Source organism: Mesorhizobium sp. M0106, assembly GCF_040322715.1.
Classification (GTDB): domain Bacteria; phylum Pseudomonadota; class Alphaproteobacteria; order Rhizobiales; family Rhizobiaceae; genus Mesorhizobium.
In genome coordinates this window covers 1-56,329 of record NZ_JAMYUA010000001.1, presented here as the reverse complement: position 1 = coordinate 56,329, position 56,329 = coordinate 1, and the positions used below count along the sequence as shown (strand labels likewise).

At 61.9% G+C, this 56,329-nt stretch carries 52 protein-coding genes (1 of these 52 cut by a window edge); 27 read left to right on the top strand and 25 right to left on the bottom strand.

What is annotated here, in order from left to right; translation table 11 throughout:
* The 3 genes from NKJ55_RS00260 to amaB all read left to right on the top strand — a co-directional run.
* On the top strand, positions 1-83 hold the 3' portion of the coding sequence (locus NKJ55_RS00260; protein WP_292663532.1) for a YciI family protein. 292 nt of this gene lie to the left of the window's left edge; only the last 83 of its 375 coding nucleotides appear in the window; the start codon falls outside the window, past its left edge; the stop codon is at positions 81-83.
* Entirely contained in the window at positions 80-1,354 is a 1,275-nt protein-coding gene (locus NKJ55_RS00255; protein ID WP_352448164.1) for an RNA polymerase sigma factor, read from the top strand. Before NKJ55_RS00260 ends, NKJ55_RS00255 begins: the two co-directional genes overlap by 4 nt.
* A gap of 186 nt (positions 1,355-1,540) precedes the next feature.
* On the top strand, positions 1,541-3,055 hold the full coding sequence (amaB, locus tag NKJ55_RS00250) for an L-piperidine-6-carboxylate dehydrogenase (protein ID WP_352448163.1): 1,515 nt from the start codon (positions 1,541-1,543) through the stop codon (positions 3,053-3,055).
* 59 nt (positions 3,056-3,114) lie between these two features.
* On the opposite strand, the gene NKJ55_RS00245 is transcribed toward amaB, so the two are convergent.
* Entirely contained in the window at positions 3,115-3,978 is an 864-nt protein-coding gene (locus NKJ55_RS00245; protein WP_352448417.1) for a hypothetical protein, read from the bottom strand.
* Between the two features lie 708 nt (positions 3,979-4,686).
* Between NKJ55_RS00245 and NKJ55_RS00240 the strand changes: the two genes are divergently transcribed.
* Together NKJ55_RS00240 and NKJ55_RS00235 are read left to right on the top strand one after the other, a co-directional pair.
* Positions 4,687-5,499 carry a nucleotidyltransferase family protein gene (locus tag NKJ55_RS00240; protein ID WP_352448162.1) on the top strand — a complete coding sequence of 271 codons (813 nt, stop codon included), beginning with the start codon at positions 4,687-4,689 and terminating at the stop codon, positions 5,497-5,499.
* Positions 5,492-6,244 carry a metallophosphoesterase family protein gene (locus tag NKJ55_RS00235; protein ID WP_352448161.1) on the top strand — a complete coding sequence of 251 codons (753 nt, stop codon included), beginning with the start codon at positions 5,492-5,494 and terminating at the stop codon, positions 6,242-6,244. Before NKJ55_RS00240 ends, NKJ55_RS00235 begins: the two co-directional genes overlap by 8 nt.
* A 4-nt stretch (positions 6,245-6,248) precedes the next feature.
* On the opposite strand, the gene NKJ55_RS00230 is transcribed toward NKJ55_RS00235, so the two are convergent.
* From NKJ55_RS00230 to NKJ55_RS00220, 3 genes are read right to left on the bottom strand one after another with little or no spacing between them, the layout of a single operon-like run.
* Entirely contained in the window at positions 6,249-6,416 is a 168-nt protein-coding gene (locus NKJ55_RS00230) for a hypothetical protein (RefSeq protein WP_352448160.1), read from the bottom strand.
* Between the two features lie 60 nt (positions 6,417-6,476).
* Complete coding sequence (locus NKJ55_RS00225; protein WP_352448159.1) at positions 6,477-8,090, bottom strand: DHA2 family efflux MFS transporter permease subunit; 1,614 nt, start codon at positions 8,088-8,090, stop codon at positions 6,477-6,479.
* A complete protein-coding gene (locus NKJ55_RS00220; RefSeq protein ID WP_352448158.1) occupies positions 8,087-9,055 on the bottom strand; it encodes an HlyD family secretion protein in 969 nt (322 codons plus the stop codon). Before NKJ55_RS00220 ends, NKJ55_RS00225 begins: the two co-directional genes overlap by 4 nt.
* Before the next feature lie 476 nt (positions 9,056-9,531).
* On the opposite strand from NKJ55_RS00220, the gene NKJ55_RS00215 reads away from it, so the two are divergent.
* On the top strand, positions 9,532-9,963 hold the full coding sequence (locus NKJ55_RS00215) for a hypothetical protein (RefSeq protein ID WP_023675469.1): 432 nt from the start codon (positions 9,532-9,534) through the stop codon (positions 9,961-9,963).
* A gap of 288 nt (positions 9,964-10,251) precedes the next feature.
* Here NKJ55_RS00215 and NKJ55_RS00210 read toward each other — a convergent pair whose 3' ends face one another.
* The 3 genes from NKJ55_RS00210 to NKJ55_RS00200 all read right to left on the bottom strand — a co-directional run bounded on the left by NKJ55_RS00210 (position 10,252) and on the right by NKJ55_RS00200 (position 12,756).
* On the bottom strand, positions 10,252-11,442 hold the full coding sequence (locus tag NKJ55_RS00210; RefSeq protein ID WP_352448157.1) for an NADH-quinone oxidoreductase subunit D: 1,191 nt from the start codon (positions 11,440-11,442) through the stop codon (positions 10,252-10,254).
* Positions 11,443-11,508: 66 nt separating this feature from the next.
* Positions 11,509-11,934, bottom strand: coding sequence for a hypothetical protein (locus NKJ55_RS00205; RefSeq protein WP_352448156.1), 426 nt, complete (start codon positions 11,932-11,934; stop codon positions 11,509-11,511).
* A gap of 147 nt (positions 11,935-12,081) precedes the next feature.
* The gene (locus tag NKJ55_RS00200) at positions 12,082-12,756 is read right to left on the bottom strand and encodes a DUF2161 domain-containing phosphodiesterase (protein ID WP_352448155.1); all 675 of its coding nucleotides are present in this window, start codon (positions 12,754-12,756) and stop codon (positions 12,082-12,084) included.
* A 342-nt stretch (positions 12,757-13,098) separates the two neighbouring features.
* On the opposite strand from NKJ55_RS00200, the gene NKJ55_RS00195 reads away from it, so the two are divergent.
* The 7 genes from NKJ55_RS00195 to apnL all read left to right on the top strand — a co-directional run bounded on the left by NKJ55_RS00195 (position 13,099) and on the right by apnL (position 21,447).
* Complete coding sequence (locus NKJ55_RS00195) at positions 13,099-13,926, top strand: phosphogluconate dehydrogenase C-terminal domain-containing protein (RefSeq protein ID WP_352448154.1); 828 nt, start codon at positions 13,099-13,101, stop codon at positions 13,924-13,926.
* A 268-nt stretch (positions 13,927-14,194) separates the two neighbouring features.
* Positions 14,195-15,136 carry a D-ribose ABC transporter substrate-binding protein gene (locus NKJ55_RS00190; protein WP_023675475.1) on the top strand — a complete coding sequence of 314 codons (942 nt, stop codon included), beginning with the start codon at positions 14,195-14,197 and terminating at the stop codon, positions 15,134-15,136.
* A 112-nt stretch (positions 15,137-15,248) separates the two neighbouring features.
* Positions 15,249-15,902 carry a DUF2291 family protein gene (locus NKJ55_RS00185; protein WP_352448153.1) on the top strand — a complete coding sequence of 218 codons (654 nt, stop codon included), beginning with the start codon at positions 15,249-15,251 and terminating at the stop codon, positions 15,900-15,902.
* Positions 15,899-17,443: a sugar ABC transporter ATP-binding protein gene (locus tag NKJ55_RS00180; RefSeq protein ID WP_352448152.1), complete on the top strand. Its 1,545-nt coding sequence runs from the start codon at positions 15,899-15,901 to the stop codon at positions 17,441-17,443. Before NKJ55_RS00185 ends, NKJ55_RS00180 begins: the two co-directional genes overlap by 4 nt.
* Positions 17,440-18,504 (top strand): ABC transporter permease, encoded by a 1,065-nt coding sequence (locus tag NKJ55_RS00175; RefSeq protein WP_352448151.1) that lies wholly within the window; start codon positions 17,440-17,442, stop codon positions 18,502-18,504. Before NKJ55_RS00180 ends, NKJ55_RS00175 begins: the two co-directional genes overlap by 4 nt.
* A gap of 1 nt (position 18,505) precedes the next feature.
* On the top strand, positions 18,506-19,540 hold the full coding sequence (locus NKJ55_RS00170; RefSeq protein ID WP_352448150.1) for a Gfo/Idh/MocA family protein: 1,035 nt from the start codon (positions 18,506-18,508) through the stop codon (positions 19,538-19,540).
* Complete coding sequence (gene apnL / locus NKJ55_RS00165; protein ID WP_352448149.1) at positions 19,537-21,447, top strand: D-apionate lactonase; 1,911 nt, start codon at positions 19,537-19,539, stop codon at positions 21,445-21,447. Before NKJ55_RS00170 ends, apnL begins: the two co-directional genes overlap by 4 nt.
* A gap of 76 nt (positions 21,448-21,523) precedes the next feature.
* On the opposite strand, the gene NKJ55_RS00160 is transcribed toward apnL, so the two are convergent.
* Both NKJ55_RS00160 and NKJ55_RS00155 read right to left on the bottom strand, forming a co-directional pair.
* Complete coding sequence (locus NKJ55_RS00160) at positions 21,524-22,492, bottom strand: GlxA family transcriptional regulator (protein WP_352448148.1); 969 nt, start codon at positions 22,490-22,492, stop codon at positions 21,524-21,526.
* 312 nt (positions 22,493-22,804) lie between these two features.
* On the bottom strand, positions 22,805-23,518 hold the full coding sequence (locus NKJ55_RS00155) for a transcriptional regulator NanR (protein ID WP_352448147.1): 714 nt from the start codon (positions 23,516-23,518) through the stop codon (positions 22,805-22,807).
* A 182-nt stretch (positions 23,519-23,700) separates the two neighbouring features.
* On the opposite strand from NKJ55_RS00155, the gene oiaX reads away from it, so the two are divergent.
* Entirely contained in the window at positions 23,701-24,975 is a 1,275-nt protein-coding gene (oiaX, locus tag NKJ55_RS00150) for a 3-oxo-isoapionate-4-phosphate decarboxylase OiaX (protein WP_352448146.1), read from the top strand.
* 4 nt (positions 24,976-24,979) lie between these two features.
* Positions 24,980-26,314, top strand: a complete 1,335-nt coding sequence (locus NKJ55_RS00145) for a four-carbon acid sugar kinase family protein (protein ID WP_352448145.1) — start codon at positions 24,980-24,982, stop codon at positions 26,312-26,314.
* 113 nt (positions 26,315-26,427) lie between these two features.
* On the opposite strand, the gene NKJ55_RS00140 is transcribed toward NKJ55_RS00145, so the two are convergent.
* Positions 26,428-26,925 carry a hypothetical protein gene (locus NKJ55_RS00140; RefSeq protein WP_352448144.1) on the bottom strand — a complete coding sequence of 166 codons (498 nt, stop codon included), beginning with the start codon at positions 26,923-26,925 and terminating at the stop codon, positions 26,428-26,430.
* Between the two features lie 283 nt (positions 26,926-27,208).
* Here NKJ55_RS00140 and NKJ55_RS00135 point away from each other — a divergent pair, with 283 nt between their 5' ends.
* From NKJ55_RS00135 to NKJ55_RS00125, 3 genes are all read left to right on the top strand, one after another.
* Entirely contained in the window at positions 27,209-28,726 is a 1,518-nt protein-coding gene (locus NKJ55_RS00135) for a S10 family peptidase (protein ID WP_352448143.1), read from the top strand.
* Between the two features lie 361 nt (positions 28,727-29,087).
* A complete protein-coding gene (locus NKJ55_RS00130; RefSeq protein WP_352448142.1) occupies positions 29,088-30,317 on the top strand; it encodes a sensor histidine kinase in 1,230 nt (409 codons plus the stop codon).
* Positions 30,314-30,988: a LuxR C-terminal-related transcriptional regulator gene (locus tag NKJ55_RS00125; RefSeq protein ID WP_352448141.1), complete on the top strand. Its 675-nt coding sequence runs from the start codon at positions 30,314-30,316 to the stop codon at positions 30,986-30,988. The genes NKJ55_RS00130 and NKJ55_RS00125 overlap by 4 nt, the downstream gene beginning before the upstream one ends.
* Positions 30,989-31,027: 39 nt before the next feature.
* Here NKJ55_RS00125 and NKJ55_RS00120 read toward each other — a convergent pair whose 3' ends face one another.
* On the bottom strand, positions 31,028-31,492 hold the full coding sequence (locus tag NKJ55_RS00120) for a hypothetical protein (protein WP_352448140.1): 465 nt from the start codon (positions 31,490-31,492) through the stop codon (positions 31,028-31,030).
* 896 nt (positions 31,493-32,388) lie between these two features.
* Here NKJ55_RS00120 and NKJ55_RS00115 point away from each other — a divergent pair.
* The 5 genes from NKJ55_RS00115 (at position 32,389) to NKJ55_RS00095 (ending at position 37,826) form a co-directional block, all read left to right on the top strand.
* A complete protein-coding gene (locus NKJ55_RS00115; protein ID WP_352448139.1) occupies positions 32,389-33,393 on the top strand; it encodes a LacI family DNA-binding transcriptional regulator in 1,005 nt (334 codons plus the stop codon).
* Positions 33,394-33,466: 73 nt separating this feature from the next.
* Positions 33,467-34,822: an ABC transporter substrate-binding protein gene (locus tag NKJ55_RS00110; RefSeq protein ID WP_352448138.1), complete on the top strand. Its 1,356-nt coding sequence runs from the start codon at positions 33,467-33,469 to the stop codon at positions 34,820-34,822.
* A 21-nt stretch (positions 34,823-34,843) separates the two neighbouring features.
* Positions 34,844-35,770 (top strand): carbohydrate ABC transporter permease, encoded by a 927-nt coding sequence (locus NKJ55_RS00105; protein WP_352448137.1) that lies wholly within the window; start codon positions 34,844-34,846, stop codon positions 35,768-35,770.
* Positions 35,763-36,605, top strand: coding sequence for a carbohydrate ABC transporter permease (locus NKJ55_RS00100; protein WP_352448136.1), 843 nt, complete (start codon positions 35,763-35,765; stop codon positions 36,603-36,605). Before NKJ55_RS00105 ends, NKJ55_RS00100 begins: the two co-directional genes overlap by 8 nt.
* A 24-nt stretch (positions 36,606-36,629) precedes the next feature.
* Positions 36,630-37,826 carry a glycoside hydrolase family 172 protein gene (locus NKJ55_RS00095; RefSeq protein WP_352448135.1) on the top strand — a complete coding sequence of 399 codons (1,197 nt, stop codon included), beginning with the start codon at positions 36,630-36,632 and terminating at the stop codon, positions 37,824-37,826.
* Between the two features lie 76 nt (positions 37,827-37,902).
* On the opposite strand, the gene NKJ55_RS00090 is transcribed toward NKJ55_RS00095, so the two are convergent.
* Positions 37,903-38,121, bottom strand: a complete 219-nt coding sequence (locus tag NKJ55_RS00090; protein WP_352448416.1) for a VOC family protein — start codon at positions 38,119-38,121, stop codon at positions 37,903-37,905.
* 617 nt (positions 38,122-38,738) lie between these two features.
* Here NKJ55_RS00090 and NKJ55_RS00085 point away from each other — a divergent pair.
* On the top strand, positions 38,739-38,900 hold the full coding sequence (locus tag NKJ55_RS00085) for a hypothetical protein (RefSeq protein ID WP_352448134.1): 162 nt from the start codon (positions 38,739-38,741) through the stop codon (positions 38,898-38,900).
* Positions 38,901-39,020: 120 nt separating this feature from the next.
* Positions 39,021-39,461, top strand: a complete 441-nt coding sequence (locus tag NKJ55_RS00080) for a DUF2267 domain-containing protein (protein ID WP_352448133.1) — start codon at positions 39,021-39,023, stop codon at positions 39,459-39,461.
* A gap of 12 nt (positions 39,462-39,473) precedes the next feature.
* Here NKJ55_RS00080 and NKJ55_RS00075 read toward each other — a convergent pair whose 3' ends face one another.
* The 12 genes from NKJ55_RS00075 to NKJ55_RS00020 all read right to left on the bottom strand — a co-directional run bounded on the left by NKJ55_RS00075 (position 39,474) and on the right by NKJ55_RS00020 (position 52,014).
* Complete coding sequence (locus NKJ55_RS00075) at positions 39,474-40,469, bottom strand: LacI family DNA-binding transcriptional regulator (RefSeq protein WP_352448132.1); 996 nt, start codon at positions 40,467-40,469, stop codon at positions 39,474-39,476.
* A 68-nt stretch (positions 40,470-40,537) separates the two neighbouring features.
* The gene (locus tag NKJ55_RS00070) at positions 40,538-41,872 is read right to left on the bottom strand and encodes a sulfatase family protein (RefSeq protein WP_352448131.1); all 1,335 of its coding nucleotides are present in this window, start codon (positions 41,870-41,872) and stop codon (positions 40,538-40,540) included.
* 22 nt (positions 41,873-41,894) lie between these two features.
* Entirely contained in the window at positions 41,895-42,710 is an 816-nt protein-coding gene (locus NKJ55_RS00065) for a carbohydrate ABC transporter permease (RefSeq protein WP_023675500.1), read from the bottom strand.
* A 7-nt stretch (positions 42,711-42,717) separates the two neighbouring features.
* Positions 42,718-43,671 (bottom strand): carbohydrate ABC transporter permease, encoded by a 954-nt coding sequence (locus tag NKJ55_RS00060; RefSeq protein WP_352448130.1) that lies wholly within the window; start codon positions 43,669-43,671, stop codon positions 42,718-42,720.
* A gap of 4 nt (positions 43,672-43,675) precedes the next feature.
* Positions 43,676-44,923 carry an ABC transporter substrate-binding protein gene (locus NKJ55_RS00055; RefSeq protein ID WP_352448129.1) on the bottom strand — a complete coding sequence of 416 codons (1,248 nt, stop codon included), beginning with the start codon at positions 44,921-44,923 and terminating at the stop codon, positions 43,676-43,678.
* A gap of 200 nt (positions 44,924-45,123) precedes the next feature.
* Complete coding sequence (locus NKJ55_RS00050) at positions 45,124-45,936, bottom strand: SDR family NAD(P)-dependent oxidoreductase (protein WP_352448128.1); 813 nt, start codon at positions 45,934-45,936, stop codon at positions 45,124-45,126.
* Entirely contained in the window at positions 45,933-46,934 is a 1,002-nt protein-coding gene (locus NKJ55_RS00045) for a sugar phosphate isomerase/epimerase family protein (RefSeq protein WP_352448127.1), read from the bottom strand. Before NKJ55_RS00045 ends, NKJ55_RS00050 begins: the two co-directional genes overlap by 4 nt.
* Positions 46,935-46,971: 37 nt before the next feature.
* On the bottom strand, positions 46,972-47,745 hold the full coding sequence (locus NKJ55_RS00040; RefSeq protein ID WP_352448126.1) for an SDR family NAD(P)-dependent oxidoreductase: 774 nt from the start codon (positions 47,743-47,745) through the stop codon (positions 46,972-46,974).
* Between the two features lie 4 nt (positions 47,746-47,749).
* On the bottom strand, positions 47,750-48,847 hold the full coding sequence (locus NKJ55_RS00035) for an ABC transporter ATP-binding protein (RefSeq protein WP_352448125.1): 1,098 nt from the start codon (positions 48,845-48,847) through the stop codon (positions 47,750-47,752).
* A 10-nt stretch (positions 48,848-48,857) separates the two neighbouring features.
* Positions 48,858-49,760, bottom strand: a complete 903-nt coding sequence (locus tag NKJ55_RS00030) for a carbohydrate ABC transporter permease (RefSeq protein WP_292660005.1) — start codon at positions 49,758-49,760, stop codon at positions 48,858-48,860.
* On the bottom strand, positions 49,753-50,691 hold the full coding sequence (locus tag NKJ55_RS00025; protein WP_352448124.1) for a carbohydrate ABC transporter permease: 939 nt from the start codon (positions 50,689-50,691) through the stop codon (positions 49,753-49,755). Before NKJ55_RS00025 ends, NKJ55_RS00030 begins: the two co-directional genes overlap by 8 nt.
* Before the next feature lie 57 nt (positions 50,692-50,748).
* Complete coding sequence (locus tag NKJ55_RS00020; RefSeq protein ID WP_352448123.1) at positions 50,749-52,014, bottom strand: ABC transporter substrate-binding protein; 1,266 nt, start codon at positions 52,012-52,014, stop codon at positions 50,749-50,751.
* A gap of 143 nt (positions 52,015-52,157) precedes the next feature.
* Between NKJ55_RS00020 and NKJ55_RS00015 the strand changes: the two genes are divergently transcribed.
* Positions 52,158-53,354 (top strand): ROK family transcriptional regulator, encoded by a 1,197-nt coding sequence (locus NKJ55_RS00015; RefSeq protein WP_352448122.1) that lies wholly within the window; start codon positions 52,158-52,160, stop codon positions 53,352-53,354.
* Positions 53,355-53,422: 68 nt separating this feature from the next.
* Here NKJ55_RS00015 and NKJ55_RS00010 read toward each other — a convergent pair whose 3' ends face one another.
* Positions 53,423-54,382, bottom strand: a complete 960-nt coding sequence (locus tag NKJ55_RS00010; protein ID WP_031211408.1) for a DMT family transporter — start codon at positions 54,380-54,382, stop codon at positions 53,423-53,425.
* 398 nt (positions 54,383-54,780) lie between these two features.
* On the opposite strand from NKJ55_RS00010, the gene NKJ55_RS00005 reads away from it, so the two are divergent.
* Complete coding sequence (locus NKJ55_RS00005) at positions 54,781-56,112, top strand: PQQ-dependent sugar dehydrogenase (RefSeq protein WP_352448121.1); 1,332 nt, start codon at positions 54,781-54,783, stop codon at positions 56,110-56,112.
* The last annotated feature ends 217 nt before the right edge of the window (positions 56,113-56,329 follow it).

The window sequence follows — 56,329 nt, the reverse complement described above, 5'->3', positions numbered from 1 at the left end:
AGCTTTCCGAGGTCAATCCGAGCGGCGGCTCCTATGAAATCCGGCCGGTCTCGCTCTTCAATCCCGCCAAGGTTTCCGCATGACCGAACTCGCCTGGATCAGCACGGCAATCAGCACCGCTCGCCCGCAGGCGATGGGGGCATTGCTGCGCTACTTCCGCGACCTCGACGCGGCGGAGGAAGCATTCCAGGACGCCTGCCTGAGGGCACTGAACAACTGGCCGAAAAACGGTCCTCCGCGCGATCCGGCAGCCTGGCTGATTTTCGTCGGCCGCAACAGCGGCATCGATGCGGTGCGCAAGCGCGCCAAGCAGGCGCCGCTGCCGGAGGAGGACCAGATCTCCGATCTGGAGGATGCCGAGAGCGACGTCGCCGAGCGGCTGGACGGCGCGCATTACCGCGACGATATTTTGCGGCTGCTGTTTATCTGCTGCCATCCCGACCTGCCGGCCACACAGCAGATCGCGGTGGCGTTACGCATCGTCTCCGGCCTGACGGTCAAGCAGATCGCCCGCGCCTTCCTCGTCGGTGAAAGCGCCATGGAGCAGCGTATCACGCGCGCCAAGGCGCGTATCGCCGACGCCGGGGTGCCGTTCGAGACGCCGGGAGCGGTCGAGCGCTCCGAACGGCTCGCCGCCGTCGCCGCCATGGTCTACTTGATCTTCAACGAAGGCTATTCCAGCAACAGCGGCGAGGCTTCGGCGCGAGCGCCGCTTTGCGAAGAGGCGATCCGGCTGGCCCGGCTGCTGCTCAGGCTGTTCCAGACCGAGCCGGAGATCATGGGGCTGACGGCGCTGTTGCTGCTGCAGCATGCACGCTCGCCGGCTCGCTTCGACGAGAACGGCGAGATCGTGCTGCTCGAAGACCAGGACCGCAGTCTGTGGAGCCGCAAGATGATCGATGAAGGCCTGGCGCTGGTCGATAAGGCGTTGCGCCATCGCAAGCCCGGTCCCTACCAGGTGCAAGCGGCGATCGCCGCACTGCATGCGCGGGCGGAAAAACCCGAGGATACGGACTGGAACGAGATCGACCTGCTCTACGGGCTGCTCGAGCAGATGCAGCCGTCGCCGGTGGTGACGCTCAACCGCGCCGTCGCGGTCTCCAAGGTGCGTGGACCGGAAGCCGCACTCGCCATGATCGAGCCGCTGGAGGGAAGGCTTTCCGGCTATTTCCATTTCTTCGGCCTCAAGGGCGGACTGCTGATGCAGCTTGGCCGCGGCGAGGAGGCGCGTGTCGCTTTCGACCGCGCCATCGCGCTCGCCAATACGGCCGCCGAGGCAGCGCATATCCGCATGCATATCGACCGGCTGATGAAAGAAAGCGCCGTGCGGGAAACCGCCAAGACGGCACACTGATTCGCTCTATCTGGCTGGTTCAACAGTCGGACGCCGGCTTGGACCATGCCGGGGTGGCGATTTCTCCCTGAAACGCGTAATGCCACGCCATGACAGCGCCTGGTATGCCGACCGGCAGGGAACCGGTATGGCGAAAAGCTTGGACCGACGCCATATGAGCGACGGGATCTGAAAGGGACGAACGAAATGACGATTGCGAAGGAAACGCCCGGGCTTCTGGCGAAACTGGGCGTTGCCGAGGGCGCGCTTACGGGCGGCGACCTCATCGTGCGCAGCCCGGTAACCGGCGAGCAGATCGCCGCGCTGAAGACCATCTCGCCGGCCGATGCGGCAACGACCATCGACAATGCCCACAAAGCTTTCCTGGCGTGGCGGCAGGTGCCAGCTCCCAAGCGTGGCGAACTGGTGCGGCTGCTCGGCGAGGAATTGCGCACACACAAGGCCGAGCTTGGCCGGTTGGTATCGATCGAAGTCGGCAAGATCCCATCCGAAGGTCTTGGCGAAGTGCAGGAGATGATCGACATCTGCGATTTCGCCGTCGGTCTTTCCCGGCAATTGTACGGCCTGACCATCGCCACCGAGCGTCCCGGCCATCGCATGATGGAGACCTGGCATCCGCTGGGCGTCGTCGGCGTCATCTCGGCCTTCAACTTTCCGGTGGCGGTATGGTCGTGGAACGCGGCACTTGCGCTGGTCTGCGGCGACGCGGTGGTGTGGAAACCGTCCGAGAAGACCCCGCTGACGGCGCTCGCCTGCGAAGCGATTTTTGCACGCGCGGTAAAGCGTTTTGGCACGGACGCGCCGCAGGGCCTGGCGCCGGTGCTGATCGGCGACCGTGCCGTCGGCGAGATCCTGGTTGACCATCCGAAGGTGCCGCTGGTCTCGGCCACCGGCTCGACGCGCATGGGCAGGGATGTCGGCCCACGGCTGGCGAAGCGCTTTGCCCGTGCGGTGCTGGAGCTCGGCGGCAACAATGCCGGCATCGTCTGCCCGACGGCCGATCTGGACATGGCGCTCCGCGCTATCGCCTTCGGCGCCATGGGCACGGCCGGCCAGCGCTGCACGACGCTCAGGCGCCTGTTCGTGCATGAGAGCGTCTATGACCAGCTCGTTCCGCGCCTGAAGAAGGCTTATGAGAGCGTCTCGGTCGGTAATCCGCTGGAGACAAACGCTCTGGTTGGCCCGCTGATCGACAAGGCTGCCTACGAGAATATGCAGAAGGCGCTGGAGGAGGCGGCTTCGCATGGCGGTAAGATAACCGGCGGAATGCGGGTCGAGAACGGTCACCCCGAGGCCCACTATGTGCGTCCGGCGCTGGTCGAAATGCCGCGGCAGGTTTCGCCGGTGACGGAGGAAACCTTCGCGCCCATCCTCTATGTGATGAAATATTCGGACTTCGACATCGTGCTAGAAGAACACAATGCGGTGGGAGCGGGGCTGTCATCCTCGATCTTTACCCGCGACCTGCAGGAATCCGAGCGCTTTCTTAGCGTCGACGGATCGGACTGCGGCATCGCCAACGTCAATATAGGCACGTCAGGGGCCGAGATCGGCGGTGCCTTCGGTGGCGAGAAGGAGACCGGCGGCGGCCGCGAGTCGGGGTCCGATGCCTGGAAGGCCTATATGCGGCGCGCCACCAATACGGTGAATTATTCCAAGGCGCTGCCGCTTGCGCAGGGCGTGTCGTTCGACATCGATTGAAAAGCCAGATCTCCGTCGCGGCGGCGCGAAAGCCGCCACGACGGCGGTCGGCTCGCGGTTCAGCTGGCTTCGGAAGTTACAACACAATTGTCGAAGGCTGCATCGATGATGGCGAGCTTGACCGCCTGGGCGGTCATGTATTCCTGATAGAACTCGCTCGACACCCACATGACCGAGTGACCGCGCTGGCCCAGCCAGCCGATGCTGCCGAGTTCCTCGGCATCGCGCAATTTGCGTGACAGGTGAGTGCGGGAAAGCTTGAGCCAGTTCGCGAAATCCCCGATTGAGACGACACCGGTCGGGATTCGGTCCAGGTCGGCATGATCGGGGTCGACGCCGGACATCAGCCAATCCATGACGATGCCGCCATTGTCGAGCCAGGTGAACAAGGAAAAAGTCTGTCTTGGCTCGCGCACGGCATGCGACGAAAGCAGTCCGTCGGCCACCAGTGGCTGCAGTTTGGCGAGCACATCCGGTTGTGCGACGAATGCAGGCAGTCGAAATCCACCGTCCAGGCTGTCCAGCGTTTTCAGATGAGCCATGACCCAGCCGGCAACCGTCTCCAGAGTGCCCGCGGCCGGCTCAAACGGGCGGACGCGCCCATATTTAATCGGCAGATGCCGGATGAAACCGTAATGCAGCATCTCCTTCAGGAAGGCGTCGGCGGTGTTGCGGCTGGCCACCGAATGCCGGCAGATGTCGTCCATGAACCGTGCGGACGTAAGGCCCTTGCGATGATCGTCCGGCTCTCGATTGAAATACAAGCCAAGGCCGATATGGGCCATCAGCCAACGCTGTTGCGTGGCGAATACGGAAGCCAGCCGCGGGTTCGCTTCATAGGTCTGGAGAAGCGTCCGCGACTGAGCCTGGACATGGCGACGCAGTGCCGGATGGCTGGCAATGTCTTCAGAAACCAGCGCCATCCCCGCCGAGCCCAACCAAATTTGCAACTGGAAAATGCCGATCACAATTTCAGCCTTCGCGGGTCGTGTCCAGAGCCGGCGCATTACGATACGAGCTGAATCCCGCCGGCTAGTGGGCTGAATTCCGCGACTTGATCGCCGAGGCCACTGATTTCGCTGCAGAGGGCTAGCCCGCTCGAACCCACCAACGATGACTTCGCCTGTCCAGCCCGTGCTCCCGCCGATGGCGACGCGGAACCAACACAAGCTTTGCTCGTTGAAGAACGCTGATTGGACTGAGACAGTGAGGGACTACAAAATGGAGAATGGCCTTTTCGCCACGCCGCCTGCAGCTTTCCGGCAAACAGAGTCGGTCTGGCCACGGGCGCTCAAGTGGCTGTTGCGCCGAGTGCGCAGCGCCTCCGACAGTTCGGGAACCATGTTGAAGCCAATCCTCTCCGGACCCGAGGATGATAGCGGGCCCACTCCGCCTCGACGTGCTTGAGGCTGACCGCGCTGCGATCTTGACGTCAAAAATGACCGCTCACATATCATTTTAGGGCCGCGCCGCAGCCGACAACCATGACCGCTTCGAAGACCTCCCACGGCGGCGTGTCCGCCTGATGCAGCAGGCGAGAGCGGCAGTGCCGCGTAACGGCGGGAACCATCGGGCATGCTTGGCTATTAGATACAGGCGGCTGCTGGTCTGCCGGGCCAGGAGCCATTGCTATGATCATTAATCCCCCACCGGAAAGCGCGATCCCGGCATCCGTTCCGTCGGTCGATCCAAAAGCCGCCCCGACGCTTCGCAATGCCGAAGCGGAGGTCTTTTATATCGAAGCGATCCGCGAACTTGTCGCGACCGGCATCCCCTTTCTCGTCGCCGGCACCTATGCCGTAAGCGCCTATACCGGGATCATCCGCCAGACCAAGGATCTCGACATTTTCTGCAAGGCCGGCGACTGCCCGCGCATCCTCGCCCATTTCAAGCAGATCGGCTACGCCGTCGTGGTCGAGGACGACCGGTGGCTCGGTAAAGTGTTCAAGGGCACCCATTTTTTCGACGTCATTTTCGCCTCGATGAACGGCACCATGCCTGTCGACGACCAGTGGCTGGAGCACGCCCGTCAGGGCGAATTGCTGGGCAGCCAGGTGCGGATCATCGGGCCCACCGAGCTTATCTGGTCCAAAAGTTTCATCCAGGACCGCGGTCGCCACGATGGTGCCGACATCTCGCACACCATCCTCAAGGCCCACGACCAGATCGACTGGCAAAGGCTGCTTTCCTACATGGAAGTTCATTGGGAAGTTCTGCTGATGCATCTCTTGAACTTCCGATGGATCTATCCGACGGAGCGGGGCCGCGTGCCCGCCTGGCTGCTCGACGAGCTGCTTGACCGGCTGGCCAAGCAGCGCGAATTGCCACCTTCCCGGATGAAAATCTGCCGTGGGCGCATGCTTTCACGAACTGACTATGAGATCGACGTCAACGACTGGGGTTTTGCCGACGTCGGCGGTGAAGGAGAACATAGCAATGGCTGACGAGCTCGAAACTGCTTCGCCGAAGGCGGAAAACGGCAGCGCACTCAAAGTCGCCGCCATTGGCGATCTGCATGTCGGCAAGGAGGACCAGGCCTCGTACCGCGATCTTTTCGGCGAGATGTCGCGTGCAGCCCAGGTTCTCGTGCTGACGGGCGACCTTACCAATCTCGGCAAGCCTCGGGAGGCCGAAATCCTTGCCGAGGAACTGCGTGCCTGCACGATCCCGGTCGTCGCCGTACTTGGCAATCACGACTATGAGTCAGGCGCCGTCGAGCAGGTCACCGACATTCTGCGTCAGGCGGGCGTTCACCTGCTCGACGGCGAGGCGACGGAGATTCACGAGGTCGGGTTCGTTGGGGTCAAGGGTTTCGTTGGCGGTTTTGGATCGCGCATGCTCGGCTCCTTCGGCGAACCGGCGATCAAGTCAATGGTGGCGGAAAGCGTGAACGAAGCGATGCGGCTTGAAAACGCAATGCGGCAGGTCCGCGCCAAACGCACGCTTGTCGTTCTGCACTACGCGCCTGTCGTCGAGACGGTCGAAGGCGAGCCGCTGGAGATCTTCCCGTTTCTCGGTTCGTCACGCCTGGCCGAGACAATAGACCGGTTCCAGGTCAGCGCGGTGGTGCATGGCCATGCGCATCGCGGCGCCTACGAGGGCCGCACACCGGGCGGGGCGACGGTCTATAACGTTGCCATGCATGTCGCCAAGCCGACCGGCCGCCCCTACGCTGTGCTCGAAATCTAATAGGCTAGATGTTGAACGCCCGCTTCGGCGGAATGTCGTTTTCATCCGGATTGGGAATGGGGTCCTCGTCGGGGAGCCTGTCGGGGTCCGGCTCACGCACGGGCTTGGGATCGGGGATGGGAGGCGGCGGCACCGGGGTCGGCATTGGCTCGGGTGTGGGAATAGTGGCCATCGTGATCATCTCCTCTTGGCGCAGAACAACGCAATGGGTCAGCTGGTTCCCGCCTTCTGGTCAGCCCATCTCCGGATTCGCCTGTCTGCTGCCCGACTTGCTTGATCGCAGCAGCAGAGCAAGCGGAACGAGCAGGGCGGTTGCCACCGCGCAGTAGCGGAAGACATCGACATAGGCGAGCAGCGTGGCCTGGCGGGCGATCAACTGGCCAAGCCAGCCGATCGCCTGCTGCTTCGCCTCGACCATCGGCGAACCCTGGGCGACGAAATGCTCGGTCGCCTGCCGAAGTGCCTGCTGATAGGCGGGCGACGACTGCACGGTGTGGCCGACCAGATACGATTGATGGATCTGGGAGCTTTGCGCAATGACGGTGTTGGACAGCGAGACGCCGATGCTGCCGCCGATATTGCGTGCAACGTTGATCAGCGCCGATGCCTGGTTGGTCTTCTGCGGGGGCAGGCCGACATAGGCCGCGGTCGAGATGGGAATGAACAGGAACGGCAGCCCGACCATCAGGAAAACACGGGCAAAGGCAAAGAAGCGGAAGCTGGCGTCCGGAGTAAGCGAGGTCATATGCCAGAGGGCCACTGCGACCACCGACATGCCCATCATGATCAGGTATTTGGGCTGCACGATGCTGCCTACAAATCCGGACACCGGCATCAAGATCAGCATGGCGATGCCGCCCGGCATCATCGAAAGGCCCGAGAGCGTCGCGGTGTAGGCAAATGTCGTCTGCTGCAGCTGCGGCACGATCTGGGTGGTGCTGAACAGGATAGCACCGACCGCCATCATGACCAGGAAGGCCGTGCCGAACTGGCGCGTGAACAACAGACGCATGTCGACGACCGGATCGCTGCGACTGAGCTCCCATGGGATAAGCAGCAGGAACGCGATCGCGGAAATCACTGCGAAAGTGGTGATGAAATCCGAGGCGAACCAATCGTAGCGCTGGCCCCGGTCGAGAAAAATCTCCAGGCACCCCAAGGCCGTCGCCACCAGGACGAACCCGATCCCGTCGATCTTCAGGCCGCCCTTCAGCCGTTCCTTGCGTTCGCGTTCGAGTACGTCCGGTTCGACCAACAGCCATTGCACCAGGGCCAGCGACAGGATGCCGAACGGCACGTTGATGAAGAAGATCCAGTGCCAGGAGAAATGGTCGGTCAGCCAGCCGCCGATCGTCGGCCCGACCGTCGGTGCGACGATGACGGCAATGCCGTAAAGCGCGAAGGCCTGCGAGCGCTTTTCAGGCGGAAAGGTGTCGGCAAGGATCGATTGCTCGCTTGGCGCCATGCCGCCGCCGCCGAGGCCCTGAAGGACCCTGAACAGGATGAGCAGTTCCAGGTTGGGTGCCAGTCCGCACAGCAGCGACGCGACGGTGAAGGTCGCAACGCAGAGCATGTAGTAGCGCTTGCGGCCGATGACGCTTGCCAGCCAGCCGCTGACCGGAATGATCACCGAGTTGGCAACGAGATAGGTGGTAATCACCCAGGTGCTTTCGTCCATTCCGGCCGCCAGGCTGCCAGCGATGTTGCGCAGGGCGACATTGGCGATCGAGGTGTCCAGCACCAGCATGAAAGTGGCTATGGAGACGACGACGGCGATGAGCCACGGATTGTGTGTCCCGGCGGCGGATCGGCTTTCGCCCTGATTTCTGGCGGTTTCGCCGTTCATCGCACCTTGACCGTCGGCACCACCGACAGGCCTGGCCCGAGAAGCACATCCGGCGGCTTGTCGAAGACGATCTTGACCGGCACGCGCTGCACCACCTTGACATAATTGCCGGTGGCATTTTCGGCCGGCAGGAGGCTGAAGGCGGTGCCGCTGCCGGCCTGAATACTGTCGACGCGGCCGTGAAAGGACTTGTCCGGGTAGGCGTCGATGTCGATGTCGACCGGCTGTCCCTGCCGCATCAGATCGAGCTGCGTCTCCTTGAAATTGGCCTTCACCCAGACCTCGTCGGGAACGAACATCATCAATACCTGGCCGGGTTGGGCGTAGGTGCCGTTCGCGGCGGAAATGCTCGTTGCCCGCCCGGCTGCGGGTGCTGTGATAGTCGTGCGCGACAGCGTCGTGCGGGCTTGCTCCTGGCTGGCCTTTGCCTGCTCGAGCTGCGCCTCGACGCTCCTGGCCTGTGCCTGCAAGACCGAAACCTGGCTTTTTGCGGAGGCTACATTGGCCTCGGCGCTGTCCAGCGCGGCCTGATCCTGACGCAACGTCGATGCCGCCTGCTGCGCCTGCTGCTGCGTTGCTGTGCCCCTGGCCAGGAGTTCGCGATTGCGTTGATCCTCGGCCTTGGCGAAGTCCAGCGCTGCCTTGGCCTGTGCAACCTGCCTCTGGGCAGCGTTTACCTTTGCGTTTTGAGCCTCGATCTGGGCGGCGACATTGACGATTTCGGCCTCGGCCGCGGCGACGCCGGCATCGGCCTGCTTCAGGTTTGCCTGATAGTCGCTGTCGTCGATACGCAGGAGGACATCGCCCGCCTGTATATGCTGATTGTCGGTAACCGCCAGCTCGGTAATGCGGCCGGCTATTTGCGCACCGATCGTCACTGTGCGCGCATCTATGAAGGCGTCGTCGGTCGATTCGTACTGGCGAGCGTTCAGCCACCAGATCGCGATGCCTGCCGCGACGAGCAACAGCGCAAGCGCGATGGCTGCGGCCGCATAGGGATGGCGCCTGGGAAAGCCGAGCAGACCGGCCTTTCGTTGCGAGGCATTCCCGTCGGGTTTTTCCTGCCGGGGCTCTGCCGATCGCTCATGAGATTCTCGAACCGGGGCCGGTTGCTCCCGGGTTTCATTTACAGGCTCGACGTCTTGCTCGACGCGTTGAGGCTTCGTGTCCAACGGAATTGCTTTCAAGATTGATATTGCAGCCGCCGAAGCGGACGCAAAGCCAAACGGCAAGCTTCCGCAAAAGTTCCTGTCCGGAAACGGGTTCGGTTAACGGGTCGACATCGAACACAGGCGGGGGCGCGTCGGAATTCGAGCGCCGCTTCGACGGGGCAGGTGATCCGTACGCCTCATGTTGCGGCGGTCCGGCCTTGTCAGCGCTCCATGGCGCGATAATTGCTCATGTAGGCGTGGGCGAATTCACCTGTCGACAGGAGCCGACCATGAAACATCAAACACTCGACCAACTGCAGGCCGTCGCGGAAGTTGAGTCCTTCGCGGCGTATCCGGCGATGACTCGAACCCAGCGGATTGAACGTTGGGCGGAACTTCTCGAACAAAACCCGACGCGATGCCTTGGGGCGCTTCCAGGCACCGAATATATGAACAGGGAAGCGCGCGACAGATCGCGTGGCGCTGGCACGCCGCTCACTGTCGCCTTCGAGGATCCGGTTCTGCGTGCCATGGGCCTCAGCGATGATACCTATGGTGAGGCAAAGCGCTTCTTCGAACTGAGCGACCGGCAGTTGCACCAAATCGTCTGCCATTGCCATGTCGGCGCTACGATGCAAGCGAGATGGGCCGCTGCCAGGGTGCGCGGGATAGTTCGCGGCAACAGATTTGTTGCCTGGATGAAGGGCTTGATCGTGCATTGAGGCGGTACGAGGAACGGCGGAACACGCGTTCTTTCCGCGCCGTGGAGAGCGCTTCCGAACTTGGAAGGGCTCGTGCGCCGTCGGGCCGCGCAGATTGTGAAACTCCTCGACGCTTGGCTGCGCCTTGTCGCGGCCATGCGTCCGTCTTTGATGTGAGAATTTGAGCTGGCCCGCCGCAGGTGAGGGCCTTCGTCTGGCCGGCGGCCGAGCGCCGTCCAGGCCTGCCTGCGCGGCTACTAACGACACAAATGATCCTGCGATCGGGGAAGATCCTGCGACCTGGCTAAACTAGCGATCGATTTCTCCGAACACGATGTCGAGCGAGCCGATGATCGCGGCAACATCGGCGATCATATGGCCTCGGGACAGGAAATCCATCGCCTGCAGGTGGGCGAAGGAAGGTGCGCGGATCTTGCATCGGTAGGGAACGTTGCCCCCGTCCGACACGAGGTAGACGCCGAATTCACCCTTCGGCGCCTCGACGGCGGCATAGACTTCACCGCTCGGCACGCGAATGCCTTCGGTATAAAGTTTGAAGTGGTGGATCGTCGCTTCCATCGAGCGCTTCATCGTGGCACGCGGCGGCGGCGTGATCTTGTGGTTCGGAATCGCGACCGGTCCCTGGCCTTCGGGTGAGCGCAACTTTTCCAGGCATTGCCGCATGATCCGGACCGACTGGCGCATTTCCTCCATGCGTACGAGATAGCGGTCGTAGCAGTCGCCATGCTTGCCGACCGGAATATCGAAATCCATCTCCGAATAGCATTCGTATGGCTGCGCCTTGCGCAGGTCCCAGGACGCGCCCGATCCGCGTACCATCACCCCGGAAAAGCCCCAGGCCCAGGCATCATCGAGGCCGATCACCCCGACATCGACATTGCGCTGCTTGAAGATGCGGTTCTCGGTCAACAGCTCTTCGAGATTGTGGCAGACCTTGAGGAACGGATCGCAGAACTTCCAGATGTCGTCGAGGAGTTCCGGCGGCAGATCCTGATGCACGCCGCCGACCCTGAAATAATTCGCGTGCATGCGGGCGCCGGACGCGCGCTCATAAAAGACCATCAGCTTCTCGCGCTCGGCGAAACCCCAGAGCGGCGGCGTCAACGCGCCGATGTCCATGGCTTGCGTGGTGACGTTGAGGAGGTGCGATAACAGCCGGCCTATTTCGCAGAAAAGCACGCGGATGAGCTGTCCGCGTTTCGTAACCGATATTTGGAGGAGCTTCTCGGCGGCGAGACAGAATGCATGCTCCTGGTTCATCGGCGCGACGTAGTCGAGCCGGTCGAAATAGGGCAAGGCCTGCAGGTAGTTCTTGTACTCGATGAGCTTTTCGGTGCCGCGATGCAGCAGGCCGATGTGGGGATCGGCGCGTTCCACGATCTCGCCGTCGAGTTCGAGCACCAGCCGCAGGACGCCGTGAGCGGAGGGATGTTGTGGCCCGAAATTGATGGTGAAGTTGCGAACTGCAGCCTCGGCCATGACAGTCCTCCGCGATCGGGCGGCCTTCGTTTCCGTGCCGGAGCCGGCTTGTCCGCTTTCAGCCGCTCACGTCGTCGTCTGGATGATCAGCGTCAGCGTGCCGTCGCCGTCGATATTGGCCGCCACGACCTGCGTGGAATTAAGCCCGTTCGCCGCCAGCGCCGATGCCGCCTGCGGCGATGCGTCGATCGAACTTTGCAGGATGCGCAAATCCTCGGCGCTGGTCTGCGTGACGACGGCCTCCGCCTGTGCCTTGATGTCAGGAGGCAGATCCTCCATCGCCACGATTGTCACTGCGGTGAAATTCTGGGCGGAGAAGGCTTGGTCAGGTGTAGCCTGGTCGGGAGTGGTCCCTTCGGGGGTGGCTTGCTCCGGCAGGGTTTGCGGGGCCGTCGGCGGGACAGGGGCAAGCTCTGGTCCCACGGATTGCGCATAGACCGGCGAGGCAAGGGCCAGTGCCGAAAGTGTGGCAATTGTCGTCGATAGGCGCATGGCCGTTCCTTCCGTTTGCTCAGCGGACGATCAATTCGGTGACGACAAAACCATCGTGTCGAAATATGGTTCCGTGACCGAGGTGATGTCTTGCCGAAAGCCGTGATTGTCGCGGAAAGCAGGGCGCGAAATCCGGCGTTGCCTGTCTCAGGCAGCGGTGTGGCTGCGATCGGGCTGCGGCCAGCGCTGCAACGCCTCACGGCCCTGAGCGGTCAGTTCGTAGATCCCGCGATCGGTGCGTGCGAACCAGCGATACACATTGTGCAGCAGGATCTTAGGCGCGTTCGGCAGGTTGGGCTTCAAGTCACGCGGCCGCTTTGGGCCGTCGGCGAGGGCTGCGGCGCATGCCAGCGCCTGCTGGCGATAAGCGGTCATGATCGGCGCACGCGAGCCGCCGCCGGCGACAGGATCGCCCTGCCGACGCCGATGTTCGTCAATTAGCTTCGAGCGGCGCCGGGGATCGCGACGCGGAGCCAATGCCGTCGGGCTGAGCAGCACCTGAACCTCGCCGTTCGGTCGCACGCCAAGCAGGCCAAAGCCGAGCCGACGGCAGAGATTGCGGTATCTCACATCGCTCTCACGGCCCTTGCCACGGGCCGACATGCATGCCGCTAGCCAGACCTCGTCGCTCGCCGCCATACGGTCGATGCCCTGGAGGATGAGCTCGAGATTGAACTTCAGCTTCAGCTCGCAGATGACGACGATCGGTGGAGAGTCGGCACTCAGCGCCAGCAGATCGCAGCCGCCGATCTCGCCCTTGACTATAAATCCCAGGCCTTCGAGGAAGGCCTTGACCGGGCTGTAGAGTGACGTTTCGAGCATGGGCCTTTGTCGGCTGCGAATCATCCCGCCGATCGGCGGTTCAGCGCGATGATCGCTCCTTGCCGTTGAACAGGAGGTAAACGACGGCCGAGCAAGTGGTCAGAGCCGTGCCATGGCCGCTTGCCAATTTGGTATGCTGGTATAATGTGTACCTAAGGTAGCATGCTCCGCGTAGCTGCGCTGTGCTGGACATCCGGGCGCCCGAGACATCGTCCATGGCATCGTCATTTGAGCGGCGGCTCCCCCTGGGTTCTCTAATCCGCCAACCGGCGGCAATGTGCATACAAGTCAATGGGATGACGATCGGCAGGGCCGTCGTTGGAATTCAGGAGTAACGGACACATGACAACGATTGCGCTGTTTGGTGCGGGCGGCAAAATGGGTTACCGTCTGTCGACCAATTTTCGCGGATCTCCCTATACGATACGCCATGTCGAGGTCAGCGACGCCGGCCGCGAGCGGCTTAAGTCGGGCCTCGGCATCGATGCCGTCAGCGCCGATGTGGCGCTTGATGGCGCCGATGTGGTGATCCTGGCGGTGCCGGACACGCACATCGGCAAGGTCGCGGCGAGTATCGAGAGCAAGCTTGCATCAGGCACGATGATCGTCGTGCTCGACGCTGCGGCACCTTTCGCCGGGCATTTGCCGAAGCGGCCGGACCTGACCTATTTCGTCACCCACCCGTGCCATCCGCCGATCTTCAACGACGAGACCGACATGGCGGCCAAGAAGGATTATTTCGGCGGCGTCAAGGCCAAGCAGCACATGGTCAGCGCCTTGATGCAGGGACCGGAGGAAGATTTCGCCAAGGGTGAGGCGATCGCAAAAATCATCTGGGCGCCGGTCATGCGCTCCCATCGCGTCACTGTCGATCAGATGGCCCTGCTCGAGCCCGGCCTTTCGGAAACGGTATGCGCTTCGCTGCTCGTCATCATGAAAGAGGCGGTCGACGAGGTGGTGGCGCGCGGGGTCGACAAGCAGGCGGCGCTCGACTTCCTGCTTGGTCATATGAACGTGCTTGGCGCCGTCATCTTCGGCGAGACCAAAGGCGTGTTCTCCGACGCCTGCAACAAGGCGATAGAGTTCGGCAAGCCGGTGCTGATGCGCGATGACTGGAAGCGGGTGTTCGAGCCGGAGGAGATTGCCGCGAGCATTCAGCGCATCACTTGAGGGCAGCGACGCGTTCTCCCCGGAACATGTCACCTGAAATTGTCATTGACTCATTATACCAGTTGGCTTAGCTGTTCGATGGATCGGACAGTCAAGCTTCGCAGCAGGATCAGGCGCTGGATGAATGGAGGATAGGGGGGAGCGATCCGTCGAGGTGAAGCCGGCCAAGGGCTTGTGAATCTGACGCGACCCGCCGCCTACGGCCGGCTAACGAAATCGAATGCATATAGCCTTGGGACAAGGCACGGATTTTCAACGGGAGGAATACATGAAACTGACACGCAGAATGACGCTTGCGGCTTTTGCCGGCATGCTGGCGCTTGGCACCGCCGCACCCGCCTATGCGGCGGATTTGATCGCCATCATCACGCCCTCGCATGACAATCCGTTCTTCAAGGCGGAAGCTGTCGGCGCGGAGGCCAAGGCCAAGGAACTCGGTTACGAGGCGTTGGTGCTCGTCCATGACGACGACGCCAACAAGCAGTCCGAATTGATCGACACGGCGATCGGCCGCGGCGCCAAGGCGATCATCCTCGACAATGCCGGCGCCGACGCCACCGTCGCCGCGGTGCAGAAGGCCAAGGACGCGGGCGTTCCTTCCTTCCTGATCGATCGCGAGATCAATGCCACCGGCGTTGCCGTCGCGCAGATCGTCTCCAACAATTATCAGGGCGCCCAGCTCGGCGCACAGGAATTCGTCAAGCTGATGGGCGAGAAGGGTAATTTCGTCGAGCTCGTCGGCAAGGAATCCGACACCAATGCCGGCATCCGCTCCAAGGGTTACCACGACGTCATCGACGACTATCCGGACCTGAAGATGGTGGCGCAGCAGTCGGCCAATTGGAGCCAGACCGAGGCCTATTCAAAGATGGAATCGATCCTCCAGGCCAATCCCGATATCAAGGGCGTGATCTCCGGCAACGACACAATGGCGATGGGCGCTTACGCGGCACTTGCCGCTGCCGGCCGCAAAGACGTCATCGTCGTCGGCTTCGACGGGTCGAACGACGTGCGCGACTCGATCACCTCCGGCGGCATCAAGGCGACAGTCCTGCAGCCGGCCTTCGCGCAGGCGCAGATGGCGGTCGAGCAGGCCAACGACTTCATCAAAAACAAGAAGTCTCCCGCCGAAGAAAAGCAGCTGATGGACTGCGTCCTGGTCAATGGCGACAATGCCGCCAAGCTGGAGACATTCGCGCTCACCAACTGAGCCGGTGTAACATCAGCAGCAAGGGACGAGCCTCCGGTTCGTCCCTTGCTTCCATTTCGCCCTTTCTTCCATTTCTTTGGGTGCTCCTGACTGCCATGCCGAACGAGCCGACATGTTCAACAAGCTGACCCGGCCGATCCTTGTCGCGTCGTTCCTTGCAGCTATAGTCAGCCTGACCGCCTGCAAGATCCTGCCGACGCCGTCAGCGGAAAACGGCGGCACTGGCTCCGCATTCAATCCCGACAAGATGGTCGAGGACATCTGGGCGGCGAAAGTCATACCCTATCTGCAGCAGAAGGCCGGGCCGTTTGCCGAGGTTCACACCTTGGCCAAGACCGATCCCGCCGCTGCCGGCGCCAAATACGGCAACCCGAAGAAGCAGGCGAATTCGCCATGGACCTTCGCGGTTCGGCTCGAGGGCAAGGTCGTTGCAGCCAATACACAGTCACGCGCGGCGACGATGGACATCGATGCTGACGGCGACGGCAAGGCGGACGCGCGGGTGCAGATCGGACCCGCCATGCGCGGAACCGCGCTGCGCGACAGCCTCGACTTCATCCAGTTCAACGATTTCACCAACCAGATCGACTTCGCCCAGTTCGGCAAGGCTTTCAACGCCTATGCCGACAAGACCGTGCTTTCCAAGCTGCCGCGCGAGGCACTCGAGGGCCGCAGCGTCGAGGTACTTGGCGCCTATACGCCGGGCAGTGGCCAGGACCTGCCGCTGGTGACGCCGGCGGAGGCAAAGATCGGGCCGAAGCCATGACCGGCGATCAAGATGTCATCCTGAAGCTGGAGGACGTCTCGAAAGTCTATTCCGGCACCGTCGCGGTCAAGCGGGCGAATTTCGAGGTGCGCAAAGGCGCGGTCAACGTGCTGGTCGGCGAAAACGGAGCCGGCAAATCGACGCTGATGAAGATCATCGCCGGCGTCGAGCAACCGACGCTCGGGCGCATCCTTCTGGACGGCGAGGAGGTTTCATTCTCGTCTTCCGGTGATGCCGTGAGCCGCGGCATCGGCATGGTTTTCCAGGAGCTGAATCTGTTCGGCAATCTGACTGTCGCCGAAAATATTTTCGCCACCCGCGAGATCACCAACCGCTTCCGCAAGATCGACCGCAAGGAGCAGGAGCGCCGCGCGGCGGAGTTCCTTGAACGCCTGGAAGCCGGCATCCAGCCCGACATGCTGGTCGAGGATCTGCGCATCGGCCAGCAGCAGCTGGTCGAGATCGCCAAGGCGGTTTCGCTCGATGCGCGCATCCTGATCATGGATGAACCGACCTCGGCGCTCAGCGCGGCGGAAGTCGAGATACTGTTCAAGGTGATTGCCGACCTCAAGGCACGCGGCGTGGCAGTCGTCTACATCTCGCACCGGCTCGAGGAGCTGATCCGCATCGGCGACACCATCACGGTGCTGCGCGACGGCCGCATCACCGGCCAGGCGGAGATGAAAGACGTCGACACCCAGTGGATCGTGCGGCAGATGATCGGCTCGGACGCCAAGGACTTCGCCAAGGCCGACGGCCATGTGCCGGGCGAGGAAATATTCCGCGCCGAGGACATCTGCCTGCCGCGCGTCACCGGCGGGCTTGCGGTCGATCACGTCTCGCTGTCGCTGCGCGCCGGCGAAATTCTCGGCATCTATGGCCTGATGGGCGCCGGACGCAGCGAGCTGTTCGACTGCATCATGGGCCGCCACGGCCATTCGACGGGCACGATATTCATTGCCGGCAAAAAAGTGCACGAGCGCGACACGACGCGGCGCATCCGGCGCGGCCTGGCGCTGATTCCCGAAGACCGCCAGCGCGAAGGGCTGGTGTCGATCCTCTCCGTCGCCAGCAATCTGACGCTGGCCAGCCTGTCGCGGTTCGTGCGCCTGTTCCACATTCGTGGTGCCGCCGAACGACAGGCGGTGACCCAGACGGTGCGCGAACTGGCCATCAAGGTCGCCGATCCGGCGCAGGAAGTCTCGTCGCTGTCAGGCGGCAACCAGCAGAAGGTGGTGATCGGCAAGGCGCTGCTCACCGGCCCGAAGGTGCTGTTGATGGACGAGCCCAGCCGCGGCATCGACGTCGGCGCCAAGGCCGACGTGTTCCGCACCATGCGCAAGCTGTCGCGCGACGGCCTGGGGATTCTGTTTGCCACCTCCGATCTCGACGAAGTGATGGCGTTGTCCGACCGTATCGCAGTGATGAGCAATGGAAAATTGACCGGCATGTTCGATCGCGCAGAGGCGACGGAGGCCGCGCTCGTCGCTGCCTCGGCCTTCGGCCACGGACCGGTCCCGCACGGAGAGCAAGGCGCATGACTGACATCCCAGCCAAGGCGGCGGTCGACTCCATGTCGGGCGGCTCGGTCCTGCTGACGCTGATGAAGGCGAGGACGTTCATCGCGCTGATCGCCGTGCTGTTATTCTTCTCGATAGCCGCCCCCAATTTCCTATCGGCCGCCAATCTTATCCTGATGTCGAAGCACGTGGCGCTGAACGCATTCCTCGCAATGGGCATGACCTTCGTCATCATCACCGGCGGCATCGACCTGTCGGTCGGCTCAATCGTCGGCCTGTGCGGCATGGTGGCCGGCTACCTCGTGCTCAACGGCATCGACCTGCAGGTCGGCTACACCATCTATTTCAACGTCTTCGAGATCGCGCTGATCACGCTTGCCGTCGGCATATTGATCGGCGCCGTCAACGGCTTGCTGATCACCAGGCTTAATGTTGCGCCTTTCATTGCCACGCTCGGCGTGCTCTATGTCGCACGCGGCCTGGCGCTGCTGTCGTCGGACGGCCGTACTTTCCCCAATCTCGTCGGCAAGCCGGAGCTCGGCACCACCGGATTCGGCTTTCTCGGCGCCGGCCGGTTGCTCGGCCTGCCGGTCGCGCTCTGGATTCTGCTCGTTGTTGCGGTAGGGGCGGCCTATCTCGCCAAATACACCCCGCTCGGCCGCCACATCTTCGCCGTCGGCGGCAATGAGCGGGCGGCGCGGATTTCAGGCGTCCGCGTCAACATGGTGAAGATGTTCGTCTACATGTTCTCCGGCTTCTGCGCGGCGATCGTCGGGCTGATCATCTCGTCCGAACTGATGGCCTCGCATCCGGCGACCGGAGAGAGCTTCGAGCTCAACGCCATTGCCGCGGCAGTGCTCGGCGGCACCTCGATGTCGGGCGGACGCGGTACCATCGGCGGTACCATTGTCGGCGCCTTCGTAATCGGCATCCTTTCCGACGGGCTGGTGATGATGGGAGTGAGCTCGTTCTGGCAGATGGTGATCAAGGGCCTCGTCATCATCGTCGCCGTCGTCGTCGATCAGGCACAGCGCCGGCTGCAGAGCCGTGTCACGCTGATGCAGATGGCAAAGGCCGGCTGACATGGCGGAGCTGCGGGGAGCGCTGATCGGCTGCGGCTTCTTCGCCGTCAACCAAATGCATGCCTGGCGCGACATAGAGGGCGCCTCGATCGCCGCCATCTGCGACCGCAATCCGGACCGGTTGAGGGTCGTCGGTGACCAGTTCGGGGTCGCGCGGCGCTATACCGATGCGGCCGCGCTGTTTGCCGGCGAAAGGCTGGATTTCGTCGACATCGCCACCACCGCACCAAGCCACAGAATGCTCGTGGAGATGGCAGCGCAGCACGGCGTTCCGGCAATCTGCCAAAAACCGTTTGCGCCGACGCTTGCCGATGCCAAGGCGATGGTAAAGGCCTGTGCTGACGCCGGCGTGCCGCTGATGGTGCATGAGAATTTTCGCTGGCAGTCGCCGATCCAGGCGGTGCGTACCATGCTCGACAGCGGCGAAATCGGCACCCCCTTTTTCGGACGGATCTCGTTCCGCTCTGCCTATGACGTGTTTTCCGGCCAGCCTTATCTGTCGACGGGAAAGCGCTTCATCATCGAGGATCTGGGTATCCACATCCTCGACATCGCCCGCTTCCTGCTGGGCGACGTCTCGACCGTCACTGCGCGAACGGCGCGCATCAATCCCGGCATTGCCGGCGAGGACGTTGCGACGATGCTGTTGGACCACACGAGCGGCGCCACTTCCGTGGTCGACTGCAGCTACGCGAGCAAGCTTGCTACCGAGCCGTTTCCGGAGACGCTGATCGAGATCGACGGCAGCGACGGCACGATCCGGCTGGCGCAGGGCTACCGGCTCACCGTCACCGGCAGGAGCGGGACAGCCGTGAGCAACGTCTCGCCACCGCTGCTGGCCTGGGCATCACGGCCGTGGCACAACATCCAGGAAAGCGTCGTCGCCATTCAAAAGCACTGGGTCGATTGCCTGACCAACGGAGCCGAGCCCGCGACCTCGGGCGCGGACAACCTCAAGACATTAGCGCTGGTCGAGGCAGCCTATGCCGGCGCCGCAAGCCGGGAGCCGGTGCAACTCGACGCCTTGCTGAAATGACAGCCGACGCCTTCCTCCTCTACGGTACACGTGCAGTTGAAGCCGAACCGGTCAGGCTGCGCGCCGGCGCGCTGACGGCGGACTTCGTCAACGGCAATCTGCGCAGCATCCGCCACGGCGGCACCGAAGTTCTGCGTGCCATCGCCTACATCGTCAGGGATCGCGACTGGGGCACCTACGAGCCGACACTGGCCGACCTTACCATCGAGCAGGATGCCGAGGCTTTTTCCGTCAGCTATTCGGCAAGTTGCCAAGCACCGGACGGCAGCCGGCTCGACTTCCGTGCGACCATCAAGGGCTCGGCCGATGGCCAGCTGATCTTCGACGTGAGCGCTCTTCCCGACAACGATTTCGAGACCAATCGCTGCGGCTTCTGCATCCTGCATCCGATTGCCGGCCTGGCCGGCAGCCCGGTCACGGTCGAGCATACCGATGGCAGCGTGGTCGCGATGCGGCTTCCAGAGCTGATCGATGCCTGGCAGCCTTTCAAGGATCTGCGGGCGATCACCCATGAGGTCCGGCCGGGCGTCACCGCCGAATGCCGTATGCAAGGCGATACTTTCGAGATGGAGGACCAGCGCAACTGGTCGGATGCCTCCTACAAGACCTATGTTCGGCCGCTGGCGCTGCCGTGGCCCTATGTGCTGCCCGCCGGCAAGACCTTCCGTCAGACCATCAGCTTGCGGATAGAGGGTCGCGGGAAAGTGCCGGCGGCTGCGGCAACCGTCGAACCAATTCGCGTCACGCTCGGCAAGGCCGGACCGGGGCTGCCGGATATCGGCGTGATCGTCTATCCGGATGAGGTCGAGGCGGCGCTGGGCAAGCTACCGATGCTGTGCGAGCTTGGTCCGCAGCAATTGATGTTCCACTTCGACCCGACGCGCGGCCATGGGCTCGACGCCTTGCGATCCTACGCCCGGCTGGCCGCCGCCTATCCGGTCCGGACAACGCTCGAATGTGTCATTGCCGGCGACGGCGATCTCGACGCCGAGCTTTCAGGCGTCGCCGACAGGGTGCGCCAGGCCGGGCTCAAGCTTTCGGCGATTGCCGTCTCGCCCTCGGTCGACCGGCAGTCGACGCCGCCGGGCAGCGCATGGCCGCAATGCCCGCCGCTCGAAGACGTCTACGCCGCGACGCGGCGCGCCTTTCCCGACAGCCGCCTCGGCGGCGGCATGTTCAGCTATTTCACCGAACTCAATCGCAAGCGTGTGCCGGCCGACCCGCTCGATTTCGTCACGCATTGCACCTGCCCGATCGTGCACGCCGCCGACGATCTCAGCGTCATGCAATCGCTGGAGGCATTGCCTTTCATCACGGCGTCAGTACGAACGATCTTCGGAACAATACCTTATCGGATCGGGCCGTCGACCATTGCCATGCGCCAGAACCCTTATGGCGGCGCGACCAAGGCCAATCCCGACAATCAGCGCATTGCCATGGCCGACCGCGACCCTCGCCATGCCGGGCTGTTCGGGGCCGCATGGACGATCGGCTATGCCGCGCGCGTTGCGCCGGCCGGGCTCGAAATGCTGACGCTCTGCAGCTTCACCGGACCATTCGGCGTGCTGGCTTCGTCGGGCGAACCTGTCAAAGAAGGTACACCCCGGCCGATTTTCCACGCAGTGAAAGGACTTTGCGATCTGGCCGGCCATGCGCATGTGGTGGCGGCGACAACGACCGATGAGACGCGGGTGCTGGCACTGGCCGGCCGCTCCCAGACAGGCAGGATCATCGTCTGGCTGGCGAACCTTACCCCGGCCGACCTTCCAGTCGATGTTTCCGGGCTCGGTTCCGATCAGGATTTTCTGAATATCTGGGATGGACGAACGTCACGCCAGATTCAGCGCGACGCGTCGGGCCGAGACCGTCTTGTGATGACGCCCTACGCAATCGTCCGGATTGGCTGAAGTCACGCCGGGGTTCATGAATCGCCGCAGTTCCGCAGCGGTTGCCCGTAGCCGCAGTACTTCCGCTGCCGACTTGTCACCGGACTTGCTTTCGAAACTCGCCTGGTGCCATTCCAGTTGTCTTGGAAAAAAGACGGCTGAACGAAGCGACGTCCTGATATCCCACCCGACAGCAAATTTCTGAGACGCTCAGTTTCGTTTCCTCAAGCATGGACCTTGCCAACTCCAGCCGCCTTTCCTGGATCCATTTTCCCGGCGTTGTCTGGAGCTCGTCGAAAAACCTGCGAGACAGGGTTCGCGAAGACATCGCCAATTCGGTTGCAAGAAATTTCAAATCGATTTCTGACATCTTGTCTTTCGAGAGCTCGCGCAGCTTTTTCTCGAATGGGCTGGCGTCGTTCGAAATTTTGTCGAGAGGAAATTCGTAGGGACTCTGGAATTTGCGCGGCGGAGGAAGAACCAAAAGTTTTCGAATGATCCGCTCTTCCTTCTCGAAGCCCAGATCGATCAGCAAAGCCCTGGCGAGTTCGAGTCCGGAAAACCCGCCTCCACATGTGTAAAGGCGGTCCTGGCGAATGAGCAGGCGGGAAGCGTCCCATCGCACTTGCGGAAACCGGCGGCTTGCCTCGGCTTTCAGCCACCAGGATATCGTTGCGCGTTTACCGTCCAATAATCCCGAATTGGCGAGCAGATAACACGCGCCGCAATGTGCTGCGATGATTGCGTCCTGCTGTTGCGCGAGCGCGATCAGCGGTTTTGAATGTTCACACTCCTCGTCGAGCGAGCGCAGAAGCTCCGGAATCTCGACACCCGGCATCGCAATGAGAATCAGGACATCCATTTTCCGGGATGATTGAGCCTTCGTCGGGAAGGAAATTCCTGTGCTTGATGTCGACGGCGCGCCCCTTGAAACGAACTCACAGGAGAGAACCTGTGACCGGCAGACGTCATTCACAAGCTGAAACATTTCCACGAGCGTCGAGACGACGGCCGAATAGAAATTCGACGGCAGCCAGATCACGACGTGGAGGCTCCTGTCAGCCATTGCGGTTCTCCCGGTGTCGTTCTCGCCGAGCGGCAAATCTAGCATAGTCTTTGCAAGAATTGCCAATTCAAGAAGAAGCCAGGCGCCTCCAAGACGGGCCTATGCGGGCCTGCTGACGAAAGCGGGCGGCGGAAATCCACGGCTGGGAAGATGCAAATGCTGAAATCGCTGAATGAAAACAACGCGGCACATACACCGGATTCAGACGGCAACATAAAACTGCGTCGGTCCGGGCTCAGGCTGATCTGTGGTCAGCCAGTAGGCCGAGAACAAGGTTCGACCGCGACGCCGGTCGGGACCTGCACTTGATTTTCAGTTGCCGGAATTCATCACGTAGAGCGCGCGCGAGCGTTCGAGGTGCTTGATCATCGCCTTCTCGGCGCCATCCGCATCCTTGGCTTCGATGTGTCCGACGATCTCTTCGTGCTCGGACAGCGTGAACTTTTCCTTGCCGGTCCAGATCAGCATTTCGGTGTGGTATTCCTTTAGCCAGCCTAGCATTGCCTCGCTGACGGCGACATAGATCGGGTTACCGGATATTGCCGCGATCTGTGTGTGGAATTTCATGTCGGCGGATATGAAGGCTTCCGAATTGCCACGATGGCTGCGCTGCTCGGCGACCGTTTCCCGCAGCCGCTGCACGTCCTCGGCGGTTGCCTTCTCCGCGGCTTCCCTGACCATGCCGCGCTCGAAGAAGATGCGCGCGTTCTTGAGGTGCTCGAGCGTGTCCTTCGATGACGACAGGATGATCTTGGCTGCGCCGTCGACCTGCTTGATGATCGACTTGGCGGTGAGCTGCAGCACCTTGGCACGCTCACCATGCGAGATCGCGACCAGCCCCATATTGCTCAACGCCTGCATCGCCTCGCGGATCGCCGGCCTGCCGACCTCGAAACGCTCCATCAATTCGCGCTCCGACGGCATGTCGTCACCCGGCAGCAATTCGCCGCTGGTGATCAGGCGCTTCAGTCTCAAGAATACTTCGTCGGAAAGCTTGCGCCGGACGATCGGCTCCGAACGGTTCATCGTCGCGAATCACTCCTTTAACCGGCCTATACCTAGCATTTCCGCCGTGAATTCCGGAACGCCAGTTGCGGGCTCGCCCTTACCGCCAAGCCGGATAGGGCTTGCAATGCTTATGTACTCATTATACCAGATTCGAGGGCCAAGGAACCTTTTTCGAAACCTCCCCGGCAGGCCGCGCGAATATGATTGTTCTTACCTATCGCATCGAAACGCCCGGCAATATCGAGGCGCTGGCGGCCAAGATTGCAAGCGACCAGTCGACCGGAACCTTCGTCGCGCTGGCCGGCGAGACCGAAGAGCTCAAGGCCAGGGTCGCAGCGCGAGTCCTGGCGATACGGCATCTGCCGGACGCGGACCGGCCGTCCCTTCCCGAAACCGGTTCCGGAGCAAGCCCCGAAGCACGCAACGGCCCGGTCAAGCGCGCCGACATCGATATCGCCTTTCCGCTGGACGCCATCGGCACCGACCTGTCGGCGCTGATGACCATCGCCATCGGCGGCACCTTTTCGATCAAGGGCCTGTCCGGCATCCGTGTCGTCGACATGAAGCTACCCGAGGAGTACCGGGGCGCGCATCCGGGCCCGCAATTCGGCGTCACAGGCAGCCGCAGGCTGACCGGTGTCGCGGATCGTCCGATCATCGGGACCATCGTCAAGCCGGCGCTGGGACTCCGCCCGTACGAGACGGCCGCAATGGTGCAAGAGCTGATTGCCGCCGGCGTCGACTTCATCAAGGACGACGAGAAGCTGATGAGCCCGGCCTATTCACCGCTGTCGGAGCGGGTGAGGGCAATCATGCCGCTGATCCTCGACCACGAGCAGAAGACCGGCAAGAAGGTCATGTATGCCTTCGGCATTTCACATGCCGATCCCGACGAGATGATGCGAAACCACGATCTGGTGGCAAAGGCCGGCGGCAATTGCGCGGTGGTCAACATCAATTCGATCGGCTTTGGTGGCATGGCTTACCTCCGAAAGCGCTCCAGCCTGGTGCTCCATGCCCACCGCAATGGCTGGGACATTCTCACCCGCCATCCCGGCCTCGGCATGGATTTCAAGGTCTGGCAGCAGTTCTGGCGGTTGCTCGGCGTCGACCAGTTCCAGATCAACGGCATCGCCTCAAAATACTGGGAACCCGACTGGTCCTTCGTCGAATCCTTCAAGGCGGTGACCACGCCGATCTTTTCGCCGGCCGATTGCGCATTGCCGGTCGCCGGCTCCGGCCAGTGGGGCGGGCAGGCGCCTGAAACCTTCCAGCGAACCGGCCGGACGGTCGATCTTCTCTATCTCTGCGGCGGTGGCATCGTCAGCCACCCGGACGGGCCGGGCGCCGGCGTGCGCGCCGTGCAGCAGGCCTGGCAGGCGGCGGTCCAAGACATTCCGTTGGCGGATTATGCCTTGAGCCATGTCGAGCTGGCGCGGTCGATCGAGAAGTTCGGCGGCGGCGAGGCGGCCTGACGCCATGCAAAACCTGCTTCTGAGTTACTATGGCGACGATCTGACCGGCTCGACCGACGTTATGGAGGCGCTCGAGCTCGGCGGCGTGCCGACCGTCCTGTTCATGCGCCAGCCGGACGAGGCGCTGCTTTCGCAATTTGCGCATTGCCGCGCTCTCGGGCTGGCCGGCACCAGCCGCAGCGAGACGCCGCAGTGGATGGACACGCATCTGCGAGATGCCTTCGCCTGGCTGAAGACCCTCAACGCCGAGATCTGCCACTACAAGGTCTGCTCGACCTTCGATTCCAGCCCGGCAATCGGCAGCATCGGCCGGGCGATCGAAATCGGCCGCTCGGTTTTCCGGCAAGACGGCGTGCCGGTGGTGGTCGGCGCGCCGCAGCTGAAGCGCTACACCGCCTTCGGTCATCTGTTCGCGGCCTATCGCGAAAAATATTTCCGCATCGACCGCCATCCCGTGATGAGCCGCCATCCGACCACGCCGATGGACGAATCCGACCTGCTGATCCATCTGTCGCGCCAGACCAGCCTCGCCTCGGGCCTGGTCGACCTGGCGACGCTGCAGTCCGCGTCGCGGTCGAAAGCATTCGACCGGCTTGTGGAGAATGGCTCAGGTATCGTGCTTGTCGATGTCGATAGCCTGGAAACCCAGGCACTTGCCGGCAAGGAGATTTGGCGCGCTCGCAAGCCGGGCGGTTATTTCGTCGTCGGCTCTTCAGGCATCGAATATGCCTTGCTGGTCGAATGGGCATCGAACCGGATCGTGGATGCCAAATCCGCCTTTTCGCCGCCGGGCGCTGCCGACAGGATCGCCGTGGTCTCGGGGAGCTGCTCGCCGACGACGGAACGACAGATCCGTCATGCTCTGGCCGACGGCTTCGACGGGATCGAGCTCGATCCGGTCGAACTGGTTTCTGAGGCTTCGAACGACGCGATTGCGCGCGCGGTGGCAACCGGCCGCTCCAGGCTACGGGCCGGGCGCAGCGTCATCCTCTACACCGCGCTCGGACCTGCGGCCGACCGCGGTGCAGAAATCGATCTCCGGGAAGGCGCCCGCCATAAGCTCGGCCGCGGCCTTGGCGAGGTTCTCCGCGAACTGACGCTTCAAGAGAAGCTACTGCGCGTGGTCATCGCCGGCGGCGACACGTCGAGCCATGCACTTGGCCAGATGGGCGTCGACGCGCTGACTGTGCGAATGCCGCTGCCGGCATCGCCGGGCTCGCCACTTTGTGTGGCGCATTCAAGCATTAAGGCGATCGATGGGCTGGAAATTGCCCTCAAGGGCGGGCAGGTCGGAACCGACCGCTATTTCTCCACTATTCGCGATGGGGTCGGCGGTTGAGAGCGGGGAATGTCAGGTCAAATCGGTGATGCTCGATCGGGATCGAGGATAGTCACTAGCCGGCAAACCAGAAATCTCAGGCGTTCAGATCAGCGGCAATGCCACTCATCCCGCTATCTGCCCATTGTCCTGCCTGGATGATACTGACGGGCGTAGGCGACACAGGCGTCTACCGTGCTGACACAGAGCGCATCGCGGTTGTTCGGCAGGTTGTTGTCGCCGGCGTAGGCAACCTCGGCAACATGACCGTCAACCATTCGAATTTGCGTGTTGCAATAGCCGCCGGGGGCGACGTTGACGGAACCTCCCAGCGCCGGGACGGGGCCAATGGCCACGGTCGGAACGACAATGTTGAGATTGCCGCGTTGAACGACGCGCTGATAGGTCCAGATCTGGCCGGATTTGCCGACATCGGCAGTGGCGGTCGGAAAGCCGGCGCACATTCGAACGTCCGCCTCGCTAAGGCCGACCATCTCCCTGCGGGCTGCCGCCGCCGTGGCGTCTTCCTTCGCAGTGCTCGACGTGTCGTCGGGCATGACGCAGGAAGACAGGATAGGGGCGCTTGCCGATAGAAGGAGAAAGGCAAGCTTTCGGGTGTGGAAAGATGTCATACCAACTTCGGATTGCACGGGAGCCCCGAATGCCAACCTAGGAAGTGGGCCAATCGAGTCAACCGGCAGAAAATTCACGAAGTCGTTTGGTCCGCCATTCCGCCGCACGCATCTGCTGGAAGAGGTTAAGGCTGCCGCCGTGACCCTCGCGCCCTATCTTCCGCCCTGGGCATCGGATTTCCAAATCCGACCCCTCTTCTTGTCAGATGTACTGGCGCACGGTGCTGTGACTTTGGTTCGGCCGACGGTGTGCTAGTTTCCAGCCAATTGCTCCGGAGACGTCATGCCTATCAAGCTGCAAGAAATCGCCCTCGCTCTTCTGCTGTTGGTTGCCGGAGTTGGGGTGGGTCACGCGGAGACGGCCCAGCGGCCGCCGCCCACAGGCGGGGTTCTCTCGCTCCTGCCACCGCCGCAGACTTCCGATCATTCGATTCTCATAGCCGGACGCACGCTCGATTACGAGGCCAAGGCCGGCACGCTGTCATTGCCGTCCGGCAAAGGCGATATCACCGCCGAGATTTTCTACGTCGCCTATGCACTGCATTCCGGGAAAGAAACGGGACCGGATCCGCGGCGCCCGATCACCTTCGTGTTCAATGGCGGTCCGGGAGCAGCTTCCGCTTATCTTCATCTCGGCGCGCTCGGTCCGCGGGTCCTGGCGACGGCGGCCGATGGAAGTTTCCTGCCGCCGCCGCAGAGGCTGTTCGACAACCCCGACACTTGGCTCGACATGACCGACTTGGTCTTTGTGGACCCTGTCGGAACCGGTTACAGCCGTGAAGCGCCCGGCACGGAAGTACACAGCTTCTGGGGCATCAGCCAGGACGCCGCGTCGATAGGCGCGTTTATCCGACTCTATCTGGCGCAGACGAACCGTACGGCATCGCCTGTCTTCCTGGCTGGCGAAAGCTATGGCGGCTTTCGAGCAGCATTGCTCGCCAGGAAGCTTCAGGAAGACATCGGCATCAGCCCGAGTGGCGTCGTGCTGATTTCGCCGGCGCTCGAATTCACGCTGGTGCGCCCGGACGAGTTCCAGCCGCTCCACTGGGCGCTGGAACTGCCGTCGCTGGCGGCAGTGCGCCTACACAGCGAAGGCGTTTCCGGCCCAGCCCTGCAGGAGCGGCTGGCGGAAGTCGAACGCTATGCGCTCGGCGATTATCTGTCCGCGCTGGCAGGTGGGCTGGAGCAGGGTGGACGCCTGGCGAGCCAGCGTGTCGCCGCAATCACCGGTCTGCCGCTCGATCTCGTCCAGCGGCACTTTGCACGCATTCCCATAGGGCTGTTCGCCAAGGAGTTTGCACGGGCAAAGGGCAATGTTCTCAGCGCCTATGACGGCAACATCGCGACAGCGGACGTGGCGCCAGAGAGCCTGGGAGTCGAGGGTCCCGATCCGGTGCTCGACCGAAGCGTGCCGGCGCTCACCTCCGCTTTCGTCGGCTATGTTCGTGATGAATTGAACTTCCGCACGGATATCAGCTATCGGCTTCTCAACCGTGAAGTCAGCGGCAATTGGGACTATGGGACGAGCGCGACGCGTCAGGGCTATGCGGGTGTCATGGACGACCTTCAACAGGCGCGCGTGCTAAACCCCAGCCTCGGCGTGCTGATCGTCAATGGCTACAGCGACCTGGTGACGCCGTATATGGGCTCGCGCTACCTGCTTGGTCAAATTCCTTCGCTTGCCGGCGCAAAGCCCATTCGCACCGAGGTGCTGGAGGGCGGGCACATGATGTATCTGAGGCCGGATGGACGGGCGGCACTGAAGCAGGCCGCGTCCGAGCTTTACCGAACGACGCAATGAGACGGTTTGCCCAAAAAAGCGCCGGATACGCTGTTCGCCCTCTCATCAGGCCCTAGTTCCATCGCGATTGATCGGTTACACACCTAGGATGGCGTCTTTCAGCGACGTTCGACAACGGATTAGCCGGCTCTCCAGAATCGCGCCACTGGTGCGGCGTGCTGCCGAGCGGGCCATTCGGAACACCAAGCCACACAGGCTGACAAGCCTTGTTGACCGTTGGAATGCGCTGTCGCTGGCAACGCAGTTCCTGCTCGCGGGCGGCCTATTTTCCCTGTCAGCCATGGTGGTGGTGGGGATTTCCGTCACGAACCATATAGAAACCGTGGTCACGCAGAATTCGGCATCCGCAACGGCTCTTTACGTGGACAGCGTTATCGCGCCGCTGCTTCCGGATATGCGCAAGAGCGAAGTGCTCGACGAGAGCGTCGCCCATGCGCTCGATGAAACGCTGGGACAAGGGGCACTCGGCACAAGGCTCGAATCCTTCAAGCTCTGGCGTCGCGACGGAACCATCCTGTATTCGACCGACAAGACATTGATCGGCAAGCGCTTCGAACCCAGCGACAATCTCCGGGCGGCATTCGCAGGCCAAATGGTCTCGGAGTTCGACAAGCTCGACGATCCGGACAGCGAGGCCGAAAGAGCCAGCGGCTTGCATCTCCTCGAGATCTACAATCCGGTGCTGCAGCCATGGTCGGGGGAAGTGGTGGCCGTTTCGGAATTCTACGAGGTCGCCACTGATTTTGAAAGAAACCTGCATCAGGCGCTCATTCGAACCTGGCTGGACGTTGCCGTCGTCACAGCGGCCTTCTTTCTCGGGCTGTCGGCAATCGTGTTCCGTGGCAGCCGCATGATCAGTTCGCAGAGCCGCTCGTTGAAGCAGCGCATTGCCGAGCTTTCCGATCTGCTTGCGCAAAACAGACTGTTGAGGCTGCGGGTGCAGCGTGCCTCGCAGCGTGCCACCGCACTTAACGAACGCTATCTCAGGCGCATCGGTGCGGACTTGCACGATGGCCCCGCGCAATTGGTTGCTCTCGCGGCGCTGGGGATCGACAGCCCCGTCATTGCCGATCCCGCTACGCCGCAATCGAAGCGTGCACAGGAATTGCTGGCCATCAAAGCACATCTGGACGATGCCATGCGCGAGATCAGGAGCATCAGCAAGGGCCTTGTCCTGCCGCATATCGAGCATGCCGAACTGGGTGAAATTCTCCAGCTAGCCGTACGGGCGCACGAAGAACGAACCGGCGTCAAAGTGAGATTATCGATGACCGGCGGCCATGCGCCGTTGTCGCCGGCGGCCAAGATCTGCATCTTCCGCTTCGTCCAGGAGGCGCTGAACAATGGATTCCGTCATGCCGGAGGTGAAGGTCAGTCGGTCGAGAAACATTTCGACGGCGAGCGCGTTTGTATCGAAGTGGCCGACGCCGGCGCTGGCTTTGACCCGCAAATCGTGCGTCCCGAGAGGCTGGGACTCATTGGGCTGCGCGAGCGGGTGGAAAGCCTCGGGGGCCAGTTTACCGTGACTTCCTCACAGAGTGGCACAGTCGTAAGAATGGCCCTCAACATCGTTGAAATGGGGCAGACATGACAGTAGCCATCAAGCTCGCCATCGTCGACGACCACCCGCTGTTCAGGGAAGGCGTTGTGCGCACGCTCGATCAGATCGGCGGGTTCGAGATCGTCGGTGAAGGAAGCAGCAGAGACGATGCCCTGCGGATAATCGAAGACCAGCGGCCCGACATTCTGCTGATGGACATCTCGGTTCCTGGAGGTGGCCTTGGCGTGATCGGACCGGCCCTTGAGCGGCATCCGGCACTGAAAATTGTGATGCTGACCGTTTCGGAAGAAAACCAGCACGTGATGACCGCGTTGCAGAGCGGGGCAAGGGGCTATGTTCTGAAGGGGGTCGGGTCGAGGACGTTGGCTGCGATCCTGCGCACGGTAGCGTCGGGCGAACGATATGTCTGTCCACAATTGTCGGCGCGCCTGTTGGCCGATCTCTCGGCTCAATCAAAAGAGCCGGCGAAAGCTGACGGACTTGCCGACCTCACCAGCCGCGAAAGGGAGATCCTGACGCTGGTTGCCGCGGGACTGAGCAACAAGCGGATCGGGCTTCGGCTGAACCTGCATGAAAAGACGATAAAGCACCACATGACGCGAATCCTGGCCAAGCTCAACGTCAGCAACAGGACCGAAGCCGCCATGACCTTGCGCGATGCGACTGAGCGCCGGCATCCGCCTGTTCGCGATCATGCTTGAGCCGAAATTGCCGCACAGCGCGGCCATGTGAACTGGCCCTCAGTTGATCATTCCAAGCAACCTGTCCCGATCGGAACGCGTCGCCAGGCGCCGAATGATGGTGCGGCCCTCGGCATCCCGCATTTCATATTGGTCGCTGTCGATGCGCTCGCTGAGGCCGTTCGAATGCACCACGCCAATGCTCGGGCCGCTCACCTCGACCCGGTCTCCTGTGGATGCGTTGACAAAGAGTTTTGGCTTGCTATCGGGGTTTACCGCAGGGGCGGGATCAGGGAGATTGTCGTCCTGCGACTTTGCTTTGCCCTTGCCGGCACCAGCGTTCGAGTTCGAATTGCCGGAGTTTCCACCCGAATTGCCCGAATTGCCGTTCCCATTCCCGTTCCCGTTCCCGCCATTGCCGTTGCCGTTCCCGCCATCTTTGGCCCAGGCAGCCTGCGGGCCGAGCGGCTGCGATGATCCATCGAACACGACGCGATAGGGGCTTACGACGAGAATGAAGGTCAAGACGACTACAGAAATGCCGACACGACGTCCTCGTGAAGATCCGGTCCTTCGTTTCCGGGTCGTCATCAATGAACTTGCCAGTCGCATGTCGGAACTCCCCTTAATCATACGGCTCTGTCGTACTGCCTCCTGTTCGAATTCGTGTGATGCTTAAAACAATGGTTTGCGTCCGGAACGTCAAGGCCCACCAGTCCCACGATGGTAACTGGTGGGTCTCGCTAGCGCAGGAAGGGACTATTTACTGCGCAAGCCTTTTGCCTTCCCGTGGTTGCGTCTCTCCGCGATAGCGCCGAGTTCCCACTGTCAGCCAACAATAAATCCAATGGCCGCGATCCCGAAACACAGGCCAAATAACGGAAAAAGCAGCCAACGTGCCTGGTGAATGCTCGGGTCCATGGCGGCCTCCTGTAACAGTCGGCATCGCAACGGGGCTCCTCGGAACTCAGTTCCTGAAACTCTCGCATTTCGGGCTTTTGCGATAGCAGCCTCGGACCAAAGTTTGGCTGTGCGGGTCCTTGGTCGATAGGCCTACAGACTGAAGTCCCTATGCCAGGAGCCACCCTGCATTCGGCGACCTTTGTGTCCAACTGGCAGCTGCGATCCACCGCCCCCTTCGAATGCTTTGCGTTTCTGGCTCTATGGCAGCAACGCCGTTGGTCTACTGCCGCATCGTTGAAACGCCACCAATACAGACCCATATGCGAATTGCGCCGGATGTCTCCTCCCATTGCGTCCGGCGCGTTCCCCTCTGGAGGTTATAGACCTTCACACTTGGCCGGGCTTAACAGTCCGGCCTTTTCTTTTGGCATTTTGCGCAATCCGCCTGACGGCCCTAATTTGCGAGACACCGGTAAAATCGATTTGCAAATGCATTCATGTGCTCATAACCTGTCACCATGAGCACGATTTCCAAAGTTGCTACGCGAGCGGGCGTGTCGCGCACGACCGTGTCGCATGTCATCAACCATGCGGACCGGGTATCGAAATCGCTGCGTGAACGCGTACAAGCGGCGATCGACGAACTCGGCTACACGCCGAACCCGCAGGCGCAAAGCCTGCGCACCGGCCGCACCAACATCATCGCGATGCTGATCCCGGACATCCGCAACCCGTTCTATCCGGAGCTGGTGAAAACGGCGCAGTCGACGCTCGAAATGGTCGGCCTCGACATGCTGATCTTCAACACCGACGTGCCGGGCGGACATTCACAGGATCACGGCCGCGAGTATTTGCGCCAGATAGGGCGCAAGCGGGTCGACGGCGTCATCGTTGCCGACTTCGCGCTGCACGGCATGCACAGCGAACTGCTCAGCCTCGATCTGCCCGCCGTCTTCATCGGCCATCTGCCGAACCATGCTGTCGACAGCGTCCAGCTGGACGATTTCGGCGGCGGCTATCTGATGGGCGAGTATCTGGCGAAGAGGGGCCATCGCCGCGTCGCCCATGTCACCGGGCCAGCCTTTTTCAAGGAGGCGATGGCGCGTGCCGCCGGCTTCGAAAAAGGGCTCGCCGACAATGGCGTGCCAATCTCCGCCGATCTGCGGTTCGAGGGAAGCTATCTTGCCCCGTCAGGGCGGGAAGCGGTCACCTGGCTCAGGGAGAAGCACGGCGGAAACCTGCCGTCGGCGATGTTCTTCGCCAATTATCTGATGGCCTCCGGTGCGCTGACCGAATTCTACGACCATGGGATCAATATCCCTCAGGATATCGCCATCGCAGTCTTCGATGACCTGCCTCAACTGGAATATGTCAGGCCGAAGCTGACCCGTGTCGGCAACAGTCCGACAATGCTTGCCAAGCGCGCCACGCAAATGCTGCTCGAGCGGCTGGGTGGCAAAGTCGAGGGCGCGCCGCGCACCGAAGTGATCCCATGCGTGTTGAGCCCATTCGACAGCGCGTGACGCCAGATGCCGGCAAAGGGAACGGAGGTCCCTTCGCCAACGTTCGACCGAACAACATCCAAGGGAGGAATTGATGACTGACAAAACGACCCGCGACCGGCCATTGGCCAGCCTGAACCGCCGTCGGCTGATCCAGGGCGGCGCCACTTTCGCTGCCGCCGGCCTCACAGGCTTCCCGTTCATCAACAGGATGGCCGTGCGCGCTCAGGAAGCGCCGCTGAAATTCTGGCAGTTCTATGCGCCTGGGGGAGACGTGAAGCCGCAGGTCCAGTGGTTCGAGAAGCTGGTGGCCGACTGGAACGACGGCCACGACCAGAAGGTCGAGCTCGAATATGTCGTCAACAGCGAATACATCTCCGGTTCCAAGCTGGCAACGGCCTTCGCGTCGGGCGAGGGCCCTGACATCTTCCTCATCAGCCCCGGCGATTTCCTGCGTTATTACAATGGCGGCGTACTTGCCGACCTGACGCCGCATATCGAGGATGCCGCCAAAGCCGATTTCCCGGAAAGCGTCATCGCCAACCGCATGGTGGACGGCAAGATCTACGGTGTGCCGATGGAAGTCGAGCCGATGGCCTTCTACTATTCGGTCAAAGCGTTCGAGGATGCAAAGCTCAACGAGAACGACGTGCCGAAGACCTGGGACGAGCTGTTGGCGGTCGCCAAAAAGCTGACGACGCCCAGTCGCTACGGCGTGCTGTTCGAAACGACTCCCGGCTATTACCAGAACTTCACCTGGTATCCGTTCCTGTGGCAGGGCGGCGGCGAATTCCAGGGCAAGGACGGCAAGAGCGCCTTCGATTCGCCGGCCACCGTCCAGGCGCTGAAACTCTGGCAGGATGCCATCAATACCGGCGTGGCGCCGCGTCAGGTGGTCGGCGGCGGCTTCGACATAGTCGCCAATCTCGGGGCAGGGCTGTGCGCCATGCAGAACTGCGGCATCTGGGGCATTTCGGCGATGGACAACAACGCCAAGGACGTGCCCTACGGCATCTTCAAATTGCCGACACCGGCCAATGGCAAATACGTCACCGTCGGCGGTGGCTGGGCCTTTGTCGCCAATGCCGGAGGCAAGAACCCGGATGCTTCCGCCCAGTTCTGCGCCTGGGCGCTGGCCTCAATGGATCCGGCATCGATCGACCGGGTCGTCAACTGGTGCACTGTCGCCAAGAGCGACATGCCGCCGCGCAACAGCGCGCTGAAGGCCGGCGCCGATGTCTTCAGCACCGGCAAGTTCGGCACCTTCGCCAAGGAGATCCATCCGGGGACGCGCGCCGAGCCGCGGGTTCCGCCGGAGGCCTACAAGATCATCTCCGACGCCATCCAGTCGGCACAGCTTGGCGGGGTTGATACCCAGCAGGCGGCGACGACGGCCAGTCAGCAACTCGATGCGTTCCTCGCTTCCTATTCCGGCGCGCCGATCCTTTAGGCCCTTTCCAGCATGGATCAGATGAAACCGCCAGCCGCGGGCGCGAATTCCGCCCGCGGCCTCACCGCCAAGCAAAGGGAGCGCTGCGCCGCATGGCTGTTCGTCCTGCCCGATGCGGTTGGCCTGCTGGTGTTCGTCGGCGTGCCGATGCTGCTGTCGCTCGCCGTCGGGTTCTTCGAGGTCAACGGCTTCGGCGGCTACAGGTTCGTCGGGTTCGGCAATTACAGGCGCATGTGGGGCGACCCGCTGTTCTGGTCGTCCGTGAAGGTGACGGTAGCTTATGCCGTCATGCTGGTGCCGGCGCTCTACGTCGCCGGACTGGGACTGGCGCTTCTGGTGCAGAAGACCAACCGCTTCAACGCGGTCATGCGCTCGATGTTCTTTGCGCCGCAGATGGTCAGCCTGGTCGTGGTGGCGCTCGTGTGGCAGCTCATGCTGGTCGAAAAGGTCGGCATCGTCAGCCGGCTGGCGCCGCTCGTCGGCCTCGGCGGAATTTCGCTGCTCGGCGATCCAAATCTGGCGCTGTTCACGCTGGTGCTGGTCAGCGTCTGGTTCCTGATGGGTTTCTACATGCTGATCTTCCTCGGCGGGCTCCAGGACATCCCGGCAGAGTACTACGAAGCCGCAAAGATCGACGGTGCCGGGCCGGTGACAAGCTTCTGGTACATTACTTTGCCCTTGCTCAAGCCGACCAGCTTCTTCGTCCTCCTGGTCTCGCTCGTCGCGGCTGTCGCCGGCGGCCAGGTCTTCGACCTGATCTATGTGATGACCAAAGGCGGGCCGGTCAATTCGACCTCGGTGCTGATCATCTACATCTACAAGCAGGCGTTCCAGTTCGGCGCCTTCGGCTATGCGTCGGCAATGGCATCGCTGCTGGTGCTGGCGCTGATGCTGGTCACGGTCTTCTTCTTCGTGCTGACGCGCGGCGGACGTTTCGAGCATGACTGACGGCCGAACTCCTTCCGGCCGTTCGCAGATACGAGCGGCGAGACTTGCCTGGATGCTGGCAACCGCCGCACTTGGCCTGATGACGGTATTCCCGCTTGTCTGGATGCTGGTCATCTCGCTCAAGCCGGCGAGCGACGTCTTCACGCCGAGCCTCATTCCGGAACGCCCGACGCTCGGCAATTTCCTCTATGTGCTGACCGAGGTGCCGTTCCTGCGCTATCTCTTCAATTCGTTCTTCGTGTCGGCGACGGTGACGGTTGCTGCGCTGTTCTTCCATTCGATGGCGGGCTATTCGCTCGCACGGCTGCGTTTTCCGGGCCGCGACATTCTGTTCCTCGCCATGTTCTCGACCTTCCTGGTGTCGCTGCCAGTCATCATCGTGCCGCTGTTCATTTTGACGCGGACGCTGCACATGCTGGACAGCTATGCCGGGCTGATCATTCCGGCGATCTTCAACGCGTTCGGCATCTTTCTGCTCAGGCAATATTACCTGTCGCTGCCCAGGGAACTGGAAGAAGCCGCGATCATGGACGGCGCCGGCTACTGGCGCATCTATTGGAGCATCATCCTGCCGCTCAGCCGGCCGATCCTGTCGGCACTGGCGATCCTGTTCTTCCTCGCCAACTGGAACGCTTTCCTGTGGCCGTTGACGATCACATCGGACCTCAACCTCTGGGTGGTGCAGGTAGCCATTGCGAACTTCAAGAGCCAGTACGCCGCCGCCTGGAATTATGTCATGGCCGCCTCGACCATCGTCGCCGTGCCGATGCTGGTCCTCTTCGTGATCTTCCAGCGCCAGATCATGGAATCCATCAAGACAAGCGGCCTGAAATAACCGCTGAAGCAAGAGGAGAAACACATGGATAATGCCGGCCTGTCGCCGCTTCGCGGGCTCGCCAAATTGCGCGACGCCAAAACCCGCCGGTTCTCAAGCTACGACCGCACCGGCGGCAATGACGACCGGCTGCACATTGAACCCGGCCAGACGGTGGTGATTGCCGAGCATGACGGTGCCGGCATCGTCACGCATATCTGGGCGACGCTCGCCTGCGAGAGCGAGGCGTTCCTGCGCAAGATCGTATTGCGCGCCTATTGGGATGGTGAGGCACATCCGAGCATCGAAACGCCGATCGGCGATTTCTTCGGCATGGGCCATGCCCGCACCCGCAATTTTGCCAGCCTGCCGGTGCAGGCAAGTCCAGAGGATGGCAAGGCCTTCAACTGCTACTTTCCGATGCCGTTTGCCAGCCACATGCGCTTCACCGTCACCAATGAGGCTGAGGACGACCTGCTTTTCTATTACTATGTCGATCTCGAACTGCATGAGGAACTCGAGGAAGGCCTGGGCCGCTTCCACGCCCAATACAGGCAGCAGCGACCTGACGGCATAGACGAGACGGGGCTGGCCAACGAGCAGGTCCTGTTTGGCGGGGAAAACACCGACGGGAACGGCAACTACACCATCCTGGAGGCGGAAGGTCACGGCCACTATGTCGGCGTGCTCTATTCCGTCTATTCGCGGCGGCGTTCCGCACTATGGGACTGGTATGGCGAGGGCGACGACATGATCTTCGTCGACGGCGAGCCGGGCATTTCCGTGCCGGATACAGTGCGCAAGCCCGATCCGCGCATCGGACCGAAGGCCGAACTGATCGACGATCGCGGCGAGACCGGCCCCGGCGTCAACGATGCCTGGCCGCCGACGCTGCACGGCACCGGCACGGAAGATTATTTCAATACGGCATGGTGCCCGACACAGGACTACAGCGCGCCCTATCACGGCATCATCGCCGCCGGCGGGCCGAACTGGACCGAGCCGGTTACGCTCTATCGCTGGCACATAGAGGACCCGGTCATCTTCCACAAACGCATCCGGGTGACCATCGAGCACGGTCACGCCAATCGCCGCTCGGACGACATTTCGTCGGTCGCCTTCTGGTATCAGGCCGAACCGCACAAACCGTTCGAAGCGCTTGTCGATGTCGAGGACCGCATCCCCACCTATCGCGCGCCTTATCACAATTGGAATGCCGCCTTCGACGAGAAGAGGCGTTAGGCCGGGATGCGTTCGAATTGAACCGTGCATCCCGCGCTATCTGTGTCGGGGCACGACCCTGCCGCAGCGTGCCGCCTCAGCTGCGAGGTGGAAGTTGCTGGACAGACCAGGTGTTGTCGTCGGGATCCTCAAAGAAGACAAATCTGCCCCAGGGAAAATCCTTGATATCGCTGACCTCGATACCTTGAGCGGCCAGGTACCGGTGAGCCTCATCGATATCGGGCACGACGAGTTGCAGGCCCTTATGGATCCCGGGGGGCTGTCGACGAGGCCCTTGCCCATGGCAATCGAACAGGCCGAACCGGGCGGCGTCAATTGCACGAAACGTATCTCGTCGCTTACGGTGTGGTCGTGATCGAGATGAAAGCCGACCTTCCCAACATAAAAGGCAATTGCTCTATCGACGTCCGATACGGGGACCGGGACCAGCTCCAGCTTCCAATCCATGACAGCCCTTTCGCAGCTTGATCGCCAAGTGGTGCCGAACACCGTGGGCGCCATCCCGCCATCTTCCCAATGCCATTGTCGGCGCGGGCCGCTCAGTCAGTCAAGAGATACCCGGGCTCGGGCAACGTGAGGACTGGTCTCATTGCTGAGACGGCGTTCGGAACCGATGAGCACAAGCTCAGTTAGGCGGAGGACAACCACCTTTCGGATCAGCAAGGCCGACTTTAATGATCGGAACGCAGGCGCCGAATACAACTGTGGGAAGGTTGAACGGGCGTCGTTGACGCGCGAAGGGATTGCTTGGAAGCGACGCTCGCCGAAGCTGGCGAGATCGTCGGACGGCGAAGCCGAAGCGCAATTATGCCGTGAATGCCTACGATTCGGCCTGCCTTCTCCTTGCCGCGATCAAAGACGCCAGCACTGTATCCAAGGGGACATCCGAGCCGGCGCGACGTTCTGGCGGCGGTGCACAATATCCGTTTCAAGGGAATCGCTTATCGCGAGCCCGTTCGGTGGGATGAAAAGGGTGACAATCTGGCCGCTGTGACTGCACTCAACGGGGTGGAAAACGGCCGCTTCCGACAGATCGCCGAAATCCAGCAGATGCAGAGTGTCGAGCAGACCTGACGCCGACAGGCTCTCCGACCGAACCGGTTTCCGCCGCTTTGCCAGGACGATTTTCACAGGACCACGAAACAATAATCTCCGGTCGCCGTTTCGCCCGCAGAACCTTTCGAGGAGGCGACGATGAGCGCAACCGGCTTGGACGTTTTCGACAAAACGCTGCAAATAACAAACATCTGGCTTGACGAGATCATGGCGGATCTTGGTCCGGATCGACACGTCGCCTGGCATACATTGGGCGCCGTTCTGCGAACCCTTCGCGACAGGCTGCAGATCGGACTGGCGGCCAAATTGGGAGCGGAACTGCCGCTGCTCGTGCGCGGCGCCTACTATGATCGCTATCGGCCCGCCGACATGCCCGACAAGACACGCTCGCTCGAGAAATTCCTGCAACACATCGCCGATGAATTGAAATCGACCCGTCCTGTCGATCCCGAGGATGCGGCACGCTCTGTGCTGCGTGTGCTTGCACGGCATATCGACCTTGGCCAGTCGGCAAAGGTGCGGGATGCGCTGCCAAAGGAAATCCAGGTCCTCTGGCCTGAAAGCGTGGGCGTCAAATAGCGGCGATCCTGCTCATGCGGACGCGCGACGGACCAACTGCCACGAAACGCTGAAAAGGGTAGGTATTGCGCCCGGTGTTGCCGAGATCAATGAGATCAGATGATCGGCAAGATGGTCGTAGTGGGCAGTTTCGGGGCCGATTGTCGTCAATGCCGGATGACTGAATTCGCCCTCGTCGATATTGCCGCAGCCGATGACTGCAATGTCGCCGGGCACGGAGAGGCCGGCCTCCTCGAATGCGTGCAGGGCGGTCACGGCGGCAAGATCGGATTCGACGAAAAGGGCGGTCGGCCGATCCTTGCGGGCGGCCAGCGCCGTAGCATTGGCAAACGCAGCCTTGCGCGCCTCTGCACCGCCGATCACCAGGTCGTCTCGCAGCGGAAGGCCGCGTGCTTGCAGGAAGCTGCGATAGGCGGCGAGACGGCTCCCGTCCACAGCTTGCTCATGCACCATATAGGCGATGCAGCGATGGCCGGCTCGGTAGAGGTAGTCGAGTGCCTCGAAGACGGCCCTGCCGGTATGCTGGCGCACAACCGAGAAGCCTGCCGGCTCGATGGTCGGATGGAAGATCACCGCTGGCCGGCCCGCGGCCGCCAGGCGCGCGGCCAAGACCATCACCTCGGGCTCGGAGAGATGCTGCCAGTCGGCGATAATGCCGTCTGCCAGCCCGCTCTCGATTTCCCTCACGATCCGGTCGGTTCGCTCGAAGGTGTCTCCCGCGGTGATAATTGTCGAAAATCCCCTCAGCGCCGCTGCAGATTGGATATCCTGCGCGATCCGGTCGCTGAACGGCACGCCGAGACGAGGCAGTACAAGGCAGATTCGCTCGGCCTGCTGGCGGCGCAGCTGCCGCGCGGTGCGGTTTTGCACGTAGTTGAGCTCAGCGACGGCCTCGAGGATGCGCTGCCGCGCCTCCTTGCCGACGAACTTCAGGCGCGTGCTGTCGCCGCTGAGCAGGTACGACACGGCAGCGGTCGATACATTGGCGCGCCGGGCGACATCGGCCATGGTCGGCGCCTTTCTGCGATCGGAACTTCTCTCGTGCATTGTTGGATCCGCTGCGCGACATGACATGATCAGCTGTCGCTCAGCCGGATTTCATTCCAGCTTCCATGCCCGGCGGCAAGGATCTCGGGCCTTGCCTCGCCGGCCTCCTCCATCAGGGCAACGATGCGGCCTCGCAGCCATGCACGCGTCTCTGCGTGATCGGGCGAAGCTATGAGATTGGTTAGTTCGTTTGGATCGGCATCGAGGTCGTAGAGCCTCGCCTCGACATAGAAATCGCTGCCGGAATCCCGCCAGCCGTCTTTTCCCGGCGCCTCGACCTCATATTTCCACCGTCTGGTGCGCAACGCGCGGCCGACATGGTGCTCGCTGATTTGAATGAATATCTCGTCGCACGGCGGCCGTTCGCCCTGCAGCGCGTCGAGCAGCGAGACGCCCTGCATCGAATTGGGCACTTTCAGGCCGGCCGCGGCGAGCAGGGTCGGCGCGAGATCGACGAGGCTGACTAGGCCTTCATATGTGCCGATGCGCTGGAAGCCGGGGCCGTGGAATAGCGTCGGCACGCGGATCGACGCCTCATGACAGGAACGCTTGTATTCGTTGTTGCGGGTCTTGAAGTGACATCCGTGGTCGGAGGTGAAGAGGATGATCGTGTCGTCAAGCCGGCCAAGGCTGTAGAGCGCCTCGATCAGCCGTCCAAACGCCTCGTCGAGGCGCGCGACCATGCCCAGATAGCCGGGGAAATGTTCTGCTGTCGTGCCGCCAAGTGCGGCGAGATCGCCGGGAATGGCGAGCTTCTTGCGGATCCTGTCCTCGTATCCGAGCGGGGCAGGGTAGTTGTCCGTCTGGTTCTGGTGATGCGGCTCGAGGAAGGACAGGAATAGAAAGAACGGCTCGTCTTCCCTCGATGCGACATAGCGGATTGCAGCGTCGGTTAGGGCATCGACGCGGTATCCCGGCAGCTTCACCGCCTTGCCGTCATTGTCGTGGACGACGGTGTCGAAGGGGCCGGACGTGAACTCCAGGATGTTGGAGGCCAGCCAGTAGCGATAGCCGCCGCGTTGTTCCTGGGTGACCGGCTCGGCGGACCCCAGGTGCCACTTGCCGATGTAGGCGGTGTCATAACCTGCCGCGGTGAAATGATGCGCGAGCGTGCGCTCGCTCTTAGGCAGCGGGATGTCGTTGCGGTAGCAGCCGGTGATGGTCGGGTACCGCCCCGTCTGAAAGACGGAGCGGGCGGGGCCGCAAACGGGCTGGCAGGTAAACGAATTCGCCAAGAACGTGCCGGTCCCGGCGAGGCGGTCGAAATTTGGCGTAAGCTCGAGCGGATTGCCATGGACACCAACGGTATCCCAACGCTGCTGGTCGGTGAAGAAGACGATCACGTTCGGTCGGCGGGACGTCATAGGGTGCAATAACTCCGAATGGTCATTTCATGCCTGCCAGCATCACGCTGCGGACGAAGTAGCGCTGCGTGAAGAGGAACAGCAGCAGGCTCGGGATGAAGAGAATGATCCCGCCCGTCGCCGTCAGGTTCCACTGGGTGAAGAATTCCTGGTTGAAAAGCGTCAGTCCCGTCGTGATCGGCCGCATTTCGGTGGTGTTGACGGCGACCAGCGGCCAGAGGAATTCGTTCCACTGGAACACGAAGGTGAGGAGGGCCAGCGTCGCCAGTGCCGGACGGACCTGCGGCAGCACGATGCGCCAGTAAAGGCCGAGTTCCGAGCAGCCGTCCATCCGTGCAGCGTCAAGCAACTCGTCGGGAATCGGACGGATGAACTGCCGCATCAGGAAGATCCCGTAGGCGCTCATGGCGAATGGAAGGATAAGGCCCTGATAGGTGTTGAGCCATCCCATCCGCGCGGTGAGCACATAGAGCGGGATCATGCGGATGAAGAATGGGATCATCAGCGTCGATAGCACCGCGACAAACATGACGCGCTTACCGGCGAATTCCATCTTCGCGAAGACGTAGCCGATCAACGGATCGAAGATCAGATGGAGGAAGGTAATCCCGCCGGCGATGATGAAGCTGTTGAGCGTGAAACGCGCGAACGGCGCCTTCTGCCAGATGTCGATGTAATTCGTGAATTGCCACGTCTCGGGGATCAGAATCGGAATGCCGCTGAAGACGTCGGCATCGCTCTGCAGCGACAGCGAAAGCATGTAGAGGAACGGAAAGATCGACAGCGCCACGCAGAAGAGCAGCAGTAGGTAGGACGGGAGCGTTTTTGCGAATGTCATGCCAACCTCAATAGGTGGTTTCGCGGTTGAGCAGGCGGAACTGAACGAAGGTGATGGCCAGGATCAGCAGGAACATCAGGAAAGACAGCGCCGAGGCGTAGCCGATGTTGAGCTCGAAGAAGGCTGCCTCGAACACGTGTAGGCTGAAGAACCGCGTCGCGTCGGCCGGTCCGCCCTTGGTTATCAGGTAGGCCGGCGCCAGCTCCTGCAGCTGGCTGATCGTGCTGACGACCGCGATGAACAGCGTGGTCGGCGTCAACAACGGCCAGGTCAGATAGCGGAATTGCTGCGTCGGCGTGGCGCCGTCGATGGATGCGGCATCATAGAAGTCGGACGGGATCGACTGCAACGCGGAGAGGTAGATCAGCATGGCATAGCCGACATCCTTCCACACCGTGATGGCGATGAGGGTCGGCAGCGCGGTCGAGGTGTCGCCGAGCCAATTCTGGGTCGGCAGCCCAACCTCGGCAAGGAAGCTGTTCAAGATGCCAGTGTAGGGATCGAGAATTGCCTGCCACATCAACGCGACGATCACGAAGGAGGTGATGTAGGGAAAGAAGATGATTGCGCGGATCAGAGTGCGCCCCGGGATCGGCCGGTTGAGCACGACCGCCAGTCCGAGGCCAATGGCGATGCTGGCCGCGGTGACGCCTATCGCGAAGGCCAGCGTCACGAAGAGCGACTGCCGAACGCGCGCGTCGCCGAGGGCAGCAACGTAGTTGTCCAGTCCGGCGAATCGGCTCTCGCCGATCAGCGGCTGGCCGCTGTACAGGCTCGCCCAAAACTCCAGTCCTATCGGATAGAAGAAATAGACCGAGAAATAGAGGATTGCTGGCGACAGCAGCAGGTAAGCGAGAAGCGTTTGTCTGGTGCGCCGGCTGAGGCGGGCAGCTCGCCGGGTCGGCATCGCGCCGACGCGAATGTCCGTATCGGCCGTATCGGTGCTGCCGCTGACGATCATCGGCCTAGTTGTTGGCCAGGATGACGTTGGCCTCGGCCGCGAATTTCGGCATGATCTCGGCTGCTGGCTTCTGATTGTAGATGATATCCTCGAGCGCACTTTGCAGAAGCTTCTCGATTCGCGCGTGCTTGCCGGTGAGGCGCAGCTCGGCGGTGACGTCTTGCGCGTAAGGCAGGCATTTGCTGAAGCTGCCGATGACCGGATCGGCCTGAACCTCGGCGTTTTCGGCCCAGGATTTGCGCGGCATCGTCATGCCCGCTTCCTTGGTAGCCGCTAGTTCCGTGTCGAGCGCGACGAGCCGCTTCAACAACTCCCAGGCCTCCTTCGGGTGCTTGGCGTCCTTAGGGATCATCACGCTGACGCCGCCCGCGAACGTCGCCTGCACCTTGTGCTTGAGTGATGGCGCAACCGCCCAGTTGAGCTTCGGGTTGCCCGAGCGGATCGGCTTCACGTCCCACGGACCGGTTATGATCATTGCGACCCGGTTGGCCGTGAACAGCTTTTGCGGACCCTCATAGTCAGCACCCGCCGCCGGCTTGGTCGCTGCTTTTTCCTTGTGGATCAGGTCGGCGAGGAACTGGATCGCTTCGATCGCCTCAGGACTGTCGAGATTGACCTTGTTTGTCTTGGGATCGTAATAGCTTACGCCGTTCTGCAGCAGCCACGACGAATAATATCCGATGCTGGGGTTGGGAGCGAAGCCGAAGCGGGCGCCGGTCGTCGTCGCCTTGGCAACCTTCAGGAACTCCTCCCAGGTCGCAGGCGGCGCGTCGAAGCCCGCCTGCTTAAGCATATCGACGTTGTAGACGAGGGTGGCGCAGGTGAGGTGGATCTGGACGCCATAGTACTGGTCGCCAAGTTTGTTGCGCTCGACGGAATAGGCTTGCCAGTCGTCGGGATAGCCGATCGCTTTGCCGTCTTGTTCGATGAAGTCGTTCAGCGGCCGCAGCAGATTCCGCTGGCCGAATTCCTGCACCCAGCCGCCGGATTCGGCGACGAGATCGGGCGGGCTCTTCGCAGCAAAATCCGCCACCAGCTTGGTGCGCATATCCGGCCACTGGAATTTCTCCCACTGCACCGACCATCCGGTATGATCGGCCTCGAACTTTGCTATTGCATCGGCATAAGCTTGATAGGCGTGGCCGGCGTTCCAATAGAGCGTCAAGGTCTCGGCATGGGCCGCAGTCGCGGTCGTCAGGGCCACGCCCAAAACCATGCCGTGCAGGAATCCGACTGACTTGTAGCGGCTCATCTTGGTCTCCTCCTTGGTTTGCCAACCGCCTTCCTCACCAGGGATGGCGTCATATTATTCGATTAATATACCCGCTATACCGCAGTTTTTGTCAAGCTCCGACTGTAATGCAGTGCATAGTTCTGGCCGAACTCGGGCGGAGCTATCTACAGCGCGCGATGCCGAAGTTGCTTCCGGTACCCGGTATGGACGATCGCGGCCTAACCTGGAAAGATCGTGAAACCGCCATCGACGCGGATTACCTGCCCGTTGATGAAGCGCGCGCGCGGACCGGCGAGGAAGGCAACCGCTTCGGCGATCTCTTCAGGCTCCGCATACCGGTTCAGCGATTTCTTGCTCGAATCCATGCGCTGTGGATCGACCACGCGGCTCGCCTGGAACCGTGCCGTCTTGGTGGCGCCGGGGCTCACCGCATTGACGCGTACGCCATCGTCGATCAGTTCCTTGGCGAGGCAGCGCGTATAATGGACGACAGCCGCCTTGAGCGTCGAGTAGACCACCTCGGGCGAGCATCCGATATGCGCTGCCGCCGAGGCGATGTTGATCACCGAGCCTGAGCCACGCTTGACCATCGGCGGAACGAACGCCTGGCAGACCAGCATCGTGCCGATGAGGTTGTTCTCGGTTAGAACCTTGATGTCTTCGTAGTCGATGTCCAGTGCGTTGTTGGGATTGGGCTTTACGCCCTTGGCGCCGATGTCGCCGCCGGCGCAGTTTACCAAGACGTGCACGTCGCCGAGCTCCGCCTCGATCTTCCTCTTCATTTCCGCGACAGCTTGCTTGTCGCCGATGTTGCCGGTGACCGCGGTGATGCGCGTCCCATGCTTCTCCAAGCCCCTGGCAGAGTCGCCGAGGTCCGCGAATTCGCCATATTGAGATGGCCGGGCCCAATCGAGGTCGTGGACCGCGACGTTTGCGCCAAGTTCGGCCAAGCGGTCGGCCATCACGCGGCCGAGGCCGCGTCCCGAGCCGGTGACGAAGGCGGTCAGGCCGCTGAGTTCTCGGGCAGTCATGCTGATTTCTCCATTGCAATGAAATCGAATTTCATCATGTTGGCGGCGCTGCGCCGGATCATGTCGAGCTCGTACGAAACGAGCGCACCGTCATCATCGCGCTCCCATGGCGTGCGGTAGTCGGCGTCGTCCGCAAGGCGGTTCAGGCGCGCAGCACTCAGGCAGGCCGCGAATTCGCGGGCGGTCTTCGGCGCATATCCGTTCCACCAGTCGTCGGTGAGACAGCGAACGTGACGGGCCTCCAGCGCGCCGGGCTCAAGCACCGCCGTCAGCGTGTCGTGGTGCTCGCCAAGGATGGCTGCCAGTTCGGCGAAAGGCACGGCGCCGTCGCCGATCGCGCAGCGGACCAGGCGGTAGCCCTCATCCGTGAACTGGACGCGATAGTCCTTGAGGTGAACGTGGCGGACATGGGGCGCGATCCGGCGCGTGAAGGCAAGCGGCGCCTCGCCGACAGGAAAGGTGTTGCCGGTGTCGTAGGTGATGCCGACACCCGGCCCGCCAAGTTCGCAGAACGCAACCAGTTCGTCGCTGCCGAAGTCCTGATGGTTCTCGATGCCGAGCACGCGTCCCTCGGCCGCCGCACGCGGCCCCCATTCCGTCAAGGCAGCGCGAATCGTTGCGTTGAACTCGCTCCATTTCGGACCCCACGCATTGCGGTCGCCGCACAGGACAGGCGTCAGTGCGATACGGATCGTCGTCGCCTCGAGCAGGCGCGCAGCCCGAAAGGCGTTGTCCAGCGGACCTGCCACTAGAAGTCCGCCGCTCACCACCGGGACGATGTCCAGCGCGGCAAGACGCCTGCGCAGGGCGACGATTTCGGCGTCAGTCAAGTCGGTCAACCAGGGTTCGTAGATCTCGAGCGTGCGTGCGCCCAGTTCCTGCGCCAGCGTGATGAAGCCTTCCAGCCCCACGCCGTCCGGATTGTGCCGCGGCGTGCCGCGGCCCTGCAGGCCGAGATAGTAGGTCAGTCCGTAAGGGTTGAGGCCGAGACGAAACATCAGCTTGGCGGTTCCAATGGAGAGCGGAGAGGCGTCACTAGCGCAGACCGGCATCGACGGTTATGGACTGTTTGGTGATCATGCGGCTGTCGTCGGCCGCCAGGAAGAGCACGGTGCGTGCAATCTCCTCGCCCAGCAGGACGCGGCGGATCAATTGCCGCTGCACCGTCTGGTCGACTGCCTCCTGCGTCTTGAACCACAGCTCGCGCTGCCGCTCGGTCATGACGGCGCCGGGTTCGATCGCATTGACGCGGATGTTATCCGGTCCGAACGACCGCGCCAACGCACGCGTCAGCGCCACCACGGCCCCCTTGGCGGTGGCATAGGCCACCATCTGGTCCGCTCCGAACCGCCAGGCAATGGAGGAGAAGTTTATGATCGAGCCGAAGCCGAGTTCCTTCATATGCGGATGCACTGCCTGCGCGGCGAAGAAGTGATGCCTCAGATTGACGTCGAAGCTGCGGTCCCAATAGTCGGCCGTTACCGCGTCGATGGGATGGCGCTGATCATTGGCTGCGTTATTCACCAGGACGGCAACCGGACCAAGCCGCGCGCGCACGCCTGCTACCGACGCCTTTAGCGCATCGACGTCGGTCACATCGCAATGGAGATATAACGGAGCCTGCCCGGCGGCACCAGCGAGGTCGCGCACCAACGCCTCCGCTGGTTCGTCCTGCACATCGAGAAAGGCTATCCGGGCGCCGTTCGCCACGAAGGCGCGGACCATATCGGCGCCAATGCCGGAGGCGCCGCCGGAGATCAGCACGACCCGATCGGTCAAGCTCGGATAAGTCGCGAATTGTACGGACATCAAACTACAGAAGCGCCTTGGTTGTTGGATCGAACAGACAGGCGCGCGACATGTCGATGCCGAGCGTTATCGTCTCGCCCATGACGGGAGCGTCATCCGGCTCGAAACGGCCGGTGATCTCCAGGTCACCCAGCCTGAGCACGGCAAGCGTCTCGGCCCCGGTAGGCTCGACCAATTCGACCGGCGCCTGCATGGACGCTACAGCAGGTTTGCGCGACTTCAGATCGGTCGTGAAACGGTAGATGTGTTCCGGCCGGATACCGAGCACGACGTCTTTTGGCGCGCCGGCGGGCATCGGCGCGGCAAGGGCGAGGCTGACGTCGCTGCCGTCAGCGGCGCGTACCGAGATGCTGGTCGAGCCCGTAAGCCGGGCGGGAATGAAATTCATCGCCGGCGATCCCATGAAACCGGCAACGAACATGTTGGTCGGCCGGTCGTAGATCCGTTTCGGCGTGTCGAACTGCTGTACCGAGCCCTGGTTCATCACCGCAATGCGGGATGCAAGCGTCATCGCCTCGACCTGATCGTGGGTGACATACACCGTGGTCTTGCCGACGCGATGGTGAAGCTTCTTGATTTCGGTACGCATGTCGACGCGCAGCTTGGCGTCGAGGTTGGACAAGGGCTCGTCGAACAGAAACAGCTTCGGGTCGCGCACGAGGGCACGCCCCATCGCAACGCGCTGCCGCTGGCCTCCCGAGAGCTGGCCGGGCTTGCGTTTAAGCAGCTGTTCGATCTGCAGGAGTGCGGTAACCCGCTGGACAGCTTCCGCCTGCGCCGCTTTTGGCACGCCGCGGCTCTCCATGCCGAAGGTGATGTTCTGGCGCACCGTCATGGTGGGATAGAGGGCGTATGACTGGAACACCATCGCAATATCGCGGTCCTTGGGTTGCACCGAGTTCACCAGCCGGTCGCCGATCCATATCTCGCCCGACGTGACGGTTTCCAGTCCGGCGATCATGGCGAGCAAGGTTGATTTGCCGCAACCCGACGGGCCGACAAGGGCGACGAATTCTCCGGTCTTAGCCTCGAGATCGATGCCGGCAAGAATCTCGAGCGAGCCGTAGCTCTTGTGAAGGTTGCGGATCATCAACGCGGACATGGGCGACGCCTCATTTTATGGCGCCCTGGGTGAGGCCGCGCACGAAGTATTTTCCACCAAACAGATAGATCAGCAGCGGAGGCAACGCGCCGATCAGCACGGCTGCGCTCATCACATCGTAAGCACGTGCGGTCGTGCCGCCGGCCGTGAGCGCGACCAGTGCCGCTGTGATCGGCTGCTGCTGGCCCGATGTGAAGACGACGCCGAACAGATACTCGTTCCAGATGCCGGTGAACTGCCAGATGACGGTGACGATCAGGATGGGCGGCGACAGGGGCAGGATGATCTTGCGGAAGATCCGCCAGAAGCCGGCGCCGTCGATGCGTGCCGCCTTGATCAGGTCGTCCGGTATGCTGACGTAGAAATTGCGGCAGAACAGGGTGGTGAACGAGATGCCCTGGACGACGTGGATCAGCACCAGCCCATATGTGGAATTGGTCAGGCCGAGCTTGCCGAGCAGAAACGCCCACGGCATCAGCGAAATCTGGCCGGGCATGAATACGCCGAGCAGCATCAGATTGAAGATCAGTTCAGAGCCCCTGAAGCGCCATTTGGAGAGGATGTAGCCGTTCATGGCGCCGAGAATGGTCGAGATGATGGTGGCGGGGATCGTCATGGCCAGGGAGTTGAAGAAATTGCGCTTCATTCCCTCGCAGGTACCGCTGACGCAGTAGGATCCCCAGGCCTGCGCCCACGCATCGAACCGGAAGCTGCGCGGTACGGAGATGAGGCCGTTGCGGGCAATCTCCGACTGCTCGCGCAACGAGTTGAAGATCACCACCAGCAACGGCACGAGATAAACGACCGCGAAAAGCGTCAGCACGGCATAGACAAGGAAGCGGCTCCAGAAATGCCGGCGCGTGGCAGCGGCTTCTTCCGGATCAAAACGGGCATTAGGGGCAATTTCAGCCATTGCGGCCCTCCGCTCGCCGGCGCCAGACGATCCACAAGGAATACGGCACCAGCACCACCGCGACCGCAGCGAGCATCATCATCGCCGCGGCGGCACCTTCGCCGATTTGGCCGCGCTGGAACATCAGGTCGTAGACATAGATGGCGGGGAAGGTGGTGGACACACCTGGGCCGCCTCGCGTCAACGCCGCCACCAGGTCGAAGGTCTTGATGGCGAATTGTATCTGAATGACCGCCACCGCCAGGAATATCGGGGCGATGGTTGGCAGGATGACCCTGCGATAGGTCCGGAAAACCGACGCGCCGTCGATTTGCGCGGCCTTGACGAGATCCGGATCGACCGACCGCAGACCGGCCAGGAAAAGTGCCATTGCGAAGCCGGACGACTGCCAGATACCGGTTATGATCACAGCATAGATCGCCGTATTGCGGTTTGCCGTCAGGGCGAAGCTGAAGTCGGTCCAGCCAAGCCCGCGAACGAAGGCCTGGATACCGTCGACAGGATTATAGAGCCAACTCCACACCGTACCGGTGACGATGAAGGACACCGCCAACGGGTAGAGGAAGATGGTGCGCCAAGCCGCCTCGCCGCGGACGCGCTGGTCGATCGCGATCGCGAGCAGCAGGCCAACGGCCATCGAGCCAACGATATAGAAGCCGCTGAACAGGAAGAGATTCGTATAGGCGATGTTCCAGCGCCGGTTTGCCCAGAGCGAAGCGTAATTGTCCAGGCCGACGAACCCATAGGTCGGCAACAGCGACGAATTGGACAGCGAGATGTAGAGCGTCCAGAGCGTGAAGACGAAAACATAGATGAAACTCGCCGCTATCGACGGCGCCAGCACCAGAATGGGCACCATCGTGCCCAGGCGCTCGCGCCACGGACGGGCCGCGGCAGCTGCAGCTGGTACCATCAGATCATGGGTGGACATCGGGCTGCTCCGGCGAAGTCTGGCCGGGCGCTTCGCCCCCGGCCATCATCGGCAGCGTCACTTCTGCGCTTCGGCCGCATCCGCCATCGCATTGGCCGCGTCCTGCGCACTCATATCCGGCGTCGCTACAAACTCGGTGATGGTATCCATCATTGCGCCGCGGACTTTTTGCGGCACCGTCATGTTGTGCGCCATCGAACGGACGAGCGTTCCGGCGGCGATCGAGGCTTGCAGATCCTTTTGCGAGAGTTGCTGGCAGGGATTGAAGCCGTTCGAAAGATCGACGTCGAGGCGGGCCGGAATGGACCCTTTGGTCTGATTGAAAATGGTCTGGAATTCGGGCGACAGGATGATGCTGGCAAGCAGCTTCTGTCCCTCGATATAGTCCGGGTCCTTCTGCTTGAAGAACACGACCGAGTCTGAATTCAGGATGAAACCGGGCTTGCCCCAATCGGTCGGCGCCTGAGCGCAGACATAGTCGGTGCCCTCCTTGAAGCCGCCGGCCGTCAGCAGGCCGATCGTCCAGTCGCCCATGATGTGGAAGGCGGCCTCGCCGCGGCCAACGAGATGCGACATGGTATCCCAGTCACGCCCGTTCATGCCGGGGTCCATGTACTTCGAGGTCATGGTGCGAAACTGCTCGAAGGCCTTGACCATGCCGTCGCTGCGCATGGCGTCGACGTCGCCCTCGACGAAAGCTTTCTTGTAGAGATCGAGGTCCTGACCGTACACGACCACTTCGAAGACGGTCGAGTCGGTCCAGTCGGCGGTCGAGTGCGAAATGCAGATCTTGCCGCTGGCCACGATCTTGTCGCAGGCGGCGTTGAATTCCGCCCATGTCTTCGGCATCTCGGTGACGCCCGCGTCCTTCATGACCTTCGGCGATGCCCACAGCCAGTTGATGCGGTGGATGTTCATCGGCGCGGCCACCCAATTCCCGGTCGGCTTCATCACCGGCAGCAATTCGGGAGCGACGACTTTCTCCCAATTTTCCGCCTTCGCCAGGTCGTCGAGATTGGCTGTCATGCCCGTCTCGTTCCATTCGGCGATCTCGGGGCCCTTTAGCTGCACAGCGGGAGGTGCGTTGCCAGCGATCACATCAGCACGCAGTTTGGCCAATGTATTGGCCGTATGGCCTGCGATGGAGGTCTGCTGCCAGGTGCCACCCTTGGCGGTAAACATCTCGCCGAGCTTGGCGATAGCCTGGGCGTCCGATCCGGTGGCCCATTGATGCAAGAGGTTGGTCTTCGGCTCCGCGAGGGCTGTTCCGGTAATCAAGGTGAAGGCGGTAGCGGCCGCAAAGGCCGTCCTCAGGTATTTCATCGTTTCACTCCCATATGTGATGCACGGTTCGTATCGACCGCTTGTGGCCCGCGATTTGAGGTCGTGGCCGGCGAGATGCAGTAATCTCCGTTCTTTCCAAGATGACATATTTGGGCTATCAGTCAACGTGCTTTGTGCTCATCATGAACAAACCTTCGCTTAGAAATTGGCTGATCGACAGGCCGTCGGCGTCGCCGGAGAGCCTGATCGTCCGATGCCTGCGCGAGCGCGGCGTGCTTTCTGCGTCGCAAATTACCCGCATTACCGGTTTGGCGCGGTCGACGGTTTCAACCGCGCTCAACGGCTTGAGAAAGTCAGGGATGGTGATCGAATCCTCGGCCCATCATGACGCGGCCAGGGGTATCGGCAGGCCTGCCACGACATTGACGCTCAATCCCGCTGCGGGCACCTGCGTCGGCATCCATCTGGGCCTCGACGAGATGCGGTGTGTCGTCGCTGACGTCTCGCATTCTTTCGTTGCCGAACAAACTATCCCCATGGGTCTGGACTACCAGCCGCAACAGGCGGCCCAGCTCGCCAAGTCAGTAATTGCCCGATGCTACGAAGAGAACGGTCTGCCGATGGCGGGGCTCCTGGGGGTTGGGGTCTCCGTCTCGGGCCCAGTCAGCCGCGAAGGAGTGGTGCTGCGCGCGAGTATCGTTCCGACCTGGGCCGGGGTCAACATCCGCGATGTGTTCGGGCCGGTCCTTGAACAGCCGATCTTCGCCGACAATGAGAGCAACTGCTCGGCCATTGCCGAGCTGATGTGGGGTGCGGCCGTCGGCCAGGACGATTTCGTGCTGTTCAAGGTCGATCTGGGCGTCGGCGGGGCCATTGTCCAGCACGGTCGGCTGGTGAGCGGCATCGCCGGCGGCGCCGGCGAATTCGGGCACATCAGCATCGATCCCGGCGGCGACCTTTGCCGGTGCGGCAATCGAGGATGCCTGGAGCTCTATGCCAGCTTTGCCGGACCGCTCGAGCAGATTTCGCGCATCGTGCGGCGGCCGGTCACGATGGACGACGTGATCATGATGGCCGAGGAGGGCGACGTGAGGGCGCTGCGGATGATCGAGGACACCGCCGAGTTCGCCGGCCGTGGCCTTGGCCTGATCGGTTCGGTTCTCAATCCGCCGCTCATCATCATCAGCGGCCGCATGGCCCTGGCGGGCGACATTCTCCTGGCGCCACTGATCGCATCATATGAACGCCACACGCTCATCAAGTCCCGCGATGTGGCGCCTGCGCTGCGCACGCGGATAATCGTTGGCAAGCACACGGAGAACGACGCATTGCTCGGCGCGGTCGGCCTCGTGCTGCGCCACAACAGCCGGCTTCAGTGACCCGGCTTGCTTCGGGTGGCGCTCTGATTTTGCGAGCTGCTCGCCGAAGCAGCGGAACTGATGTTTGCCTACGCGACACGCACCGTGCGCTGCCTCGGCTTGATCGCGGTGGCGAGCAGCAGGCCGGCGATGATGAAGGCGGCGCCGGCGAGATCGTAGTCGTGCAAGCTTTCGCCAAGGACCAGATAAGCGAGAACGGCGACGAAGGCGGTCTGGAGATAGAGCAGCATGCTGGCGCGCCCCGCACCAAGTGTCTCGACGCTACGGTTGTAGAGATAGTACATCAGAGCGCCGCCGGGGCCGGCAACATAGGCGAGAGCCAGAAGGCCGTTCGCATGCAGCGCCGAACGATCCCCGGAAAACAGTTCCCAGAGATAGAAGGGCAGTGCGGCCAGCGCGCCGGCTCCCAGCAGCAGGACCACCATCGGCAGAAGCTCGATAGCGAATTTGGCGCGACGCAGCAGCACGGTGTAGAGGCCCCAACAAAACGCGCTGCCGACGATCCACAACTCGCCGGGATTGAACTGCAGCTGCATCAGCGCGGCAAGGTCGCCGCGCGCCACGATCACCACCATCCCGGCCAGAGCGACCAGCGCTCCAAGCGCTTTCCAGATACCGAGGGGCTCGCCGAGCACGAAGCGGGCAAGCACCATAGTCATGATCGGCGACAGCGCCATGATGATGCCGGCGGTTGTCGCGTTGGTGTAGTTGAGGCCCGTGTAGATCATGCCCTGACACAAGGTTAGCCCGATGGTGCCGATGACCAGCACCTCGATCACCCGGGATTGGATCAGCACGAGCATCGCCCCGTGATGACGATGGACGATAGGCAGCAGGATCGCGCACGCGAGCGTCAGCCGCCAGAAGCAGAGCGCCCAAGGCGGCATCTCGGGGGCAACCCACTTGGCGGCGATATAGACGCCGGCCGACAGGAGCCAGCAGAGCGTCGCGAGGGAATAGGCGAGCGGAAGTGATGCGCCGGGTGTCGCCTTCGCTACACTTGGATGTGCTATCGGCAGCGATTGGATATCCGTCTCCTCCCACCGCAGACTTTAGCAGATTTGCGGCGTCTTGCTAAGCAGCAACAACAGCTGTTTCACCAGCTGGTGCAATCGGTGGGTCGTTGTGGGTCCCGCCGTTCACGGTCTCCTTCCATTCGAACGCATGTTGGCCCATGAGCAACTCGATACCGAAAAGCGCAAGCCGTACCGATTTCGCGCGATACAAATGTGAGATGCATATTGCGCGACAGATATTCGCGCGGTTGCCACAATCTTCTCGCGCCATATTTCTACCGAGCGCAGATCTGTCGCGAATTCCTGGCCCTCGGATTACGAGCGCCGCTGTTTCGAAGCAATTGGAAGAATAAGCCACTGACTTCCGTTTGCACAAAGAGCGCGACACAAATCCATGCGGAGGACGTCCGATGCATGCCGGCTTCCCAGGAAGCGTACTCGTAGCGGTGTTGGGCACCGTCATGGCAAGCTGCGCTGGCATTCCGGCGCAAAAAACCGGGGCAATATCCGGCTATGGCCCCAACCCCACATTACCGAAACCAAGACCGACGCTGATCCCGACTGTTAACATCGCCGAGGCGAAAGGCTGGCAGAAAGAAGGTATGCCGACCCCGGCGAAGGGGCTGACAGTGAACGCCTTCGCCACCGGCCTCGACCATCCGCGCTGGCTACATGTGCTTCCGAACGGCGACGTGCTGGTTGCTGAAACCAATGCCCCTGCCAAGCATGACGAAGGCTTCAGTCTTAGAAAGGTCTTCATGGACCTGGCTATGAAGCGGGCTGGCGCCGCGACCAAAAGCGCCAACCGCATCACGCTCCTGCGCGACACCGATGGCGACGGCATTGCGGATGTGCGCACGACGTTCGCGGAAGGCCTCAATTCGCCCTTCGGCATGACGCTGTCCAAAGGCAAGCTCTATGTCGCGAATACCGATGCGCTCGTCGCTTTCCCCTACTCCAATGGCCAGACCCGAGTCAGCACGTCGCCGGAAAAGATCATCGACTTGCCGGCCGGGGACCTCAACCATCATTGGACCAAGGACGTGATCGCAACTCCGGATGGACGCAAGCTCTATGTCACCGTTGGTTCCAACAGCAACGTTGGAGAAAACGGCATAGCCGCGGAGAAGAACCGCGCCGCTGTCCTTGAAGTGGATCGGTCTACCCGCCGCACTCGGGTCTTCGCCTCGGGCCTGCGCAACCCGAACGGGCTCTCCTGGAATCCTGAGACTGGCCAGCTTTGGGTCGCCGTGAACGAGCGTGACGAGATCGGCGACGACCTTGTGCCGGATTACATGACCTCGGTTCGTGACGGCGCTTTCTACGGCTGGCCCTACAGCTACTACGGACAGAACGTCGACAAACGCGTCAAGCCGCAGCGCCCCGATCTCGTGGCGGCAGCGATCAAGCCCGATTACGCCCTGGGCTCTCATACCGCCTCGCTGGGACTGACCTTCTCCAAAGGCGCGCAACTCGGTCCGGCCTACGGCAACGGCGCCTTCGTCGGCCAGCACGGCTCGTGGAACAGGAGTGTGCGCAGCGGTTACAAGGTCATCTTCGTGCCGTTCCGTGGGGGCAAACCGAGCGGTCTCCCGAAGGATGTGCTCACCGGCTTCATCGGGCGGAATGGCGAGGCGATGGGCCGTCCGGTCGGCGTCGCTATCGATCAGACTGGCGCACTGCTCGTCGCCGACGACGTCGGTAATGTCATCTGGCGGGTCCGCCGGGCGAACGGCCGTTGAGCGCAGGTGGCCTTTCTGATTCCGATCTCACCAGCCTTCGGCTACAGCGCCACGCCCGATATGGCTGCATTCGGCGGAGACGGATATCCTAAACAATTAGCTAGAGCGGTTCCTGATTTGACGGAATCGAAGGGGATTGAACGAAGCCGCTGACGCGTCATTTGGTGCGTGGGTTTGCGGATGACGCTTCTGTTTTGAAGGATTGCGGCTGTTGAAG

Bases quoted from the DNA above. Each gene is read 5' to 3' on its own strand.
- NKJ55_RS00205 (WP_352448156.1), bottom strand. From the start codon at position 11,934: ATGCGCCTATCGACGACAATTGCCACACTTTCGGCACTGGCCCTTGCC.
- NKJ55_RS00160 (WP_352448148.1), bottom strand. From the start codon at position 22,492: ATGGCTGACAGGAGCCTCCACGTCGTGATCTGGCTGCCGTCGAATTTC.
- NKJ55_RS00105 (WP_352448137.1), top strand. From the start codon at position 34,844: ATGAAACCGCCAGCCGCGGGCGCGAATTCCGCCCGCGGCCTCACCGCC.
- NKJ55_RS00005 (WP_352448121.1), top strand. From the start codon at position 54,781: ATGCATGCCGGCTTCCCAGGAAGCGTACTCGTAGCGGTGTTGGGCACC.
- NKJ55_RS00230 (WP_352448160.1), bottom strand. From the start codon at position 6,416: ATGGCCACTATTCCCACACCCGAGCCAATGCCGACCCCGGTGCCGCCG.
- NKJ55_RS00055 (WP_352448129.1), bottom strand. From the start codon at position 44,923: ATGAGCCGCTACAAGTCAGTCGGATTCCTGCACGGCATGGTTTTGGGC.
- NKJ55_RS00115 (WP_352448139.1), top strand. From the start codon at position 32,389: ATGAGCACGATTTCCAAAGTTGCTACGCGAGCGGGCGTGTCGCGCACG.
- NKJ55_RS00050 (WP_352448128.1), bottom strand. From the start codon at position 45,936: ATGACTGCCCGAGAACTCAGCGGCCTGACCGCCTTCGTCACCGGCTCG.
- NKJ55_RS00060 (WP_352448130.1), bottom strand. From the start codon at position 43,671: ATGATCGTCAGCGGCAGCACCGATACGGCCGATACGGACATTCGCGTC.
- NKJ55_RS00040 (WP_352448126.1), bottom strand. From the start codon at position 47,745: ATGTCCGTACAATTCGCGACTTATCCGAGCTTGACCGATCGGGTCGTG.
- NKJ55_RS00095 (WP_352448135.1), top strand. From the start codon at position 36,630: ATGGATAATGCCGGCCTGTCGCCGCTTCGCGGGCTCGCCAAATTGCGC.
- NKJ55_RS00045 (WP_352448127.1), bottom strand. From the start codon at position 46,934: ATGTTTCGTCTCGGCCTCAACCCTTACGGACTGACCTACTATCTCGGC.
- NKJ55_RS00025 (WP_352448124.1), bottom strand. From the start codon at position 50,691: ATGTCCACCCATGATCTGATGGTACCAGCTGCAGCTGCCGCGGCCCGT.
- NKJ55_RS00145 (WP_352448145.1), top strand. From the start codon at position 24,980: ATGCAAAACCTGCTTCTGAGTTACTATGGCGACGATCTGACCGGCTCG.
- NKJ55_RS00030 (WP_292660005.1), bottom strand. From the start codon at position 49,760: ATGGCTGAAATTGCCCCTAATGCCCGTTTTGATCCGGAAGAAGCCGCT.
- NKJ55_RS00140 (WP_352448144.1), bottom strand. From the start codon at position 26,925: ATGACATCTTTCCACACCCGAAAGCTTGCCTTTCTCCTTCTATCGGCA.
- NKJ55_RS00135 (WP_352448143.1), top strand. From the start codon at position 27,209: ATGCCTATCAAGCTGCAAGAAATCGCCCTCGCTCTTCTGCTGTTGGTT.
- NKJ55_RS00190 (WP_023675475.1), top strand. From the start codon at position 14,195: ATGAAACTGACACGCAGAATGACGCTTGCGGCTTTTGCCGGCATGCTG.
- NKJ55_RS00200 (WP_352448155.1), bottom strand. From the start codon at position 12,756: ATGCTCGAAACGTCACTCTACAGCCCGGTCAAGGCCTTCCTCGAAGGC.
- amaB (WP_352448163.1), top strand. From the start codon at position 1,541: ATGACGATTGCGAAGGAAACGCCCGGGCTTCTGGCGAAACTGGGCGTT.
- NKJ55_RS00245 (WP_352448417.1), bottom strand. From the start codon at position 3,978: ATGGCGCTGGTTTCTGAAGACATTGCCAGCCATCCGGCACTGCGTCGC.
- NKJ55_RS00210 (WP_352448157.1), bottom strand. From the start codon at position 11,442: ATGGCCGAGGCTGCAGTTCGCAACTTCACCATCAATTTCGGGCCACAA.
- NKJ55_RS00015 (WP_352448122.1), top strand. From the start codon at position 52,158: ATGAACAAACCTTCGCTTAGAAATTGGCTGATCGACAGGCCGTCGGCG.
- NKJ55_RS00235 (WP_352448161.1), top strand. From the start codon at position 5,492: ATGGCTGACGAGCTCGAAACTGCTTCGCCGAAGGCGGAAAACGGCAGC.
- NKJ55_RS00070 (WP_352448131.1), bottom strand. From the start codon at position 41,872: ATGACGTCCCGCCGACCGAACGTGATCGTCTTCTTCACCGACCAGCAG.
- NKJ55_RS00180 (WP_352448152.1), top strand. From the start codon at position 15,899: ATGACCGGCGATCAAGATGTCATCCTGAAGCTGGAGGACGTCTCGAAA.
- NKJ55_RS00110 (WP_352448138.1), top strand. From the start codon at position 33,467: ATGACTGACAAAACGACCCGCGACCGGCCATTGGCCAGCCTGAACCGC.
- NKJ55_RS00035 (WP_352448125.1), bottom strand. From the start codon at position 48,847: ATGTCCGCGTTGATGATCCGCAACCTTCACAAGAGCTACGGCTCGCTC.
- NKJ55_RS00080 (WP_352448133.1), top strand. From the start codon at position 39,021: ATGAGCGCAACCGGCTTGGACGTTTTCGACAAAACGCTGCAAATAACA.
- NKJ55_RS00225 (WP_352448159.1), bottom strand. From the start codon at position 8,090: ATGAACGGCGAAACCGCCAGAAATCAGGGCGAAAGCCGATCCGCCGCC.
- NKJ55_RS00020 (WP_352448123.1), bottom strand. From the start codon at position 52,014: ATGAAATACCTGAGGACGGCCTTTGCGGCCGCTACCGCCTTCACCTTG.
- NKJ55_RS00195 (WP_352448154.1), top strand. From the start codon at position 13,099: ATGACAACGATTGCGCTGTTTGGTGCGGGCGGCAAAATGGGTTACCGT.
- NKJ55_RS00065 (WP_023675500.1), bottom strand. From the start codon at position 42,710: ATGACATTCGCAAAAACGCTCCCGTCCTACCTACTGCTGCTCTTCTGC.
- NKJ55_RS00175 (WP_352448151.1), top strand. From the start codon at position 17,440: ATGACTGACATCCCAGCCAAGGCGGCGGTCGACTCCATGTCGGGCGGC.
- NKJ55_RS00240 (WP_352448162.1), top strand. From the start codon at position 4,687: ATGATCATTAATCCCCCACCGGAAAGCGCGATCCCGGCATCCGTTCCG.
- NKJ55_RS00125 (WP_352448141.1), top strand. From the start codon at position 30,314: ATGACAGTAGCCATCAAGCTCGCCATCGTCGACGACCACCCGCTGTTC.
- oiaX (WP_352448146.1), top strand. From the start codon at position 23,701: ATGATTGTTCTTACCTATCGCATCGAAACGCCCGGCAATATCGAGGCG.
- NKJ55_RS00170 (WP_352448150.1), top strand. From the start codon at position 18,506: ATGGCGGAGCTGCGGGGAGCGCTGATCGGCTGCGGCTTCTTCGCCGTC.
- NKJ55_RS00100 (WP_352448136.1), top strand. From the start codon at position 35,763: ATGACTGACGGCCGAACTCCTTCCGGCCGTTCGCAGATACGAGCGGCG.
- NKJ55_RS00255 (WP_352448164.1), top strand. From the start codon at position 80: ATGACCGAACTCGCCTGGATCAGCACGGCAATCAGCACCGCTCGCCCG.
- NKJ55_RS00075 (WP_352448132.1), bottom strand. From the start codon at position 40,469: ATGGCCGATGTCGCCCGGCGCGCCAATGTATCGACCGCTGCCGTGTCG.
- apnL (WP_352448149.1), top strand. From the start codon at position 19,537: ATGACAGCCGACGCCTTCCTCCTCTACGGTACACGTGCAGTTGAAGCC.
- NKJ55_RS00155 (WP_352448147.1), bottom strand. From the start codon at position 23,518: ATGAACCGTTCGGAGCCGATCGTCCGGCGCAAGCTTTCCGACGAAGTA.
- NKJ55_RS00215 (WP_023675469.1), top strand. From the start codon at position 9,532: ATGAAACATCAAACACTCGACCAACTGCAGGCCGTCGCGGAAGTTGAG.
- NKJ55_RS00185 (WP_352448153.1), top strand. From the start codon at position 15,249: ATGTTCAACAAGCTGACCCGGCCGATCCTTGTCGCGTCGTTCCTTGCA.